This window comes from Microbacterium paludicola (assembly GCF_039529675.1).
GTDB classification, from domain to species: Bacteria; Actinomycetota; Actinomycetes; order Actinomycetales; family Microbacteriaceae; genus Microbacterium; species Microbacterium paludicola.
This window is the reverse complement of record NZ_BAAANG010000035.1, coordinates 55,636-113,306: the sequence shown is the minus strand read 5'-3', so window position 1 is coordinate 113,306 and position 57,671 is coordinate 55,636. Positions and strand designations below refer to the sequence as shown.

The 57,671-nt window shown below is 71.3% G+C and carries 47 protein-coding genes, 1 tRNA gene, 1 other RNA gene and 2 pseudogenes (2 of these 51 only partly in view); 36 read left to right on the top strand and 15 right to left on the bottom strand.

The genetic code is table 11. The features are described 5' to 3' along the window. Together ABD161_RS13900 and ABD161_RS13895 are read left to right on the top strand one after the other, a co-directional pair. Positions 1 to 185 carry the end of an ABC transporter ATP-binding protein gene (locus tag ABD161_RS13900; protein WP_344004166.1) on the top strand. It extends 1,678 nt beyond the left edge of the window, so 185 of the gene's 1,863 nt are visible here — the last part of the coding sequence; the start codon falls outside the window, past its left edge; it ends in the stop codon at positions 183 to 185. Next, the gene (locus ABD161_RS13895; protein WP_344004163.1) at positions 182 to 1,996 is read left to right on the top strand and encodes an ABC transporter ATP-binding protein; all 1,815 of its coding nucleotides are present in this window, start codon (positions 182 to 184) and stop codon (positions 1,994 to 1,996) included. The genes ABD161_RS13900 and ABD161_RS13895 overlap by 4 nt, the downstream gene beginning before the upstream one ends. A 564-nt stretch (positions 1,997 to 2,560) precedes the next feature. On the opposite strand, the gene ABD161_RS13890 is transcribed toward ABD161_RS13895, so the two are convergent. From ABD161_RS13890 to ABD161_RS13880, 3 genes are all read right to left on the bottom strand, one after another. Further along, positions 2,561 to 3,010, bottom strand: a complete 450-nt coding sequence (locus ABD161_RS13890; RefSeq protein ID WP_135115352.1) for a GNAT family N-acetyltransferase — start codon at positions 3,008 to 3,010, stop codon at positions 2,561 to 2,563. A gap of 124 nt (positions 3,011 to 3,134) precedes the next feature. Next, positions 3,135 to 4,664: a L,D-transpeptidase family protein gene (locus tag ABD161_RS13885; RefSeq protein ID WP_344004159.1), complete on the bottom strand. Its 1,530-nt coding sequence runs from the start codon at positions 4,662 to 4,664 to the stop codon at positions 3,135 to 3,137. A gap of 158 nt (positions 4,665 to 4,822) precedes the next feature. Further along, entirely contained in the window at positions 4,823 to 5,467 is a 645-nt protein-coding gene (locus tag ABD161_RS13880; protein ID WP_344004156.1) for a family 20 glycosylhydrolase, read from the bottom strand. A gap of 26 nt (positions 5,468 to 5,493) precedes the next feature. Between ABD161_RS13880 and ABD161_RS16005 the strand changes: the two are divergent. Together ABD161_RS16005 and ABD161_RS13875 are read left to right on the top strand one after the other, a co-directional pair. Further along, positions 5,494 to 5,799 (top strand): annotated as a pseudogene (locus ABD161_RS16005) (ROK family protein); the annotation flags it as partial. Between the two features lie 54 nt (positions 5,800 to 5,853). Then, complete coding sequence (locus ABD161_RS13875) at positions 5,854 to 6,633, top strand: glucosamine-6-phosphate deaminase (RefSeq protein WP_344004153.1); 780 nt, start codon at positions 5,854 to 5,856, stop codon at positions 6,631 to 6,633. 410 nt (positions 6,634 to 7,043) lie between these two features. On the opposite strand, the gene ABD161_RS13870 is transcribed toward ABD161_RS13875, so the two are convergent. The 3 genes from ABD161_RS13870 to ABD161_RS13860 form a co-directional block, all read right to left on the bottom strand. Beyond that, positions 7,044 to 8,402, bottom strand: coding sequence for an FAD-binding oxidoreductase (locus ABD161_RS13870; protein WP_344004150.1), 1,359 nt, complete (start codon positions 8,400 to 8,402; stop codon positions 7,044 to 7,046). A gap of 3 nt (positions 8,403 to 8,405) precedes the next feature. Then, a complete protein-coding gene (locus ABD161_RS13865; protein WP_344004147.1) occupies positions 8,406 to 8,756 on the bottom strand; it encodes a YrdB family protein in 351 nt (116 codons plus the stop codon). Positions 8,757 to 9,457: 701 nt separating this feature from the next. Then, positions 9,458 to 10,588, bottom strand: coding sequence for a hypothetical protein (locus ABD161_RS13860; RefSeq protein ID WP_344004144.1), 1,131 nt, complete (start codon positions 10,586 to 10,588; stop codon positions 9,458 to 9,460). Positions 10,589 to 10,779: 191 nt separating this feature from the next. On the opposite strand from ABD161_RS13860, the gene ABD161_RS13855 reads away from it, so the two are divergent. The 3 genes from ABD161_RS13855 to ABD161_RS13845 all read left to right on the top strand — a co-directional run bounded on the left by ABD161_RS13855 (position 10,780) and on the right by ABD161_RS13845 (position 14,597). Beyond that, positions 10,780 to 11,106, top strand: a complete 327-nt coding sequence (locus tag ABD161_RS13855; protein WP_344004141.1) for a hypothetical protein — start codon at positions 10,780 to 10,782, stop codon at positions 11,104 to 11,106. After that, complete coding sequence (locus ABD161_RS13850) at positions 11,103 to 12,554, top strand: FAD-dependent oxidoreductase (protein ID WP_344004138.1); 1,452 nt, start codon at positions 11,103 to 11,105, stop codon at positions 12,552 to 12,554. Before ABD161_RS13855 ends, ABD161_RS13850 begins: the two co-directional genes overlap by 4 nt. Positions 12,555 to 12,728: 174 nt before the next feature. Continuing rightward, complete coding sequence (locus ABD161_RS13845; RefSeq protein ID WP_344004135.1) at positions 12,729 to 14,597, top strand: adenylyl cyclase; 1,869 nt, start codon at positions 12,729 to 12,731, stop codon at positions 14,595 to 14,597. Between the two features lie 192 nt (positions 14,598 to 14,789). Here the strand turns inward: ABD161_RS13845 and ABD161_RS13840 are convergent, their stop codons facing one another. Further along, the gene (locus ABD161_RS13840) at positions 14,790 to 15,266 is read right to left on the bottom strand and encodes an SRPBCC family protein (RefSeq protein ID WP_344004132.1); all 477 of its coding nucleotides are present in this window, start codon (positions 15,264 to 15,266) and stop codon (positions 14,790 to 14,792) included. A gap of 192 nt (positions 15,267 to 15,458) precedes the next feature. Between ABD161_RS13840 and ABD161_RS13835 the strand changes: the two genes are divergently transcribed. The 13 genes from ABD161_RS13835 to ABD161_RS13775 all read left to right on the top strand — a co-directional run bounded on the left by ABD161_RS13835 (position 15,459) and on the right by ABD161_RS13775 (position 27,277). Beyond that, positions 15,459 to 15,971: an HNH endonuclease gene (locus ABD161_RS13835; protein WP_344004129.1), complete on the top strand. Its 513-nt coding sequence runs from the start codon at positions 15,459 to 15,461 to the stop codon at positions 15,969 to 15,971. Between the two features lie 67 nt (positions 15,972 to 16,038). Next, a complete protein-coding gene (locus ABD161_RS13830) occupies positions 16,039 to 16,365 on the top strand; it encodes a nucleotide pyrophosphohydrolase (RefSeq protein ID WP_344004126.1) in 327 nt (108 codons plus the stop codon). Then, on the top strand, positions 16,346 to 18,058 hold the full coding sequence (locus ABD161_RS13825) for a DNA/RNA helicase domain-containing protein (protein ID WP_344004123.1): 1,713 nt from the start codon (positions 16,346 to 16,348) through the stop codon (positions 18,056 to 18,058). Before ABD161_RS13830 ends, ABD161_RS13825 begins: the two co-directional genes overlap by 20 nt. A gap of 238 nt (positions 18,059 to 18,296) precedes the next feature. Further along, on the top strand, positions 18,297 to 19,367 hold the full coding sequence (locus ABD161_RS13820; RefSeq protein WP_344004120.1) for an extracellular solute-binding protein: 1,071 nt from the start codon (positions 18,297 to 18,299) through the stop codon (positions 19,365 to 19,367). After that, positions 19,364 to 20,407: an ABC transporter ATP-binding protein gene (locus tag ABD161_RS13815; RefSeq protein ID WP_344004117.1), complete on the top strand. Its 1,044-nt coding sequence runs from the start codon at positions 19,364 to 19,366 to the stop codon at positions 20,405 to 20,407. Before ABD161_RS13820 ends, ABD161_RS13815 begins: the two co-directional genes overlap by 4 nt. After that, positions 20,404 to 22,200 (top strand): ABC transporter permease, encoded by a 1,797-nt coding sequence (locus tag ABD161_RS13810; protein ID WP_344004115.1) that lies wholly within the window; start codon positions 20,404 to 20,406, stop codon positions 22,198 to 22,200. Before ABD161_RS13815 ends, ABD161_RS13810 begins: the two co-directional genes overlap by 4 nt. After that, positions 22,197 to 23,069 (top strand): glycerophosphodiester phosphodiesterase family protein, encoded by an 873-nt coding sequence (locus ABD161_RS13805; protein ID WP_344004112.1) that lies wholly within the window; start codon positions 22,197 to 22,199, stop codon positions 23,067 to 23,069. The genes ABD161_RS13810 and ABD161_RS13805 overlap by 4 nt, the downstream gene beginning before the upstream one ends. Beyond that, on the top strand, positions 23,066 to 24,127 hold the full coding sequence (locus ABD161_RS13800; protein WP_344004109.1) for a LacI family DNA-binding transcriptional regulator: 1,062 nt from the start codon (positions 23,066 to 23,068) through the stop codon (positions 24,125 to 24,127). Before ABD161_RS13805 ends, ABD161_RS13800 begins: the two co-directional genes overlap by 4 nt. Next, the gene (locus ABD161_RS13795; RefSeq protein WP_344004106.1) at positions 24,124 to 25,056 is read left to right on the top strand and encodes a phosphodiesterase; all 933 of its coding nucleotides are present in this window, start codon (positions 24,124 to 24,126) and stop codon (positions 25,054 to 25,056) included. The genes ABD161_RS13800 and ABD161_RS13795 overlap by 4 nt, the downstream gene beginning before the upstream one ends. Before the next feature lie 113 nt (positions 25,057 to 25,169). Beyond that, positions 25,170 to 25,343, top strand: coding sequence for a hypothetical protein (locus tag ABD161_RS13790; protein WP_344004101.1), 174 nt, complete (start codon positions 25,170 to 25,172; stop codon positions 25,341 to 25,343). A gap of 79 nt (positions 25,344 to 25,422) precedes the next feature. Then, positions 25,423 to 25,929 carry a hypothetical protein gene (locus tag ABD161_RS13785; protein ID WP_135115453.1) on the top strand — a complete coding sequence of 169 codons (507 nt, stop codon included), beginning with the start codon at positions 25,423 to 25,425 and terminating at the stop codon, positions 25,927 to 25,929. A gap of 203 nt (positions 25,930 to 26,132) precedes the next feature. Beyond that, positions 26,133 to 26,690 (top strand): NADPH-dependent FMN reductase, encoded by a 558-nt coding sequence (locus ABD161_RS13780; RefSeq protein ID WP_344004096.1) that lies wholly within the window; start codon positions 26,133 to 26,135, stop codon positions 26,688 to 26,690. An 89-nt stretch (positions 26,691 to 26,779) separates the two neighbouring features. Beyond that, entirely contained in the window at positions 26,780 to 27,277 is a 498-nt protein-coding gene (locus tag ABD161_RS13775; protein WP_344004093.1) for a hypothetical protein, read from the top strand. Positions 27,278 to 27,343: 66 nt separating this feature from the next. On the opposite strand, the gene ABD161_RS13770 is transcribed toward ABD161_RS13775, so the two are convergent. The 3 genes and pseudogenes from ABD161_RS13770 to ABD161_RS13760 form a co-directional block, all read right to left on the bottom strand. Further along, complete coding sequence (locus ABD161_RS13770; RefSeq protein WP_344004090.1) at positions 27,344 to 28,513, bottom strand: RtcB family protein; 1,170 nt, start codon at positions 28,511 to 28,513, stop codon at positions 27,344 to 27,346. A gap of 506 nt (positions 28,514 to 29,019) precedes the next feature. After that, positions 29,020 to 29,610, bottom strand: a pseudogene (locus ABD161_RS13765) (alpha/beta fold hydrolase); the annotation flags it as partial. A 27-nt stretch (positions 29,611 to 29,637) separates the two neighbouring features. Beyond that, positions 29,638 to 29,829 (bottom strand): alpha/beta fold hydrolase, encoded by a 192-nt coding sequence (locus ABD161_RS13760; protein ID WP_344004087.1) that lies wholly within the window; start codon positions 29,827 to 29,829, stop codon positions 29,638 to 29,640. 169 nt (positions 29,830 to 29,998) lie between these two features. Between ABD161_RS13760 and ABD161_RS13755 the strand changes: the two genes are divergently transcribed. Next, on the top strand, positions 29,999 to 31,375 hold the full coding sequence (locus tag ABD161_RS13755; RefSeq protein WP_344004084.1) for an HNH endonuclease signature motif containing protein: 1,377 nt from the start codon (positions 29,999 to 30,001) through the stop codon (positions 31,373 to 31,375). 501 nt (positions 31,376 to 31,876) lie between these two features. Here ABD161_RS13755 and aceB read toward each other — a convergent pair. Continuing rightward, entirely contained in the window at positions 31,877 to 33,544 is a 1,668-nt protein-coding gene (gene aceB / locus ABD161_RS13750; protein ID WP_344004081.1) for a malate synthase A, read from the bottom strand. A 43-nt stretch (positions 33,545 to 33,587) separates the two neighbouring features. Next, positions 33,588 to 34,892 (bottom strand): isocitrate lyase, encoded by a 1,305-nt coding sequence (aceA, locus tag ABD161_RS13745; RefSeq protein WP_344004078.1) that lies wholly within the window; start codon positions 34,890 to 34,892, stop codon positions 33,588 to 33,590. Between the two features lie 145 nt (positions 34,893 to 35,037). On the opposite strand from aceA, the gene ABD161_RS13740 reads away from it, so the two are divergent. Both ABD161_RS13740 and ABD161_RS13735 read left to right on the top strand, forming a co-directional pair. Next, on the top strand, positions 35,038 to 36,486 hold the full coding sequence (locus tag ABD161_RS13740; protein WP_344004075.1) for a helix-turn-helix domain-containing protein: 1,449 nt from the start codon (positions 35,038 to 35,040) through the stop codon (positions 36,484 to 36,486). A gap of 159 nt (positions 36,487 to 36,645) precedes the next feature. Beyond that, positions 36,646 to 36,734, top strand: a tRNA-Ser gene (locus tag ABD161_RS13735). A gap of 487 nt (positions 36,735 to 37,221) precedes the next feature. Here the strand turns inward: ABD161_RS13735 and ABD161_RS13730 are convergent. The 3 genes from ABD161_RS13730 to ABD161_RS13720 are packed head-to-tail and all read right to left on the bottom strand — an operon-like array spanning position 37,222 to position 41,776. Continuing rightward, entirely contained in the window at positions 37,222 to 39,528 is a 2,307-nt protein-coding gene (locus ABD161_RS13730; protein WP_344004072.1) for a transglutaminase TgpA family protein, read from the bottom strand. A gap of 6 nt (positions 39,529 to 39,534) precedes the next feature. Then, entirely contained in the window at positions 39,535 to 40,791 is a 1,257-nt protein-coding gene (locus tag ABD161_RS13725; protein WP_344004069.1) for a DUF58 domain-containing protein, read from the bottom strand. A 13-nt stretch (positions 40,792 to 40,804) separates the two neighbouring features. Beyond that, on the bottom strand, positions 40,805 to 41,776 hold the full coding sequence (locus ABD161_RS13720) for an AAA family ATPase (protein ID WP_344004066.1): 972 nt from the start codon (positions 41,774 to 41,776) through the stop codon (positions 40,805 to 40,807). A gap of 133 nt (positions 41,777 to 41,909) precedes the next feature. On the opposite strand from ABD161_RS13720, the gene ffs reads away from it, so the two are divergent. The 13 genes from ffs to recR all read left to right on the top strand — a co-directional run. Beyond that, an RNA gene (gene ffs, locus ABD161_RS13715) (signal recognition particle sRNA small type) lies at positions 41,910 to 42,006 on the top strand. Between the two features lie 504 nt (positions 42,007 to 42,510). Then, on the top strand, positions 42,511 to 44,625 hold the full coding sequence (gene pta / locus ABD161_RS13710; protein ID WP_344004063.1) for a phosphate acetyltransferase: 2,115 nt from the start codon (positions 42,511 to 42,513) through the stop codon (positions 44,623 to 44,625). A 157-nt stretch (positions 44,626 to 44,782) separates the two neighbouring features. After that, entirely contained in the window at positions 44,783 to 46,006 is a 1,224-nt protein-coding gene (locus tag ABD161_RS13705) for an acetate/propionate family kinase (RefSeq protein ID WP_344004060.1), read from the top strand. Positions 46,007 to 46,018: 12 nt separating this feature from the next. Beyond that, entirely contained in the window at positions 46,019 to 46,447 is a 429-nt protein-coding gene (locus ABD161_RS13700) for a hypothetical protein (protein ID WP_344004057.1), read from the top strand. A gap of 114 nt (positions 46,448 to 46,561) precedes the next feature. Further along, positions 46,562 to 47,320: an HAD family hydrolase gene (locus ABD161_RS13695; protein ID WP_344004054.1), complete on the top strand. Its 759-nt coding sequence runs from the start codon at positions 46,562 to 46,564 to the stop codon at positions 47,318 to 47,320. 76 nt (positions 47,321 to 47,396) lie between these two features. Then, positions 47,397 to 49,949 (top strand): glycoside hydrolase family 65 protein, encoded by a 2,553-nt coding sequence (locus ABD161_RS13690; RefSeq protein ID WP_344004051.1) that lies wholly within the window; start codon positions 47,397 to 47,399, stop codon positions 49,947 to 49,949. Next, positions 49,942 to 50,769: a sulfurtransferase gene (locus ABD161_RS13685; protein ID WP_344004048.1), complete on the top strand. Its 828-nt coding sequence runs from the start codon at positions 49,942 to 49,944 to the stop codon at positions 50,767 to 50,769. Before ABD161_RS13690 ends, ABD161_RS13685 begins: the two co-directional genes overlap by 8 nt. Positions 50,770 to 50,909: 140 nt before the next feature. Further along, positions 50,910 to 51,830, top strand: a complete 921-nt coding sequence (locus ABD161_RS13680) for an ABC transporter ATP-binding protein (protein ID WP_344004045.1) — start codon at positions 50,910 to 50,912, stop codon at positions 51,828 to 51,830. Continuing rightward, positions 51,827 to 52,660 (top strand): ABC transporter permease subunit, encoded by an 834-nt coding sequence (locus tag ABD161_RS13675; RefSeq protein WP_344004042.1) that lies wholly within the window; start codon positions 51,827 to 51,829, stop codon positions 52,658 to 52,660. The genes ABD161_RS13680 and ABD161_RS13675 overlap by 4 nt, the downstream gene beginning before the upstream one ends. Next, positions 52,603 to 53,955: a sensor histidine kinase gene (locus tag ABD161_RS13670; RefSeq protein ID WP_425560911.1), complete on the top strand. Its 1,353-nt coding sequence runs from the start codon at positions 52,603 to 52,605 to the stop codon at positions 53,953 to 53,955. The genes ABD161_RS13675 and ABD161_RS13670 overlap by 58 nt, the downstream gene beginning before the upstream one ends. Further along, positions 53,952 to 54,620 (top strand): response regulator, encoded by a 669-nt coding sequence (locus ABD161_RS13665; RefSeq protein WP_344004036.1) that lies wholly within the window; start codon positions 53,952 to 53,954, stop codon positions 54,618 to 54,620. Before ABD161_RS13670 ends, ABD161_RS13665 begins: the two co-directional genes overlap by 4 nt. Positions 54,621 to 54,671: 51 nt before the next feature. Beyond that, entirely contained in the window at positions 54,672 to 57,098 is a 2,427-nt protein-coding gene (locus ABD161_RS13660; protein WP_344004033.1) for a DNA polymerase III subunit gamma and tau, read from the top strand. Positions 57,099 to 57,112: 14 nt separating this feature from the next. Next, positions 57,113 to 57,671: the 5' portion of a recombination mediator RecR gene (gene recR, locus ABD161_RS13655; protein WP_135115366.1), read on the top strand. Its footprint extends 35 nt past the window's final position; 559 of the gene's 594 nt are visible here — the first part of the coding sequence; it begins with the start codon at positions 57,113 to 57,115; the stop codon falls past the right edge of the window.

The following is a 57,671-nucleotide window of genomic DNA, read 5'->3' as shown; positions in this document are numbered from 1 at the left end:
TGCTCGAGGGCGGGCGCATCACCGCCATCGGCACGCACGCCGAGCTGATGGCCTCCTCGTCGCACTACCGCTCCGTCATCTCGAGCTTCGAGCGCGAGGAGGCCGAGGAGCGCGCCTGGCGCAACGACCCGAACCCCACGTCCGAACTCGACGTCATCACCGCTCAGGATGGGGAAGCACGATGAGCAGCACAGTGCAGGGAACCGCGGGCGAGGACCGCTCCGACTACACGCGCGAGGAGAGCAAGGCGATCCGCCGGCGCTCGCTGAAGCTCCTCTGGTCGCTGCTGCGGCCGATGCGGGGCCAGGTCATCCTGGTCGGCGTCGTCGTCGTCGCGCAGACCGCGCTGCGCGTGCTCGGCCCGGCGCTGCTCGGCCTCGGGCTCACCGCCGCGCTGCCCGCCGTGCTCGAGCGCTCGGACTGGGGCCCCGCCTGGCTCATCGGCGGTGCCTACCTGGTGACCGCCGTCGGCGGCGCGTCCCTGCTCGCCTGGTACGACATCCTCGCCGCCCGCGTCACGCAGAACGTGCTGCTCGACCTGCGCACACGCGTCTTCCGCCACACGCAGCTGCTGAGCCTCGAGTTCCACGAGAGCTACACGTCGGGCCGGATCATCTCGCGCCAGACGAGCGACCTCGACACCATCCGCGAACTCCTCAACGGCGGCCTGACGCAGCTCGTCAACGGTGTCCTCTACGGCGCGTTCACCTTCATCGCGCTGATGATCATCGACTGGCAGTCGGGTCTCGTGCTCGTCGTCGCCGCCGTGCCGCTGGCGTTCCTGATGCGCTGGTTCTACCTGGCCTCGCAGCGCACATACCGCGACTCCCGCGTGATCAGCGCGAAGGTGATCGTGAAGTTCGTCGAGACCATGACGGGCATCCGCGCGGGCAAGGCGTTCCGCACCGAGCCGCGCAACGAGGACGAGTTCGGCGACCTCGCGATGGACTACCGCGACGTCAACATGCGCTCGATCCGCCTGTTCGGCACCTTCGAGCCCGGCCTGATGGCGATCTCCGCCTTCTCGATCGGCATCGTCGTCCTCTGGGGCGGCGTCCGGCTCACCTGGGGCGAGTTCTCCGTCGGCCTGCTGCTGTCGGCGGTGCTGTACGTGCGCAACTTCTTCACGCCGCTGCAGGAGGTCGCCATGTTCCTGAACTCGTTCCAGGCGGCATCCGCGGCCCTCGAGAAGGTGTCGGGCGTGCTCGAGGAGGAGCCGACCGTGCCGGATCCCACGGCCCCCGTCGCCCTGCCCGACGCGCGTGGCGGCATCCGCTTCGAGGACGTCACCTTCGCCTACGGAACGGGCCGGGTGATCCTGCCCGCCTTCTCGCTCGACATCCCCGCGGGGCAGACGGTCGCACTCGTCGGCACCACGGGCGCCGGCAAGTCGACCCTCGCGAAGCTCGTCTCGCGCTTCTACGACCCGAGCAAGGGGCGGGTCACGCTCGACGGCGTCGACCTGCGCGACCTCCACCCGCGCGACCTGCGCCGCGCCATCGTGATGGTCACCCAGGAGGCCTACCTGTTCAGCGGCACGGTCGCCGACAACATCGCGCTCGGACGCCCCGACGCGACGTTCGAGGAGATCGTCGCCGCCGCCAAGGCCGTGGGCGCCGACGCGTTCATCCAGAGCCTTCCCGACGGCTATCACACCGACGTCAACAAGCGCGGCGGCCGCGTCTCCGCGGGCCAGCGCCAGCTGATCTCGTTCGCACGCGCGTTCCTCGCCGACCCGTCGGTCCTGATCCTGGATGAGGCGACCGCCTCGCTCGACATCCCGTCCGAGCGCGCGATCCAGGATGCGCTGCAGACCCTGCTCGCCGACCGCACCGCGATCATCATCGCCCACCGCCTGTCGACCGTCGCAATCGCCGACCGCGTGCTCGTCATGGAGCACGGGGCGGTCATCGAGGACGACACCCCGGAGGCGCTCATCGCGGGGACGGGCAAGTTCGCGCAGCTTCACGCCGCTTGGCGGGAGTCGCTCGTCTGATCCCGTGGGGTGTTGCGCTTCGGCTGCGGGGCGCGTGCGCTTCGGCTGCGGGGCTCGGGTTCCGTTGGCGCTAGCAGGGGACCCGTCCGGCGTGCTCGCCCGCAGAGCGGACGAGCCGACCAGACACCCTGATGCGCCATCGGAACCCGGCCCCTCCGCCTCGCTCGGGCCGGGGAAGGTGCTCGGCGGGGTTCCGGCTTGTGAGGGTCTGCGGGGCGCGTGCGCTTCGGCTGCGGGATCGGGTCCCTCCGGCGCTAGCAGGGGACCCGTCTGCGACGTTCGCCCGCAGAGCGGACGACCGGCGCAGACACCCTGATGCGCCTTCGGGACCCGACCCCTCCGCCTACGCTGGCCTCGGCTGGGCCCGGCGATCGGGGGATGTGGAAAAGCGAGAGCGGATCCTGCGGATCCGGCTCTCGCTTTTCGGGTGTGAAGAGGATGGCGACGGGGTCTCGATGGGGGAGGGGGATTCGAGACCCCGCCGCCGGCATGAGCTCAGCGTCCGCGACTCGAGGTCGCACCGATGAGACAAGTCGAAGTGAGGATCCCCCGTCGACCGGATCTCTAGACGCGGATCTCAGCGACCACTTCACCGTACTCCGTCTCGCCCACCGGTGTGAAGCCGACACGGTGGAAGAAGGCCTCGGGCCCGCCCTCGCCGGCCTCGTAGATCACGGTGAGGTGATCGAGCCCGCGGCGGCGCACCTCCTCGACGAGAGCCTCGACGGCGAAGCGGCCGATGCCGCGTCCCTGGTCGTCCGCATCTACGTTGATGCGCAGCAGCACGGAGCGGAAGTGCTCGCTCGGCGCCTCCTCGTCGAAGCTCGCGCTGACGAAGCCGACGACGTCATCGCCGTCGAGAACCACCCGCTGCCAGGCCTTTGACGGATTGATGACGGTCGCGGCGATGCCGTACGACACGGGAGCGAGGAACTGCTCCTGACCGGGCTTCAGCGACATGGTGTTCACCGCGACGATCGTCGCGGCGGAGAGCTCGACCAGGTTCAGCGTCATACTGCCAGGCTAACCGCTCCCCGGATGGGGCGCGCAAGCGAGTTTCCCGGCTCCCGTCGGCGGGACGTGCGCGCGATGGAATGGGGGGAGAACTCCCCAGATCCGCAGATCCGGGGAGTCTCACTCAGTCGTGGACCCAGACCTCGGTGCCGACCTGCGCGAAGCGGTACATGTGCTCGGCGGCGGCCTCGGTCATGTTGACGCAGCCGTGGCTGAGGAAGTTGCCCGGACCGAAGTTGCTGTGCCAGTACGTGCCGTGGAAGCCCTGGTCGCCGTTGTAGTACGTGACCCACTTCACGTTTCCCGTGCAGTAGTCGAACTTCGTGCTGGGGTCAGGCACGTAGTTGCCGACCGCGTCGCAGTCGCCCATGTGCTGGGTCGTCAGCTGGCCGTATACCTCGTAGTGGCCGGTCTGGGTGTCGTAGCCGGGCTTGCCGAACGCGACGGGGTACGACGCGGTCAGCTTCTCCTCGCCCGACTTCGGGCCCTCGTACATGTAGGTCATGCCGGCGCTCTTGTCGACCTCGACGCGGCGGAACACCGTCTGGGTCTCGAACTTCACGACGTCGCCCTGCAGCTCGAACTGAAGGTCGCCGCCCTTCAGCGAGTCGGCGATGCTCTCGGCCACGCCCTCGGTCGACTCGATGCCGAAGCCGTTCTGGCCCTCCTGCAGCACGTGCAGGTGGTCGCCGTTCGAGTTGGTGACGACCTTCTCGTTGACGACGTCCTGGTTCACCTTGGCCGGGAGATCCTTGATCGCCTCCTCGATCGCGCCCATATCGGGGGTCACGACGAAGTCGCCCGTCTCGGGGTCGGCCTGGGTGTCCATCCACGACTGGATCTCGTCGAGGGCCACGCCGTGCGCGCGCTCCTCCTGCAGGTAGAAGCCGGCGGCGTCGGCCTGGTCGTTCAGCTTCGCGGCGAAGGCCTGCGCCTCGTCGGTGGTCGCGGCGGCCTCGACCTCGGCCTGCGTGGCGGAGATCTCGATCGGGCCGCCCTCGGTGGGGCCGGCGGCGATGGCCTCGGTGACGCTCGCGGCGAGGGCCTCGACGTCGACGCCCTGACCCGCCTGGGACTCCTCGACGGTGTAGGTCTTCGACTCGCCGTCGAACACGACCTGGGCGTTCACCGAGTCGGAGTACAGGTCAGGCACCGCGGCGCGCAGCGCCTCGGTGGCCTTCTCGGCGTCGATCGTGACGGTGCCGCTGGCCTCGCCCTGACCCCAGGTGCCGAGGTTCCAGGCGGGGTACGACTCGAACGCGTCGCCCGCGACGGCCTGCGCGTCGATCGAGAGCCCGAGCTCCTCGCCCGTGAGGGTCGCGCCGCCGATCGTGAACTCGGTGTCGGCGAGGTGGGTGGCGACGGCCTCGGTGGCCGCGCCCTGCGTCATCAGGCCGACCGGGGCGCCGGCGGCGGTGACGCCGGGCGCGATCAGGACGAGCGAGGCGACAACGGCGCCCGCGGCGAGGAGGCCGGTCGGGATGCCGAAACCGAGCCACGCGCCGAGGTGGCGCTTCTTCGGCGGATCCGCCTGCGCCCACTGGACCTCGGGGGTCGCCTCACCGGGCGCGAGCACGGTGGTCACCGCGGTGGGCGTGTCGCCCGCACCGCTGCCGTCGCTCACGCCCTCGGGCTTGGTCGCCACGTCCGTCACGATTACCCCCTGATGACTTGGATCCGCGCGCCGATCGGTTGCGCAGAGATGCCGTCAACATAGGGTATGGCCGCAAACAGCCGGTCAGACAGTGGTGCGATTACAGAATCACTACGATGCGCTGAGCATCTGGTGGCCGTCGGTTCCGGTCAGCGGGATCAGCGCCAGGGAATGCCGTCAGCGCGGTGGAAGCCGATGCCGGCCTCGGTCCAGGCTTCCTCGAGCCCGGCAATCCGCTCCCGGAACGACTCCCACGTGCGCTCGGCGCTGCCGGCGGGCGGCGACCATCCCGCCTCCGCCGCCGATCCGATCCGGGGGAACATCAGGAGGTCGATGTCGGCGAGCGTGCGCACCGTCTCGGTCCACAGCGGCGCCTCGACGCCGAGGATCGCCGCCTCCGGCAGGTCGGGGATGACGCCCGCCGGGTCCCAGTCGTAGGAGCGGGCGACGCTCGTCGGCCCATCCGCCCACGTCAGGCCGATGGGCGTCTCGGCGTCGTACTTCATGTCGAGGTAGATGGCGTCGGCGGGCGACAGGATGAGCCGGCCGCCCTTGTCGGCGAACGCCCGCGCGCGCTCGGCGTGGTCGCCGGTGCGGAAGCCCCAGTACTGGCCGATCGTGCCGCGCGGCAGATCGGCGACGCTAGCCTCGTGCCAGGTCAGCGGGGTCTTGCCGGTCTCGGCGACGATGCGGGTGGCGAGCTCGATCATCGCGCGGAAGTCGGCGGGGTCGGTGCCGAGCGCCTCGTCGCCGCCGACGTGCACATACGGGCCGGGGGTGACGGCCGCGATCTCGCCCAGCACCTCGCGCAGGAACGGCTCGAGCCCGGGCCGGGGATCCGGAAGCGCTCACGCTGCGCGACGACCTCGCGCGCGGGGTCGCGGCGGCCGTGCACGTGCTCGCCCTCACGGTCGATCCGGCGGTCATCGTGATCGGCGGCGGAGTCGCCCGCCTCGGCGATCGGCTGCGCGCGATTGTTCGTTCGGCGCTCGTTGAGCGCTCTGCGCGGTCGATTTTCCTGACATCCCTCGCTCTGCCTGAGAGGATCGAACTGCTCCCTCCGGACTCATCGGCAGGAGCGCTCGGCGCCGCTCTCGCCGTCCCCGCCACGCACGAACCGGCCCTCGGCCGGTGAACGGCGCGACGCGGACACGAGAGCCCGGGCTCTGAACCGAACGAGAGGCTTCCCATGGCTGAGATCGTCATCGTCCCCGACCGCGCGGCGGCCGGAGCCCTCGTCGCCGACGAGATCGCCGCGCTCATCGCACGCAAGCGCGACGCGGTGCTGGGACTGGCGACCGGATCCACCCCGCTGCCCGTGTACGAGGCGCTGCGCTCGCGCCTCGCCGGCGTGGACGTGTCGCAGGTGCGCGGCTTCGCGCTCGACGAGTACGTGGGTCTCGACCCGGCGCATCACGAGAGCTACCGGTCGGTCATCCACCGCGAGGTCGTCGAGCCGCTCGGGCTCGACCCGGCCCGCATCCGTGTTCCCGACGGGACGCTCGACGGCATCGAGCACCACGGCGAGATCTACGAGGCGGCGATCCTGGAGGCAGGCGGGGTCGACCTTCAGATCCTCGGCATCGGCACCGACGGGCACATCGGCTTCAACGAGCCCGGATCGTCGTTCGGATCCCGCACGCGCGTGAAGACCCTCACGCAGCAGACCCGCGAGGACAACGCGCGCTTCTTCGACTCGATCGACGACGTGCCGATGCACTGCATCACCCAAGGGCTCGGCACGATCCTCGAGGCGCGGCACCTCGTGCTGCTCGCGTTCGGCGAGGGAAAGGCCGAGGCGATCGCCGGCGCGCTCGAGGGGCCGCTGACCGCGTCGCTCCCGGGATCGGCGATCCAGCTCCATCCGCACGTCACGGTGGTGATCGACGAGCAGGCGGCCACGCGTCTCGCGCACGCCGACTACTACCGCTACGCCTACGCGAACAAGCCCGCCTGGCAGGGGCTGTAACAAGGTTTTTCAGGTCCCGCACCCCGGTTATCGAGCGAGCTTGCGAGTCGAGATGACCCGCTCGCACGGATGGGCGGCTTCGGGTCGGTCGCTTCGGCTCGCTGGCGCTCGCTCAGCAACCGGTGGGGGTAAAGGTGCGGCGTGTGCACCTTCACACGCGTTGTTCGGTGCTTTTGCCGCACCTTTGCGTGCACCCACCTCGGTTATCGAGCGAGCTTGCGAGTCGAGATGACGGCTCGCACAGATGCGCGGGCGGCTTAAGGTCGGTCGCTTCGGCTCGCTGGCGCTCGCTCAGCAACCGGCGGGGGCGCAGGCCCTTTGCTCAAACCCGGTTATCGAGCGAGCTTGCGAGTCGAGATGACGGCTCGCACAGATGCGCGGGTGCGCTGCGCTCGCTCGACGAACGCTGATCAGGCGTCGAAGACCTTGCCCGGGTTGAGGATGCCCTGCGGGTCGAAGACCCGGGCGATGTCGCGCTGCAGCTGCCACTGATCCGGGCCGAGCTCGTCCGCGAGCCAGCGGCGCTTCAGCAGGCCGATGCCGTGCTCGCCCGTGAGCGTGCCGCCCAGCCGGATCGCGGAGCGGAAGAGGTCATCCGCCGCATCCCAGATCTGCTGCGGCACCTCGTCGCCCTGGAAGATGAAGTTCGGGTGCAGGTTGCCGTCCCCCGCGTGCGCGACGGTCGGGATCTCCACGCCGTGCGCCCGCTCGACCCGCGCGATCTCGTCGAACATCGCGGTCATCTGGGAGCGGGGCACCGAGACGTCCTCGATCAGCGCCGTGCCGAGCGTCTCCATCGCCGGATGCATCGCGCGGCGGATCGCGAGCAGCCGCTCGCCCTCCTCGCGGTCGTACGTGATGGTGACGGTGCCGCCCATGTGGCGCAGCACCTCGGCGATGGCGTCGGCCTCGGTGCGCGAGGCGGGCCCATCCGTCTGGATCGTGAGCTGCGAGGCCCCGGGCGTCGGCGCGGGAAGGCCGAGCAGTGCGTGGGCGGCGGCGAGGCTCGTCGCATCCATCAGCTCCATGATCGCGGGCTGGATACCGGCGGCCGTGACCGCGGAGGATCCGGATGCCGCATCCCGCACGGTGGGGAACGTCGCCGCGACGGTGCAGACCTCGCCCGGCACCAGGCGCCGCAGCTTCAGGGCGGCGCCGACGATGACGCCGAGCGTCCCCTCCGAGCCGATCATGAGCGAGGTGAGGTCGAGGCCGGTGACCCCCTTGACGCTGCGGTGTCCCATCCGGATCAGGCGTCCGTCGGCGAGCACGACGTCGACGCCGAGCACCGCATCGCGCACGACGCCGTACTTCGCGCACAGCAGGCCGCCGGCGCCCGTGGCGATGTTGCCGCCGACGGTCGAGATCGCGCGGGATGCCGGATCCGGCGCCCACCAGAGACCGTGCGAGGCGAGCTGGGCGTTGAGGTCGGCGTTCAGGATGCCGGGCTCGACGACCGCGAGCAGGTCATCGGGGGAGACCTCGAGGATGCGCGTCATCCGCCGCACGGACAGGGCGATCTCGCCGCCGCCCGCGTTCGCAGCCCCGGCGAGACCGGTGCCGGCGCCGCGCGTGACGACGGGAGTGCCGGTCGCGCTGGCGATCCGCATCGTCGTCTGCACGTCCTCGACCGTCTCGGCGTGCACGACCGCCAGCGGGGGAGCGGATGCCCGGTGCCCCGACTTGTCGGCGCGGGCGAGTTCGAGGGAGGCCGGGCTCGTGTCGACGAGCTCGCCGAGCTCGGCGCGCAGCCGCTCGAGGACCGACATCGGTCAGGCGACGTTGCGCCGTGCCACCGCGACGCCGACCGCGACGCTGACGACGCCGACGGCGAGACCGATCCACGGCTGGCCGAGGGCCCACCACGCGAGCGTCGCGGACAGGAAGATCAGCAGCTCGACCACGATCCGGATGAACGGGTGCACCGCGAACACGGCCTTCGGCGAGACGAACAGCGCCCACAGCAGGATGGCGAGCGCCGGCGCGCCGAGCCCGGCGACGATGTTCCACGGCAGCGACCAGGCGAGGAACCCCCACAGCGCGAGGCTTCCGACGGCGACGAGCTCGGTCAGGAAGCGCAGCACGTCGAGGGCGGAGATCCGGCGCGTAGCGGTGTCGGGCATGGGTTCCAGTCTACGGCGGCCCCTCCCGGTCGTTGAGCGGAGCGCAGCGGAGTCGAACCCATCGGCCGGGCGTGGTGGGCACAGGTCGCTCCGGCTGCGGGCTCGGGTTCCGTCGGCGCTCGCAGGGAACCCGTCTGGCCGTGTCGCCCGCAGAGCGGACGACGCGGCCAGACACCCTGATGCGCCGGCGGAACCCGATCCCTCCGCCTGCGCGGGCCCGCCGCAGCTTGTCGGCCGGGCGGGGGCGGCACAGGTCGGCTTCGACTCAGTCGCTGGCGCTCCTTCGCTCACCCCGTTTCGACTTCGTTCGCAAGCTCACTTCGCTCAACGACCGGAGGTACTCAACGACCGGAGGGGAGTTCGACCCACTGGTCGTTGAGCGGAGCGCAGCGGAGTCGAAACGGGCTGAGCGACACTTCGACTCGCTTCGCTCGCTCAGTGCGGGTCTCCGCGAGTCGAAGCCACCGGCCGGGCGTGGTGGGCACAGGTCGGCTTCGACTCAGTCGCTGGCGCTCCTTCGCTCACCCCGTTTCGACTTCGTTCGCAAGCTCACTTCGCTCAACGACCGGAAGGGGCTCAACGACCGGAGGTGTTCGACGCCCGGAGGGTGTGCGACGCCCGGATGGGTTCATCGGCTGAGCGGGCGACCGCTGGCCCTCGTCCGGCCGGGGACGGGGCTCTCCCAGCCGGACGAGGAGATCTCAGCGGCTCGCGCCGGGTTCGCCCTCGCCGACGTCCGTCGGGGCGCTGCCCGAGACGACCTCGCGGGCGAGCTGCTCGATCTGCTCGACGTCGGCGCTGATGCCAGCATCGGTGAGGCGACGCTCGAGCACATCCTGCACCTCCGCCTCCCCGAGGCGGTCGGTGCCGAGGTCACCCTGCATCTGCACGACGATTCCCTGCACCTGCTGCGCGATGTTCGTGTCGTTCAGGTCCTGGCGCGTGCCGGACTGCTCGCCGGCGCCGCCCGGGCCGACGGCATCCGGGACGCCCGGGAGGTCGCGATCGGCCGAGTCGTGCTGCGTCGGCGCGTCGTTGACCGCCTGCGGGTCGGCTCCGGGCTCGGCGGCCGCGTTGCCGGCGCCGGGCTCGTAGGCCGCCGCGTCGGTCGGCCCGTCGCCCCCGGTGCTGACGTCGCCCGCGTCGAGGCCGGACGCCGGGCCCACCCCGGCGATGTCGTTCTGGCTGGAGCGCTCGACGTCGGGGTCGGACGACCCCTCGACGCCCACGCTGTCGACGGCGCCCGAGTCGGCGCCCTCGCGGCCCGGAGGCACGCTCGCTCCGTCGTCGGCGCTCGTCGCGCCCCCGGCGCTCGTGCCGCCGCGCGCCGCGTCGATCGGCGACATACCCGCCGTGCTCGACGTCGCGTGCACGGGCTCCTGCTGCTCGATGGTGCCGGCGCTGTGCTCGGCGCGCGCGTCGGCTCCCGGTGCGATCGTCTCGATCCCGGACGCCGTGCCGCCCGTGCCCGTCGGCGTCGCGTCCGTGTCGAGTGAGCTCTCCCCGACAGCACCCGGCGAGCCCAGCTCATCCGGATCCACGGCGGGACGGAAGTCGTCCGCGGGGCGAGGCATGGTGTCGACGTTGTCGCCGTCGTAGATGACGTCGCCCGGCCCCGGCGCGAGACCCGCGCTGCGGTCGGATGACGTGGTGCCGACATCCTCGAGGTCGTCGGAGAGCACGTCGTCCTCGAGCCGGACGGATCCGCCCTCGTCGACCGCGCCGTCCTGGGGGAGGTCCTCGGGGGCGAGGTCGCCCTGGCCGTCCTCGCCGAGCTCGGCGCTGACCGGGTCGGTGCCCTGGGTCTCGGGGTCTTCGTAGTAGCCGCTCATGTCCGCCTCCTGGTCGGGGATCGGTGGTCTTCCTCCATCGTGGGCGGCGCGATCCGGCTCCTGAACGGGGTTGACGTGAGCCGGATCCGGCCCTAGCGAGTCGATCGAATACCTGGCGTCTGACGGGGTGTCAACCCTCTTTCGACGGGCCCTGCGGGCACAGAGACTCGGTATGGAGGTGCTCAGACACCATGGACAACTATCACCAGCTCGAGCTCGTGCCCCTTGGAGAGGGGGCCTGGCGGGTCTGCGATCGCAGCGTTGCGTCGTCGGATGCCGCAAGCGTCATCGCCTACGTGGAGCGGATCCCGATGGACGATTTCCACGAGCTCATGTACGAGGTCGTGTGGGTTCACGGAACCCGCGGAACGACCCGGCACACGTCGATCCAGAGTGTGCTGCTGATGGCGGCCGACCTCGTCGCCGCGACCTCGTCGTCGGGTGCGGCAAAGCCCAAGCCGATCGCGCACTTCCCGCCCGGCGGACGTCAGCGCCCGGTCGCCCGCCTCGCCGGATGACTGGCCCCCGCTCCCTCTGGCACGAGACCTCGCCGCTGATCGAGGTCGACACGACGTTGCCCGCGCGCGCGGATGTCGTCGTCGTCGGAGCCGGCATCGCCGGTCTGTCCACGGCCGCGCTCCTCGCCCGTGCGGGGCGCACGGTCGCCGTGCTCGAGGCGCGGGACGTCGGCGCGGTCGCGACCGGCAACACCACCGCGAAGCTGTCGCTGCTGCAGGGGTCGACGTTCTCGGGCATCCGCTCGCACGCCGGCGACGAGGCACTCGAAGCGTACGTCGCGGCCAACCGGGCCGGCCAGGAGTGGGTGCGCGGCGAGCTCGACGGCGAGGGGATCGACCAGCGCGACGCCTTCACCTACGCCACGACCGAGGAGGGCGACCGCGGCATCGAGCAGGAGCTCGAGGCCCTCGCCGCCGTCGGCCTCGACGTCGACCTGCTCGGCGCGGGGCAGGATCACCGACTTCCGTACCCGGTGACGCGGGCGATCCGGATGCGCGGACAGTGGCAGATCCATCCGATGCGTCTGCTCGCGAAGCTCGCCGCATCGGTTCGCGACCACGGCGGATCCGTCGTGACCGGATGCCGCGTGCTCGGGGCCGACGTCACGGACGACGGTGCGCTGGTCACGACGTCGCGCGGGCCGGTGCTCGCCGACCAGGTGGTCGTGACGAGCGGGTTCCCGGTGATCGACAAGGCGGGGTTCTTCGCGCGGTTGAAGCCCTCGCGCTCGCTCGTCGGGGCATACCGGGTGCCGGGCGAAGTGCCCTCGGGCATGTACCTGTCGCTCGACCCGCAGAGCCGATCGCTGCGGACCGCCGAGGGACTGCTGGTCGTCGGCGGGCCCGCGTGGACGACGGGTCGCGAGCGCGAGACCGACAGGATGCTGCGCGAGCTCGACGCGTGGACGACCGCGGCCTTCCCCGGCGCGACGCGCGAGCTCTGGTGGGCCGCTCAGGACTACCAGACCGTCACGCACGTGCCGTTCTACGGAGCGGTGAGCGACCGCATCTATGCCGCCACGGGCTTCAACAAGTGGGGAATGACGAACGGCGCGGCTGCGGCGCTGACGATCGCGGGCGAGATCCTGGGCACCCCGGTGCCGTGGGACCTGTCGCCGCACGTGAAGCTCCGCGACGGGGCGGAGTTCGTCTCGACCCAGGCGGGCGTGGCGGCGTCGGCGGTGACCGGGATCGTGCGGGCTGTGGCCGGCTCCGGAGCGCTCGCGGAAGGGGAGGGTCGCGTCGCGCGCGACGGCCTCCATCCGGTCGCCGAGTCGCAGGTCGACGGCGTCACCTGCCGCGTCTCGGGCGTCTGCACGCACATGGGCGGCATCCTCGAGTGGAACCGCGCGGAGCGGTCGTGGGACTGCCCCCTGCACGCCTCGCGCTTCGCCCCCGACGGCACGGTGCTCGAGGGCCCCGCGACCGAGCCCCTCGAGAAGCGCTGACCCTCGGCGCCGGCGGCGTCGCCCCTCCCCGGTCGTTGAGCGAAGCGGAGTAAGGCTTCCCCCCAAAGCCGCCCAACCCACCCCTTGTCGCCGCCCGCTCCGAATGCTTACATGCTCGTAAGTAAGTGCCGGATCGCGCGCTGCCGCGCGATGCCCTCAATGGAGAGGAACCGCATGTCCATCCCCCACGTCCGAACGCGACGATCCCGTGCGATCCGCGCTGCCGCGATCGCCGGTGCGCTCGTCGTCGGCGGCCTCGTCGCCACGCCCGCCACCGCCGCCACGGGCTCCGCGCCCGACTTCGGCCCGAATGTCACGATCTTCGGTCCCGACACCCCGCTCGACCAGATCCAGTTCGAGCTCGACGCCCTTCACGCCCAGCAGGTCGACGCCGAGATGAGCGGCGAGCGGCGGGCGGTGTACTTCCTTCCCGGCGCGTACGGCTCGGCGGAGGATCCGCTGCAGGTGAGGGTCGGCTACTACACCGAGATCGCCGGCCTCGGCGCGAACCCCGATGACGTCGCTGTGCACGGCGCGGTCGAGGTCTACAACCGCTGCCTGGAGGGCGGCACGGGCAACTGCCTGGCGCTGGTGAACTTCTGGCGCACCCTGTCGAACCTGCGGATCGACATCGACAAGGCGGGACAGGATGGCTGCCGCCAGAGCGCGAACTTCTGGGCCGTGTCGCAGGCGGTGAGCCTGCGGCGCCTGCACGTGCCGAGCGGCACGCTCTCGCTCATGGACTACTGCACCGCCGGTCCGCAGTACGCGAGCGGCGGGTTCATCGCCGACTCGAAGCTTCCCGCGGTGGTGAACGGCTCGCAGCAGCAGTGGCTGATCCGCAACAGCGAGGTCGGCAGCTGGTCGAACGCGGTGTGGAACCAGGTGTTCTCGGGCGTCGTCGGCGCTCCGGATGACGCGACCTTCCCGGATCCGCCGTACACGACCGTCGACCAGACGCCGCTGTCGCGCGAGAAGCCGTACCTCTTCGTCGACGACGAGGGCGACTACAACGTGCGGGTGCCGGATGCGCAGCGCGACTCGAGCGGCGTCAGCTGGGACGACGGCGAGACGCCCGGGCGCACCATCCCGATCGACGACTTCTTCATCGCCAAGCCCGGCGACAGCGAGGCCACGATCAACGCGGCGCTCGCGCGCGGCGAGCACCTCATCCTGACTCCGGGTGTCTACGACATCGACCGCACCATCAAGGTGAAGCGCGCCGGCACGGTGGTGCTCGGCATGGGCCACGCGACGCTCACTGCGAGCGGCGGCGTGGTGCCGATGGAGGTCAAGGACGCCGCGGGAATCGTGATCGCGGGCGTCACGATCGACGCCGGCACCGAGCTGTCTCCCGTCCTGCTGCGCGTCGGCGACGCGAACGTCGGCAAGAAGCTGGATCCGGCGGATCCGATCACGCTCAGCGACGTCTACTTCCGGGTGGGCGGTCCGCACATCGGCAAGACGACGACCGCGCTGGAGATCAACGCGGACCACGTGCTGATCGATCACACCTGGGTGTGGCGCGGCGACCACGGCGTCGAGGGCTTCACGGAGGGCGTGAACGGCGACACGGATCGCTGGCGCACCAACACCGGGCACAACGGCGTGATCGTGAACGGCGACGACGTCACGGCGACGGGCCTGTTCGTGGAGCACTTCCAGCGGTACAACACGCTGTGGAACGGCGAGCGCGGCCGGGTGATCCTGTACCAGAACGAGCTGCCCTACGACCCGCCCACGCAGGCCGACTGGACCCAGCCCGACGGCACGCTCGGCTATCCGGGCTACACGGTGGCGCCGGATGTCACGACGCACCGTCTCGACGGCGCAGGGGTGTACGTGTTCAACCAGAACAACCCGTCGATCGTCACGGAGAACGGCTTCGTGGTGCCCGAGACGCCGGGTGTGCAGCTGCACCACATCATGACGGTCAACCTGTCGGCCGGCACCGTGCAGCACGTGGTCAACGGCGTCGGCGGTCAGGCCGACATGACGAACACGGGCACGCCGCAGTTCGTCGTGGAGTACCCCTCCGAGTGAGCGGGGATGGTGCCCCGTCCCGCTCGCCTGAGCGGGGCGGGGCGCCGTCACGTGCTCTGACCGCCCTTGCTGGTTGAGCACCTTCGCTGGTTGCGCCCGCGACCCACTTGCTGGTTGAGCGACACTTCGACTCGCTTCGCTCGCTCAGTGCGGGTCTCCGCGAGTCGAAACCCCGAAACCCGCCCCGCGCCCTCACTCGACCGCGGCGTCCCCCTCGACGACGCGCTTCAGGGCCTCGAGCCCCTTCTCGAACTCGGGGCCCATGAACTTTTCGATGGGCATCAGCACGCGCGATACGAGTCCCACGAGGCCGGTGTGCTCGCCGTGCATCTCCCACGTCACGGTCGTCGCGGCGCCGCCCGAGGGAGTGACCGCGAACACGTGACGCGTCTTGTTCTTGAACGGGCGGAAGAACTCGGTGTCGACGTGCACCTGGCACGAGGTCACGTCGGTGATGGTCATCATCCCGGCGCCGGCCTTGGCGTTGCCCGACCACTCGTAGATCGCCCCGTCGCCCTCCGGCGCGCCGCGGTACACGCGCTGCAGCTCGGGATCCGACCCCTCGAACGGCGACCACTTCACCCACTCGGGGAAGCGCTCGATGTACGGGAACACCTGCTCGGGCTGCGCGTCGATCACCACGGAGCGGCTGACGGTGTACGAGGCCACGGATCCTCCAGGCTGAGCTTCGGCGGGCGCGGGCCAGGCTAACACCGGCAATGCCAGTCGTGGACAGGGATCGCCGCTAGCGTCGAGCGCGTGCCACGCTCATCTGCTTCGCGGTTCGCGATGCCCAAAGCCGCTCGAATTACCGGACGATCCTCGAGCATCACAAATTCTTTCGTGAACGGGATAATCCCCGTGATCCCGCCCACTCAGGAGCAGATTGACGAAGCGCTCCGCATCCTGGGCATGGACGAGGCTGTCGTCTGTGCGTACTGCGGTGACACCGCCACCGAGTGGGATCATCTTCGTCCGTTGGTGGTGGGTCAGAAGCCCACCGGGTACATCTCCGAGATTCACAACCTCGTGCCTGCGTGCGGCAAGTGCAACCAGAGCAAAGGCAACAAAGACTGGGAGACGTGGATGCGGGGGCCCGCTCGCCTCTCACCGTCTACTCGTGGCATTCCGGACCTCGAGGAGCGAATCGAACGGTTGGCGCGCTTCGAAGCATGGGAGATCCCGACCAAGGTCGACTTCGAGGCCGTCGCCGGGGACGATCTGTGGAAGAAGCACTGGGACAACCATCGCGCCATTCTCGAACTGATGCGTGAGTCGGAGCAGACCGTGGATCTGATCCGGGAGCGCATCGCCGCAAGTCGCAGTTCGATTCAGCCGCCGCCTCTCACCGGTACGCCGACCGAGCCGGTATGAGATCCGGCTCCGAGGTGCTGCCCGAGCATCGCGCGCTGAGGGCCGTGACTGTCGATACGGTGTGACCATGACGGACGACGCGGTACTCGGTGCGCTGCGCGCATTCGTCGCCGAGCGCGATTGGGCGAAGTTCCACACGCCGGAGAATCTCGCCAAGAGCGTCGCGATCGAGGCCGCAGAACTGCTCGAGTGCTTCCAATGGGGCGAGCCCGCCGATGCCGCGGAGGTGCGCGACGAGTTGGCGGACGTCCTCACCTATTGCCTGCTGCTGGCCGACCGCCTCGGTGTGGATGCGGACGAGATCGTGCTCGAGAAGCTCGAGAAGACGCGTGCGAAGTACCCGGCCGACAAGGCGCGGGGATCGGCGGTGAAGTATGACCGGCTTCCGGATTGAGCGACTGCGGTTCAACGACCGCACTCCGGAGGCGATGAAGCTCGATATCGAGCGAAGGCTGCAGAACTGGCCCGTCGTGTACGTGCTCGACGACGGCCGTGAGGTCTATGTCGGCGAGACGCTCAACGCGGCGAAGCGGATGGAGCAGCACCGGGCGCGCAAGCGGCAGATGACGCAATTGAAGGTCGTTCTCGACGACCGCTTCAACAAGTCGGCCTGCCTCGACCTGGAGTCGCACCTCATCCGGTGGTTCAGTGGCGACGAGAAGTTCCGCGTGATCAACGCGAATGCGGGCCTCGTCGACTACGAGTACTTCGATCGCGCCACGTACCGCGAGACCTTCGACGAGATCTTCGAGCAGCTGCGTGCCGATGGGATGTTCACGCGCGACGTACGCGCGATCGAGAACAGCGACCTGTTCAAGCTGTCGCCGTTCAAGGCGCTGAACGACGCGCAGGCCGCCGCCGTGGAGAACATCCTCGATTCCCTGTTCGAGGATCTCGACAGCGGCAGCCGCAGCACGAGTGTGATCGAGGGCGGACCGGGCACGGGCAAGACGATCGTCGCGATCTATCTGCTGAAGCTGCTCGAGGACATCAGGTCGCTCGATCCCGCAGATCTCTATGAAGCGGACGAGCGCTTCTCGGAGTTCTTCGTCGGCGAGAAGCGGGCTCTGCTGGATGGGCGGCGGCTCGGCTTCGTCATCCCGCAGCAGTCGCTGCGGAAGTCGGTTCAACGGGTGTTCCGGCGCATCCCGGGGCTCAAGCGCGTCAAGGTGCTCACCCCGTTCGAGGTGGGTGAGAGCGCGGATCGCTTCGACGTGCTGATCGTCGACGAGGCGCACCGGCTCGCACAGCGGGCGGCCCTGCCTGCCGCGGTGCTGAACATCCGACGCAGGGAGATCACCGAGCGGCTGTTCGGGGCGGATCGGCTCGACATCACGCAGCTGGACTGGATCCGCGCGCAGAGCGACCACCAGATCTTCCTGCTCGACACCGATCAGAGCGTTCGGCCGGCGGATCTCCCGCGAGAGGTCCAGGCGGCACTCGTCGCCGAGGCGAAGGGCGCCGGCCGTCACCACATCCTGTGGTCGCAGATGCGCGTCGCGGGCGGGAATGACTACGTCGCCTGGGTCAAGCGGGTGCTCGCCGGTGAGACCGTCGCACGACCGGACTTCGGCGACTACGAGCTGCGCCTGTACGACGACCTCGGTGAGATGTACGACGACATCCGCGACCGAGAGGCGCAGTTCGGTCTCGCTCGCCTCGTCGCCGGCTACGCCTGGCCGTGGCGCTCGAAGGCGGATCCGACGGCGTTCGACATCGAGCTGGACGGACAGCAGCTGCGCTGGAACGGCACCTCGACCGACTGGATCAACTCGGCGAACTCCTTCGGCGAGGTCGGATCGATCCACACTGTTCAGGGGTATGACCTCAACTACGCGGGCGTGATCATCGGAAACGACCTCCGCTACGACGCGTCGCTGGGACGCACGGTCTTCGATCGCTCGAACTACCACGACGCCGCGGGCAAGCGGAACAATCCCGTTCTCGGCCTCACGTACAGCGACGAGGATCTCCTCGCGTACGTCCGCAACATCTACAGCGTCCTCATGACGCGCGGAATGCGCGGGACGTTCCTCTATGTCTGTGACCCGGCGTTGAGAGAGCGCCTGCGTCCGCACTTCGCCTGAGCCCGCCGAGAGCGACGCTCTGGTCTCCGAAGGCTCGTGCGGTGGGGGAGCGCTCTCCCCACCTCCCCGCTCCGGGTTAACACCTGCCCAACCGCTGTTCACCCACTCGTCGCACGGAATCCAGCCCGGCGTCACCCGCGCTCGTCAAGGTCGAGGGGTGGGGAGAGCGCTCCCCCTCGAGATCGAGGGGACGCTCATCCCGCACCCCACCCCCACCAGAGCGAAGGATCACCGAGCCGTGCACAAGTACGCCCGAACCGCTGTCGCCGTGAGCGCCGCGGCCACCCTGACCCTCCTCGCCGGCTGCTCGGCGGGCGCCCCGACCGAGGCCGCCGCCGAGAGCAGCGAGCCGCTGATCGTCTACACCAACTCCAACGCCGACGGCCGCGCCGAGTGGCTGACCGCGCAGGCCGCCGAGGCGGGCTTCGAGATCCAGATCGTCGGCCAGGGCGGCGGCGACACCACCGAGAAGCTCATCGCCGAGGCAGGCAACCCCGTCGCCGACGTCGTGTTCGGCCTGAACAACATGTACTTCTCGCAGCTGATCGCCGCCGACACGATCGAGCCCTACACCCCGTCGTGGTCGGGCGAGGTCGACGCCGCGCTCGGCGACCCGTCGGGCGAGGGCTACTACTGGCCCCTCGTGCAGCAGGGAATCGTGCTCGCCTACAACACCGCGGCCTACCCGACGCCCGAGGACGCCCCGCAGGACTGGACCGACCTGTGGACCGACCCGGCCTTCCAGGGCCGCTACGAGAGCGTCCCCGACCTCGGCGGTGCCACCTCGCAGCTTGTGTTCGCCGGCATCCTGACCCGCTACCTCGATGAGTCGGGCGACCTCGGCGTCTCCGACGAGGGCTGGGAGCAGGTCGCCGCCTACTTCGAGCACGGCAACCCCGCCGTCCCCGACACCGACCTGTACGCCCGCATGGCCGAGGGCGAGGTCGACATGGGCCAGATGTGGACCTCTGGCCTTCCCTCGCGCGAGGAGGAGTACGGCATCGACAGCGAGGTCGTCCGCCCCGAGGTCGGCGTCCCCTACGCCGTCGAGCAGGTCGCGATCGTCAAGGGCACCGACCAGACCGAGCAGGCGCAGGAGTTCATCGACTGGTTCGGCAGCGCCGAGACCCAGGCCGCGTGGTCGGCCGAGTTCGACTCGATGCCGGTCAACGAGGGCGCGATCGCTGAGGCCGACCCCGAGATCGTCGAGTTCCACGAGAACCTTCCCCGCCAGGAGATCGACTGGGACGTCGTCGCCGAGAACCTGCCCGCCTGGGTCGAGAAGATCGAGCTCGAGTACATCCCGTGATCCGATTCGAGAACGTCGAGGTCACCTACGGCGACTTCACCGCGATCCCGGATCTCGACCTCGAGGTGGCCGAGGGGGAGTTCTTCACCCTCCTCGGCCCCTCGGGGTGCGGCAAGACCACCGCGCTGCGCGCCCTCGCCGGGTTCGTCGAGCCCACGCGGGGCGAGATCTACGTGCAGGATCGCGCCGTCACCCGCCTCCCCAGCGACAAGCGCCAGGTGGGGATGGTGTTCCAGAACTACGCCCTGTTCCCCTCGATGGACGTCGCCGAGAACATCGCCTTCGGCCTGCGCGTGAACCGGGTTCCGCGCCGCCGCCGCGACGAGCTCGTCGCCCAGGTCGCGCGCCGTGTCGAGCTCAGCGACGAGCAGCTCACCCGCACGCTTGATCAGCTCTCCGGCGGACAGCAGCAGCGCGTCGCCATCGCGCGCGCCCTCGTGATGCAGCCGAAGATCCTGCTGCTCGACGAGCCCCTCTCCAACCTCGACGCCAAGCTGCGCCAGCAGCTGCGCGGCGAGCTGAAGGCGCTGCAGGCCGAGTTCGGCATCACCACCCTCTACGTCACGCACGACCAGGACGAGGCGCTGTCGATGTCCGACCGGATCGCCGTCTTCAACGCCGGCAGGATCGAGCAGGTCGGCACCCCGCAGGAGATCTACGAGAACTCGGCCACCGAGTTCGTCTGCACGTTCGTCGGCGCCGCCTCCAAGCTCACGTCCGCGCTCGTCGAGCGGCTCGGCCTGCCCGCCGCCGCGTCGTCGTACCTGCGCGTGGAGCGGCCGCGCATCCTGCGCCCGGGCGCATCCGCCGGGGGAGTGACAGTGTCCGGCGAGGTGGCCGGCACCCGCTACCACGGCACGCACACGAGCTGCACGGTGCTCGCCGACGGCGCCCGCGTGCAGGTGCTCGTGCGGCCCGACGAAGGCCCGGCGCCCGTCGCCGGATCGCGCGTCGACCTCGCGATCGACCCGGCACACGTTCTGCAGTACGACGAGACCGGACGCCGCGTGGCCGCGCGCGTCGCCGAGGCGGTCGCGTGAGCCGCGCCGCCTCCGCGCGGCGGATGCTGCGCTCGCCGTTCACCGTCATCACGCTGCTGGTGTCGGGATGGGCGATCGTCGCGTTCCTCGTGTGGCCCAACGCCAACCTGCTGATCGAGACGTTCTTCCCCGACGGCGCGTTCTCGGGAAGCGCGATCGAGCGGCTGCTGAGCTCGGAGCGCGCCCTGCGCTCGCTCGGCAACAGCGTGCTCCTCGCCTTCGCCCTCGCCATCAGCACCAATGTGGTCGGCGTGTTCATCGTGCTCGTCACGCGGTACTTCCGGATCGCCGGATCGCGGATCCTGTGGCTCGGCTACGCGACAACGCTGATCTACGGCGGCATCGTGCTCGCCGCCGGATACCGCTTCGTCTACGGCGACGACGGCATCATCACCTCGCTGCTCGTCGGCTGGTTCCCCGACATGGACCCGCAGTGGTTCCAGGGCTTCCCCGCCGTGCTCATGGTGATGACCCTCGCCACCACGACCAACCACCTGCTGTTCCTGTCGCCCGCGATCGCGAAGCTCGACTTCCAGATGATCGAGGCGGCGCGCAATCTCGGCGCCGGTGACGGCACCATCCTGTGGCGCATCGTGCTGCCCGCGCTGCGGCCGATGCTGTTCGCCGTCACGATCCTGTCGTTCCTCACGGGCCTCGGCGCCCTGTCGGCGCCGCAGGTCCTCGGCGGGCGCGACTTCCAGACCATCGCCCCGATGATCCTGAGCTTCGCCACCTCGGCCACGTCGCGTGACATCGCGGCGCTGCTGGCGGTGATCCTGGGTCTCGTCACGATCGCGATGCTGGCGATCCTGACCCGCATCGAGCGCGGCGGCACCTACTTCTCGCTGTCGAAGATCTCCACGCCGCTGCAGCGGCAGCGCATCCGAAACCCGATCGTCAACATGCTCGTGCACGCCGTGGCGTACGTGCTGTTCGCCGTGTACCTGCTGCCGGTGCTGCTGATCGTGCTGTACTCGTTCGCCGACTCGGCCGCGATCCAGACCGGCACCCTCGCCCTGGATCGCCTGTCGCTCGACAACTACGTGCGCGTGCTGAGCCAGGGATCAGCGCTCCGACCGTTCCTCGTATCCGTCGTCTACAGCGCGCTCGCCGCGGCCATCGCGGTGCTCGCCATGCTCGTGCTCACCCGCATCATCGTGCGGCACCGCAACGCGATCACCACGGCGCTGGAGTACCTGCTTCACATCCCGTGGATCCTTCCCGCCGCCATGCTCGCGCTGGGCCTGATCATGAGCTACGACCATCCGAACCCGCTCGTCGGCGGCGCGGTGCTTACGGGCACCGCGGTGATCCTGCTGATCGCGTTCGTCATCGCGAAGATCCCGTTCACGCTGCGCCTGATGAAGGCCGCGTATCTGGGCGTCAACACCGCGCTCGAGGAGGCCGCCGCGCTGCTCGGCGCCGGCACGTTCACGATCTACCGGCGCATCATCGTGCCCGTCGTGCTGCCGACCGCCGCGGCCGTGTTCGCGCTGAACTTCAACTCGCTGCTCGACGACTACGACACCGCCGTGTTCCTCGCGCACCCGCTGTACCAGCCGCTCGGTCTCGTGATCCAGGCCGCGGCCGCCGGATCCGTCGACATCGACGCGCGCGCGAACACCTTCGTCTACACCGTGCTGCTCATGATCATCACGGGTGTGACGATGTGGCTCGTCTACGGGCGGGCGACGCGGAAGGATCGGCGGCGGCGGGTCCGCCGGGCGGGCGCCGCATCCGCCGTGGCACCGACGCCGGTCGAGGCGGGCGTGACGTCGGAGGTCGTCCGGTGACGCGGGTGCTGGGCCGCCCCGAGCACGCGCACGTCAACCGGCGGTTCGCCGCGCGGCTCGACGAGGTCGGCGCGCTTATCGTCGTGCACCGCGGCGTCGCCGCCGGATCCGTCGCCGAGAACACGATCGAGGCGGTGCGGGCCGCGCTGCGCTCGGGGGGCGACATCGTCGAGGTCGACGCCGTCGCCTCGAGCGACGGGGTGTTCTTCGCCTTCCACGACGGGATGGAGCCCATCCTGCTCGGCGTGCCCGACAACCTCGCGACCCTGCCGGCCGCGCGGATCCGGGAGCTCCGTCACCTTCGGATCGCCGGATCCGCGCGTGCCGGCCGGGTGCCCGAGCTCGGCGACGTGCTCGCGGCGCTGCCCGACGACGCGCTGATCAACCTCGACCGCTCGTGGCCGCGGTGGCGCACGCTGCTTCCCTGGCTCGACGAGCAGGGCGTGACCGACCGGGTGCTGCTCAAGTGCTGGGCGGCCGACGAGGCGAGCCTTGCCCTGCTGCGCGCGCATCCGGAGCCGTACCCGTTCATGCCGATCTGCCGCACCCTCGCGGAGGCCGAGCGGATCCTCGACGACCAGGCGCTGAACACCATCGGGCTCGAGCTGATCGCGACCGAGCCCGACGGGCCGTTCCTCGACGCCGACGTGATCGCGGGGCTGCGCGACCGCGGCGTGTTCACGATGGTCAACGCCGAGGTGCTGACCTCCGGCCCGCCGCTGTTCGCGGGCCTGGACGACGAGCGCTCGCTGTTCGACGACCCGGATGACGGATGGGGCGCCATCCTTGATCTCGGGATCGACGCGATCCAGACCGACTGGCCGTGGCTGCTTCACGCCTATCGAGCACGAAGGGCGGTGCGGGTGTGAGCGACGAGGCCGGTGCGCGTCCGAACGGGGAGCCCGCCGCGCCCCCGCGCGGACCGACCATGGAGGACGTCGCCGCGGCGGCCGGGGTCTCGCGCTCGTCGGTGTCGCGCGTGTTCCTCGGCCAGGGGAAGGTGTCGGATGCGACCCGCGCCCGCGTCTTCGCGATCGCGGAGCAGCTCGGGTACGTGCCGAACATCATGGCGTCCGAGCTCGCCTCGCGCGGGTCCTCCGTCGTCGGTCTGCTGCTGCGCGACGCCGCCAACCCGGCATACGGCCTGCTGTTCACCAAGCTGCAGGAGGCCGCACACGAGGCCGGCATCACGCTGATCTCGATGACGATCAGCAGCGACCCGCGCGGAAGCCGGCAGATCGACAGCCTGAACCGCCTCATGGGGATGCGGGTCGCGGGCCTGATCGTCGCCACCGGCGGCGTGACGAGCTCGCAGCTCGAGCCGTTCCGCGACCGCATCCCGATCATCCGCGCCGGTCGTCCGGAGGAGAGCGGACGCATCCACGCCGTGTCGTACGACGAGCGGATCTCGGCACGCGCGCTCGCCGCGCACGTCGCCGACCAGGGGCACCGCTCGGTCGCGGTGATCGTGACCCAGGAGCACGCGTCGTACCCCGAGTACATCCGCGCGACGGGAATGGCCGCCGAGCTCGCCGCGCGGGGCGTGAGCATCGTGCCCGTGCCCGCCGTGGAGTTCACCGACGGCGCCGACGAGGCGGTCGACCTCGTGCGTCGCCGCGAGGTCACGGCGGTGATGTGCCCGTCCGATCTGCGCGCGCTTCACCTGCTTCGCCGGCTCGACGCCGCCGGGCTGTCCGCGCCGGGCGACGTCTCGGTCAGCGGATGCGACGGCATCCTGCCCGGCATCGACCTGCTGGGCCTCACGAGCTACCGCATCGGCGTCGAGCGCCTCGCCGAGCGGACCATCGCCAACATCGCCGCGCTCATCGGCGACGAGCCGCCGCAGGGGATCGTCCGGGAGCTCATCCCCGGGCGCCTGCTGTCCGGCGCCACCGTCGCGCCACCTCTTGAACAGGAGCCTCGATGACCCTCCGGATCGCGGAGCATCCGCTGCCCGACCACTTCCTCGTGCACATCTCGGACACTCACTTCGTGATGCCCGGCGAGCGGCTGGGCGGCGTCGCCGACGCGAGCGCCCACCTGAGGGAGCTGCTCGCCACCGTCGCCGACACCGGCATCCGTCCCGAGGCGCTCGTGTTCACCGGCGACCTCGCCGACGCGGGCGAGGCCGAGGCATACGCCGAGCTGCGCTCCGTCGTCGAGGAGGCGGCCGCGCGGATGGGCGCCCGGATCATCTGGGTCATGGGCAACCACGACGACCGCGCCACGATGCGGCGCACGCTGCTCGACGCCGAGCCGACGACCGAGCCCTACGACCGCGTCGAGTGGCTCGGCGGACTGCGGATCGTTGTGCTCGACTCGACCGTGCCCGGTCACGCGCACGGCGAGCTGGAGCCGGCGCAGCTGGAGTGGCTGCGGGGAGTGCTCGCCGAGCCGGCGCCCGAGGGGACGCTGCTGGCGCTCCACCATCCGCCGATCCCGTGCCTGCAGGACCTCGCCGTCACGGTGGAGCTCCACGACCAGCCCGCGCTCGCCCAGGTGCTGCGCGGCAGCGACGTGCGCGCGATCCTGGGCGGCCATTTCCACTACAACACGACCGCGACCTTCGAGGGCATCCCCGTCTCGGTCGCCTCGTCGACCTGCTACACCCAGGACCTGCTGACGCCGGGTCGCGGGACGCGCGGGCGCGACGCGGCGCAGACGGTGAACTTCGTTCACGTGTACGAGCGCACCGTGATGCACTCCGTCGTCCCGGCCGCCGGCGCGGCGACCGTCGGCCGCTTCGTCGACGCCGCCGGGACGGTCGAGCGGCTGCGGCAGGAGGGGATCGTCATCCCCGCGTCGGCCAACGCCGGTGCACCCGAGTGGGCGCGCACGTCGGTGCCGGCGGACTGACGCCGGGGCCGTGGGCTGATGTCGGGGGCGGGCGCAGCGTTCATCCGGTCGTCTCCCGTCGTTCAGCGGCGCGGAGGATCCTGGATCCGTCGGCTCCGGTGAGAGGAACGAGCATGACTGACGTGGCGGAACCTCAGGGCGAAGCCCGGAAGGTCCCGAGCGAGCGCACGCGCCGCACGGATCGCGACAAGATCGCCATCGGTCGGCAGCCGCAGCGCGAGGGCGGCGTCTGCCCCACGTGCTTCAGTGTGCTGTCGCTGACCGGGGTGTGCTCGTACTGCGGCTGAGCGGCAGCTCGCCCGACGCCGGAGGGCGTCGATGGGACAGGGCGGTGTGCGCCCAGGCGGGAGGTGGGAGGATTGGAGAATGACCACTGTGACGCCCGAGCGATCCGTCGACCACGCCAAGGAGGGTCGGGCTGTCACCTTCGCCTCGATCGAGGAGGCGTTCGTCCGCTACGGGACGCCCGTCGGCAACCTCGAGCTGCTGCGGCGCATCGCCGCCGACGCGGGGCCCTCGGCCTTCGTCGGCTTCCGCACGTACTTCAAGATCGAGCGCGTCGCCGGCGGTCCCGCCCTCGAGGTGCACGACGGCTACACCACCGGCTTCCGGTCCGAGGCGGATGCGCAGCGCCTCGCGGGAGACCGTCCGCGCTGGCCCAGCCGCCGGTTCCGCGGCGCGTGGGGAATCACCCACTACGAGACGCGGGAGCGTCCGCTCGCCGACCGCGCCAAGCGTCCCTCGGCGCCGCGCAGCAGTTCGACGCCCCGCGCCACCTCGCACCGCAGCACCGCGAGCGAGCCCCGCGAGGGCAAGGTCTGCATGTCGTGCTTCCAGGTGATGCCGCTGACCGGGGTCTGCCCGAACTGCTGAGTCCGCTGTAGCGGCGCGTGTGCGGGGCGGCTTCGGCTCGCTGGCGCTCGCTCAGCCCGTTTCGACTCCGCTTCGCTCCGCTCAACGACCCGTTGCGGTCGAGGACCGGGGGCGGTCGGCGACCGGTCGCGATCCTGTCAACCCGGGTGTGATCCATCCGGGCTCTTGCGAGGATCGGTGCTCCGACGACTGAAGGAGCAGAGATGACCGACCTCCGCATCGCCGTGATCCTCGGCAGCACTCGCCCCGGCCGCAACGGCAAGGCCGTCGCCGACTGGGTGATGGAGCAGGCCCAGGGCCGCCCCTCCACATACGAGCTGATCGACCTCGCCGACCACCCGCTGCCGCTGCTGGACGAGCCGATCCCGCCGTCCCAGGGGCAGTACAAGAACGAGCACACGAAGAAGTGGGCCGCCACGATCGCGCCGTTCGACGGCTACGTGTTCGTGACCCCCGAGTACAACCACTCGACATCCGGCGCACTGAAGAACGCCATCGACTACGCCTACGCCGAGTGGAACGACAAGGCCGCGGCCTACGTCGGCTACGGATCCCTCGGCGGCGCCCGCGCGGTGGAGCACCTGCGCGCCATCGCGGCCGAGCTGCAGATCGCGGACGTGCGGCAGCAGCTCAACTTCCTGCTCGCGACCGACTTCGTGGACTTCACGGAGTTCACGCCCGGCGACCACCACGCGCCGCTCGCGCAGGACATGTTCGCGCAGCTCGAGCGGTGGGCCGGGGCGCTCAAGACGCTGCGCTGAGTCGTCCCCAGCCCCCTGGATCGCCTGGGTTGTTCCGCGTGAGCGCCGGGGGAGCAGGATGCCGCGCCGCGCGCTCGTAGCGTCGGGACATGACCACAGATGCGAGCTTCGTGACCCTCGGACACTGGGCGGTGCGGACCATCGAACCGGACGCCTCGCTGCGCGAGCGTGAGCTGTTCGTCGGCGGCGCGCCAGACGTCGACCACTGGATCGTGGGTCTCGACGAAGGCGGGCGGCTCGCCCGGCTCGGGTGCTTCATGAACCAGGAGACCGCCGAGCAGGCAGCCGAGCGGATCCGGCTGATCGCGAACGCGGAGGTCCCCGGCCGCGGCACGGGGGAGCGCGCCTTCATCGAGCCGGCCGGGCACACGAGCGTGCTGTGGTGCGTGCTCGACGAGGACGGCGCCCGACCGGGCACGCTGCTGTGCGTCGGACCCTCACCGGACGGCAGCGAGTACGGCATGCTCGGCATCGACCATCCCGAGCAGCAGTTCTTCGGATGGTTCGATTCGCAGGAGTACGCGGAGCAGTTCATCCGGTTCATGGATGATCTGCTCCAGTTCACCGAAGATCGGGTGATCCACTGATGTGTGGCACGCGCACGGCGCCGCGAAGGCCCGCACCCCGGGTGGGATGCGGACCTCCGCCGCCGGTCAGTCGCCCTTCACGTTGACGAGCTGACGCAGCGTGTGCCGGATGGTCACGAGGTCGGCCGCGTCCTCCATGACCCGGTCGATCGGCTTGTAGGCCGCCGGGATCTCATCGAGGAACGCGTCGGTGTCGCGGTGCTCGATCCCCGCCATCGCCTTGCGTAGCTGCTCGTGGGTGAACAGCTTCCGCGCGGCCGATCGCGAGTGCTCGCGGCCGGCGCCGTGCGGCGACGAGTTGAGCGACAGCGGGTTGCAGAGGCCCTCGACCACGTACGACGCGGTGCCCATCGAGCCCGGGATGAGACCCGGCCGGCCGAGGTCGGCCTGGATCGCCCCCTTCCGCGACACCCACACCTCGCGGCCCGCGTGCTTCTCCTTCTCGGTGAAGTTGTGGTGGCAGTTGATCCGCTCGTGCTCGATCACCTGCTCGCCGACGAACTCGCCGAGCTGGCGCGCGACGCGATCCATCATCTCCTCGCGGTTCAGCAGGGCGAAGTGCTGCGCCCACCGCAGCTCCCGGATGTACCGGGTGAACTCGGGCGTGCCCTCGGTGAGGTAAGCGAGGTCGGGGTGCGGCAGGTCGATCCACCACTGCTTCGCCGCCCGCTGCGCGACGCCGATGTGGTGCGTGGCGATCTTGTTGCCGACCCCGCGCGATCCGGAGTGGAGGAACATCCAGATCCGGTCCTCCTCGTCGACGGAGACCTCGATGAAGTGGTTCCCGGATCCGAGCGACCCCAGCTGCAGACGCCAGTGACCCGCGTACTTCGCCGGATCGAACTCGGCGCGCTCGGCGAGCCGCTCGAGCTCGGCGACCCTCGGCTCGGCGGTGGCGACGACCTTGCGGTTGTCGCGTCCGGCCGACAGGGGGATCGCGCGCTCGATCGCCTCGCGCAGCGGCGCGAGGTCGCGTCCGGCGAGGTGCTCGCGGGTGAACTGGGTGCGCACGGCGATCATGCCGCAGCCGATGTCGACCCCGACGGCCGCGGGCATGATCGCGCCGAGCGTCGGGATCACCGACCCGACCGTCGCGCCCTTGCCCAGATGGGCATCGGGCATGAGGGCCAGGTGCGGGTGGATGAACGGCATCTGCGACGAGACGCGCGCCTGCTCGAGCGTGAGCTCGTCCAGAAGCGACGCCCACGACAGCAGGTGCTTCGAGAGCCTCTCCATGATTCCTTTCCTTGTGTGTGGAGGGAGGGCGGCGGGTTCGGTGATCCGGGATGCCCTCCCGCGCGTACGCAGAAAGAAACGCCCCGGACCTTTCGGTGCGGGGCGTGAAGTCAGCTGAGGCTGGCTAGACGACCTGCGCCGGAGGGCACGACTCGTCGCGGTTCTGGGGGTTGTCCAGAACCGGCTTGAGCTGCTGATTCGCGCTCACGAGCGTCCTCTCGGCCTGCCTTTTCGTCCCGTGCCGGTCGGCACGGACTTGCCACCGTATCGGCGACACGCCCGGGATGTCAACGGACGGGTGGGGTCGGCGGGCCGGGCGCTTGGTTGTCGGGGCGTGTGCTCGGTCGTCGGGCCGGGTGCTCGGTTGTCGGATCGGCGGGGCTGGTGATGCGTATGGGACGTGCGTCGCAACATCCGCACCATGGATCCTGCGACTGGGCGGGCGGTCCTGCGACTGGGTGCGCGTCCTGCGCAGCTCCGGTGGCATGGGATGCCGCGGGCGCCCGTCACGCCGGCAGGAGGCCCCAGTCGTCGAGGACCTCGATGAGGACGCGCGACACCGCCTCGGGAGCGTCCCACGTCACCATGTGGCCGGCGTCGGGGATGACGTGCTCGACGACCCCCTCGGCGGCCGCCCACCGCGCCATGGCCGTGGCGATGTTGCCGGTGCGATCCCGGGCGCCGCGGAGGAGCGCGAGCGGCACAGGGGAATGGAAGCCGGGATCGGGCGAGACGAACGTCGTCGTGGCCTTCCAGACGTCGAGGAAGCGGCGCTTGGGCATGCGCGCGAAGACGGCCTCCGTGCGGGCGACCGCATCCGGCGACTCTGCCGAGGCCCGTGCCATCAGGCCGGGGAGGGTGCGCGCCGGGATCAGCGACAGCACGGGCGCGGCCACGCGCACCGCGAGGCGCTCCGGCCCCGAGAGCGCGCCCGCGTTCCAGGCGGAGTCGAGAACGATCACTCCCGCCACGCGCCCTGGGTGCCTGCGCGCGAAGGCCTGCGCGAGATTGCCCCCGAGCGAGTGCCCGACGAGCACTGGCGACTCGACGCCGCAGGTGTGCAGCAGCGCGTCGAGATCGTCCAGGGCGTCGGCGGCGGTGAACCGTGCGCGGTCCGCGAGGGTTTACTGCCCGTGCCCGCGCAGATCCCAGAGGATCACGCGGACCCCGCGCCGCGCGAGCGATGCCGCCTGCGCGTCGAACATCGAATGGTCGACGCCTGCGCCGTGCGTCAGCACGACCACGGGCTCGCCGGCACCGCTGTCGGCGAACGCGATGTCCGCGCTCGGGCGGGTGAGGTGGCGATCGAGGCTCATCAGGCTTCGAAGGTAAAGGAGATGACGGCGCGCCGATGAAGCCGACGCCGCGGCCGGTCTCTCGTCCACAGGTTGCCGTTCACGCGAGTTATCCACCGATTGGGACGTTTTGTGGTGTGACCTGGGGATAGAGGGTCGGAATGTCGGTGGTCGGCGAGATGCTTGGGTCATGAACTTCCTCAGCGAATTCCGGCGATGCGTCGACGCGGTGGCGTCGGCCGCGCCGTCGGACGTCGCCGAGATCCTCGGGCTCTCCGACGACGAGGTCGTCGAGGTGATGCAGGGGGCGGCGGCGCTTTCGCGGGTCGGAGACCGTGTGGGCGCGATGGCGGCCGGCGTCGCCGCCACCCGCTCGCGGCAGGCCGACGGGCACGGGGGCCTCGCGCAGTCGCGCGGGCACCGCAACACCGTCGCCCTCGTGCAGGAGCTGTCCGGCGGGTCCCGGGGAGAGGCAGCGCGGCAGGTGCGCCTGGGGCAGTCGCTGATGGAGGGTGCCGATCCGGTGGATCCCGCCGCCGAGGAGGCCGCGCCCGCCGCCCCGCCCTGGCATGCGCCGCTGGGTGACGCGCTGTCGCGCGGCGGTCTGTCCGCGGCGCAGATGGATGCGATCCTGCGCGGGTTGGGGACACCGCCGGAGAGCGGTGAGGAGGTCTGGCGGATCGCGGCCGAGCAGCTGCTGCTCGAAGCGTCGCACCGCACGGTCGAGGATCTGCGGCTTGCCGCCCAGGGAGTGCGGGACGAGCTCGATCCGGAGGGGGCCGAGCAGCGGTTCCTGGCGCGGTTCGAGCGGCGGATGTTCCGGATGTGGACCGACGAGGACGGTGTCCACCACGCCAAGATGGTGTTCGACGACGAGGGCGGCGCCGCCGTGCGGTCGGTGATCGACGCCGCCATGCGGCCCCGCCGCGGCGGGCCCCGGTTCGTGGATTCCGCGGAGCGGGAGCGGGCAAAGAGGCTGGTCGATGACCCGCGCACCAACGAGCAGCTCGCCTACGACGTGCTCCTCGACGTGCTGCGCGCCGGGGCCGTCGCCGACGCCGAGAAGGTGTTCGGCACCCGGCAGCCAGGGGTGCGGGTGGTGATCGTCAAGGACGCCCCGGTCGGGCACACGGAAGACGGGGGTCACCCGCTGCCGGCGCCCGCGGTCGAGCAGGCGATCTGCACGACCGGCTTCTGCGAGGTCACCGTCGACCCCGCGGGGAACCCGCTGGACGTCGGCCGCGAGCAGCGGCTGTTCACCGCGAAGCAGCGCATCGCCCTCGCCGTCCGTGACGGCGGCTGCGCCTGGCCCGGCTGCTCGATGCCGGCGTCCTATTGCGAGGCGCACCACATCGACGAGTGGAAGGCGCACGGCGGCCGAACCGACATCGGCCGCGGAGTGCTGCTGTGCCGGTTCCACCACATGAACCTTCACCACCGCAGGCACCGGATCACGCGCGAGGGAGCAGGGCCATTCGTGCTGCACCCGCCAGACGGGCCGCCCGTCGAGCTGCGGCCGAAGTCACCGCGCCGGTGGATGTGGAGCCCCCCACCCCGGGCGGCGTGAGGGGCGGCGTCCCGTTCGTCGCTGAGCGGGCGACGCGAGTCGAAACGGAGCAACCCGGTCGTGGGTCGAGGGGCAAAGGCGAGGGGGCGGCCTTTCTCCCTCGGCGGTTGAGCGAGCGAAGGGGGGCGGGCGGCTCTTCTCCCTCGGTCGTTGAGCGAGCGAAGGGGAGTGGGCGGCTCTTCTCCCTCGGTCGTTGAGCGAGCGAAGGGGAGTGGGCGGCTCTTCTCCCTCGGTCGTTGAGCGAGCGAAGGGGAGTGGGCGGCTCTTCTCCCTCGGTCGTTGAGCGAGCGAAGGGGAGGGGCGGCTCTTCTCCCTCGGTCGTTGAGCGAGCGAAGCGAGTCGAAACGGTGCAACGTGCTGGCGGGTCGTGCCAAGGGGAGGTCGAGGCGTTTCGGCTCCTCGCCGGTGCGTCGATCACGCACCTCCGCGATCCGGCCCGCCACGCGAAGGGGCGCCCCACCGATTCAGCGGGGCGCCCCAGGGAACGCGGCAGGCAGCGGGCTACGCCAACTCGACCAGATGGTCGGCGTAGGCGCGGGTGGTCAGGAAGGGTCGGAACCCCTCCGAGAGCGCCACGTCGCGGAACACCTCGGCCGCGTCGTCGAAGCGGTCGCCGTCGTGGCGGTCGACCTCGGCGAGCACCTCATCCACCAGCGACGAGACGTACTCGCGGGTGATCGGCGTCCCCTCCTCGGTCGACTTCTCCTGACGGATCCACTGCCAGATCTGCGAGCGCGAGATCTCGGCCGTCGCGACATCCTCCATCAGGCCGTCGATCGCCACCGCGCCCTGACCCCGCAGCCACGCCTCGATGTAGCGAAGGGCGACCGACACGTTCGCGCGAACACCGGCATCCGTGATCGGCCGGCCGATCCAGAGGTTCAGCAGGTGCCGCTCGTAGACCTGCACATCGTCGCGCTGGCGGTCCACCTGGTTCGGGCGGTCGCCGAGCACGGCGTCGAACTCCGCCCGCGCCACCGGGATCAGATCCGGGTGCGCCACCCACGTGCCGTCGAACCCGTCCCCGGCCTCACGCCGCTTGTCCGCCGCGACCTGCTCGAGGGCGCGGGCGTTGGCCTCCGGGTCCCGCCGGTTCGGGATGAACGCGCTCATCCCGCCGATCGCGTGGGCGCCGCGCTTGTGGCATGTCTTCACGAGCAGCTCGGTGTACGCCCGCATGAAGTCGACGGTCATCGTCACCTGGTTGCGGTCGGGCATCACGAACCGCGACCCGCGCCCCCGGTAGGTCTTGATGATCGAGAAGATGTAGTCCCACCGGCCCGCGTTGAGCCCCGCGCAGTGGTCGCGCAGCTCGTACAGGATCTCCTCCATCTCGAACGCGGCCGGCAGGGTCTCGATCAGCACCGTCGCCCGGATGGTTCCGTGCCGGATCCCGAGGTACTGCTCGGTGAACGTGAAGACCTGATCCCACAGCCGGGCCTCCTCGGACGACTCGATCTTGGGCAGGTAGAAGTACGGCCCACGCCCCTGATCGATCAGCGCCTGAGCGTTGTGGAACGCGTACAGGCCGAAGTCGACGAGCGAACCGGACGCCGCCATCGTCCGCCGGTAGCGGTCGGTGAAGTGGATGTGGTGCTCCTCGAGGTGCCACCCACGCGGCCGCATCACGATGGTGGGCGTCCGCTCGGCCGTCACCTCGTAGCGCTTGCCCTCGGGCGATGTGAACGACAGCTGCCCGCGGATGGCGTCGCGCAGCGACAGCTGGCCGCCGATGACGTTGCGCCAGGTGGGGCTCGTGGCATCCTCCTGGTCGGCGAGCCAGACGTGGGCGCCCGAGTTGAGGGCGTTGATCGTCATCCGCGGGTCCGTCGGCCCCGTGATCTCGACGCGGCGGTCCTCCAGGCCGGGGCCGGGGCCCGCCACCCGCCACGAGGAGTCCTCGCGGATGCGGGCCGTGTCGTCGCGGAACCGCGGGTCGCGGCCGTTGCCGATCTCGTAGCCGTGGCGCATCCGGTCGGCGAGGCGGTCGTACCGCGCGCCGGCGAACAGCTCGTGAAGCGCCGCGACGAACGCGAGCGCCTCGCCCGTGAGGATCTCCTCGTAGCGCTCGTGCAGCGGGCCGACGACGGTGAGCGTCGGGGTGATGCGGTCGGGCTCGGGCTCGGCGCGGAACGCGCGGGGCGGGGGAGCGATGTCGGTGATGGTCATGATGTCCTCCAGAGAGTCTCGAAATGGATGAACCTGGTTCGGCTCAGTGGAACTGGTCGGCCTCGGTGGAGCCGACGAGGGCGAGGGTGGCGCTCGAGGGGTTGAGCGCCGTCGACACGTGGTCGAAGTACCCCGTGCCGACCTCTCGCTGGTGCTTGGTGGCGGTGTAGCCGTCGGCCTCGGCCGCGAACTCGGCGTCCTGCAGCTCGACGTACGCCGTCATTCCCGACTCTGCGTACTTCCGCGACAGCTGGTACATCGAGTGGTTCAGCGCATGGAAGCCGGCCAGGGTGATGAACTGGAACCGGTACCCGAGCTCCGCCAGGTCGTCCTGGAACGAGGCGATCTGCGTATCGGTCAGCGCCCGGTGCCAGTTGAAGCTCGGCGAGCAGTTGTAGGCGAGCATCTTGCCCGGGAACTCGGCGTGCACGGCCGCGGCGAACTCCCGCGCGAGCTCGATGTCGGGCGTGCCCGTCTCGACCCACAGCAGGTCGGCGTACGGGGCGTACGCGAGGCCGCGCGAGATGACCGGCTCGATCCCGTTGCGCACCCGATAGAAGCCCTCGCTCGTGCGCTCGCCCGTGGTGAACGCGCGGTCGCGCTCGTCCACGTCGCTCGTCAGCAGATCCGCCGCGAGCGCATCCGTGCGGGCGATCTGGATGGTCGGGACGCCGGCGACGTCCGCCGCGAGACGGGCCGCGTTGAGCGTGCGGATGTGCTGCTGCGTCGGCACCAGCACCTTGCCGCCCAGGTGGCCGCACTTCTTCTCGCTCGCGAGCTGGTCCTCCCAGTGGATGCCCGCCGCGCCCGCCTGGATCATCGAGTGGGCGAGCTCGTACGCGTTGAGGGGCCCGCCGAACCCTGCCTCCGCGTCGGCGACGATCGGGGCCATCCAGTCGCGCGTGCGCTTGCCCTCGGCCGTCTCGAGCTGATCCTGGCGCAGCAGCGCGTTGTTGATGCGCCGCACGACGGCCGGCACGGAGTTCGCCGGGTACAGCGACTGGTCGGGGTACGTCTGACCCGACAGGTTCGCGTCGGCCGCGACCTGCCAGCCCGACAGGTAGATCGCCTTCAGCCCCGCGCGCACCTGCTGCACGGCCTGGTTGCCGGTGAGGGCGCCGAGGGCTCGGACGTACTCGTCCGAACCGAGCCGCTCCCACAGCAGCTCGGCGCCGCGGCGGGCGAGCGTCGCCTCCTCGCGGACGCTGCCGCGGAGGCGGATGACGTCCTCGGCCGTGTAGTCGCGGCGGACGCCGTTCCACCGCGGGTCGGCGCTCCACTCGAGGCGGAGGTCGTCGGCCGTCTGGACCTGGTCGCCGGGACGGGCCGGCTGCGAAGGGGTGCTCATCATCGTGCTCCTCGTTCTGGGTGGATGCCCGCGGAAGGGGCTGGTGAACCCACGATGCGCGAAGGACGCGGCATCCGAACCAAAGTCGTGCGCAGAAGATCCGTCCTCTTTCTGCAATCCGGATCTCTGTGGCAGAATCTCCGGCATGCAGCTCGATGAAGAACTGGACGAAGCGGACGCGCTCGCGGTCGGACGACGGATCCGCCAGCTCCGCGGAGAGCGCGGGATGACGCTCGAGGCGCTCGCCGCTCAGGTCGGCCGCGCGCCGAGCCAGCTGTCGATGATCGAGAACGGCCGGCGCGAGCCGAAGCTCTCGATGCTCCGGGCGATCGCCAAGGCCCTCGGCACCACGATGGACGCGCTGCTGCAGGCCGAGCCGCTCGACGAGCGCGACGCGCTCGAGATCGGCGTCGAGCGCGCGCTGCGCGGCGCCCGGCTGCAGGCGCTCGGGATCAGCCCCTTCCGCATCCCGAAGTCGACCCCGGATGACGTGCTGCGCACCATCCTGCGCCTGGCGGGGGAGATCGACCGGCTCCACGACGAGCGCTCGGCCACGCCCGAGCAGGCGCGGCGGGCGAACGTCGAGCTGCGCAAGCTCATGCGCCGGCAGGGGAACCACTTCCCCGAGCTCGAGAAGGCCGCGCACGAGCTGCTGCGCGCGGCCGGGCACACGGACGGACCGCTGACCCAGCGCGCGACGAGCGACATCGCCTCACACCTGGGATTCACCATCCACCACGTGCCCGACCTGCCGCAGACGACGCGCAGCGTGCTCGACCTCAAGCACGGCCGGCTCTACCTGTCCGACCGGCACCGCGGCGACCCGCGCACCGCCGTGCTGCAGGCCCTCACCGCCCGCGTGCTCGGGCACGCCGAGCCGACCGACTACGCCGAGTTCCTGCGCCAACGCGTCGAGCAGAACTACCTCGCCGGCGCCCTGCTCATGCCCGAGCAGCACGCGGTCGAGGTGCTGCAGGACGCGAAGAAGCGCAAGGCGATCTCGATCGAGGACCTCCGCGACACCTACTCGGTCTCGTACGAGACCGCCGCGCACCGGTTCACGAACCTCGCGACCCGGCACCTCGGCATCCCGGTGCACTTCCTGAAGGTTCACGAATCGGGGACGATCACGAAGGCGTACGAGAACGACGACGTGAACTTTCCCTCGGATCAGCTCGGCGCGATCGAGGGGCAGATGTGCTGCCGCCGGTGGACGAGCCGGGTTGTGTTCACGATGGACGACCGCTTCAACCCGTACTACCAGTACACCGACACGGGCAACGGCACGTACTGGTGCACCGCGCGCGTGGAGCACTCGGCCCAGGGCGCGCACTCGGTCAGCGTCGGCGTGCGGTTCGAGGACACCAAGTGGTTCGTCGGCCGCGACACCCCCAACCGCGGGCTGTCGCGCCACTCCGTCGAGGTGTGCTGCCGCCGCCCGCCCGCCGATCTCGAGGAGACCTGGCGCGACGGCGCGTGGCCGCACGTCGGCACCCCGCGCACGCTTCTGGCGACCCTGCCGACCGGATCCTTCCCGGGCGTCGACACGACCGAGGTGTACGAGTTCCTCGAGCGCAACGCCCCGGTCGGGTGAGGCTCGCGGGGTGCCGCCGTCAGGGGAGGCGCGACGGAAGTGCGCCTGCCGGCGGCGCGAGGCGACATCCGCACCCCGTCCCCTGAGGTCGGGACGCGCGGTCGGTGCTGGGTGCGAGCCGGATCGGACGCGCAGGGCCGCGTGATAAAGTCGCCCTTTGGAAGCGTGTCCGAGCGGCCGAAGGAGCATGGCTGGAATCCATGTAGGCGGGGTAACTCGTCTCGCAGGTTCAAATCCTGTCGCTTCCGCTCTCAGCAGCCCCGCACCGGCATCCGGTGCGGGGCTTCTCCCGTCTCATCCGAAGCGACCGAGCCGAGGCCGCGTGTCCGTGCGAGCCGTCATCTCGACTCGCTCCGCTCGCTCGATAACCGGGGTGGGGGCAAAGGGCCTGTGCCGCCGACCGGTTGCTGAGCGAGCGCGAGCGAGCCGAAGCGACCACGCGAGGCCGCGGGTCCGTGCGAGCCGTCATCTCGGCTCGCTCCGCTCGCTCGATAACCGGGGTGGGGCAAAGGACCTGTGCCGCCGCACCGGTTGCTGAGCGAGCGCGAGCGAGCCGAAGCGACCGACCCGAGGCCGCGTGTCTGTGCGAGCCGTCATCTCGGCTCGCTCCGCTCGCTCGATAACCGGCAGATGCACACGCCGCACCTTTGCCCCGCCCACCGGTTGCTGAGCGAGCGCCAGCGAGTCGAAGCGACCGGCCCTACGCCGCTCGCTCGATAACCGGGGTGCGGGCGCTCAGCGGCTCGTGACGCGCGGGCGCACCGCCAGCGACCGCGGCAGCAGCGAGGCGCGCAGGCGCTCACGCCCCGCCGGAAGCAGCGCGTGGCGCACCCGCGTGAGCGAGCGGGCAAGATCCGGCCCCGCCGATCCGTCCGGGGGAGCGAAGCTCGCGCGCTCGATCGCCCTCACCAGCGGATCCAGGATGTCCGGGGCGACGCCGTTCTCACGGGTCAGGTGCGCGGCGAACGCGCGCGGCGACTCGCTCTCGTCCACGGAGTAGCCGGCGTCGATCACCAGATCCTGCAGCTCCCGCCAGGCGGCTCCCGCGTCGCCGCGGCGCGCGGCCGCCAGGCGGACGGTCCAGCGGACCGCGCGGACGGCGGCGGGCAGCGCCAGCAGGATGATCGCGCCCACCGCGATCGCGAGCCAGCGCAGCAGGTCGGCGGGGTTGAACGCCGCGCCCGTCGGAGCGCCGCCGGCCGCGTCGCCGCGGTCGACGTCGCGCGACGAGGTCGGTGCGGGCGTCGGCGCCGAGGACGGGGCCGGGGCGTCCGACGGCGTGGTGCCCGGCGCGGTCGCCGAGCGCAGCGACGTGGGAGACCCGAGCCCGACGGTCGGCTCGAACGGCACCCAGCCGATCCCGTCGAGGTACGCCTCCGGCCACGCGTGAAGCTGCGAGCCGAGGACCGCGTACACATCCTGGTCGTCGACCTCCTCGCCCGTCGCGTCGCCCGGGAGGAAGCCCACGACGACCCGCGAGGGGATGCCGAGAGAGCGCGCCATGACCGCGAAGGTCGAGGCGAAGTGCACGCAGTACCCGCTGCGCACGTCGAGGAACCGGTCGATCGCGTCCATCCCGGATCCGTCGAAGCCCTCCTCCACGGGGGCATCGAGCGAGTAGGAGAATCCGCCGTCGAGGCGGAACCACGACTGCATGGCGATGAGGGCGTCGTACGCGGTGGTGGCGTCGCCGATCGCCTCCAGCGCCGCGGCGCGGATGTCCTCGTCGACGCCGCCCTCGGGCAGCACCGTCGAGCCGGGATGGAACTCGGGATCGTCGCCGGGCGGGATCGCGAACATCGCATCGATCGGCCCGTCGCGCCGCGGCATGACCGCGCGGGCCTCCTCGCGGGTGATCTGCGGCTCCTGCGACGTCACGACATACCGCTGCCCGAGCGCGCTCGCCGACGCGCTGCGGACCGTGCGGTTCAGCCCGTCCGCGGTCCACTGACCCTGCACCCCCTCGACCGCCGTGGCCGGATACGGCACCGGCAGGTAGCTGCCGGTCAGGCGCGTGATCTCCACCGAGGTCGTCCGCTCCGTCACCTCACCGCCCCGCGCGAGAGGCGGGAAGGCGAGGTCGCTCAGCGGCGTGCCCTCATCCGGGGCCCATGTGATGCCGTCGAACCGGGTGAGGGTCGCGACGCGCAGGTACGGCGGCGAGGGGGCGTCGGTGCGCAGCCGCAGCACCTCGACGTCGGCGGGGCGGCGCAGGTCGTCGCCGAGGTCCAGCGTCGCCGAGATGGTCGAGGTGCGCCCGACGCCGCCGCCCGTGGGCGCCGCGAGCGGCACCATCGGCGACAGGATGAGCGCCGCCACGACCGACCCCACCCCGAGGATGCCCGCCCACGTCGACGCGACGGGGCCGGCCTCCATCCCGGGCCGGCGAGCGCGGATCTCGGCGCGGACGAGCCAGAGGATCGCCGCGATCAGGAACACGGCGGCGACGAAGTCGGGATCGCCCGGCACCGCGAGCTGCGGGATGGCGAACACCGTGATCAGCACCACGGCGGCAAGCAGCGGCAGGCGGACGTCGCGCACGACGTGCCCGATGCAGAAGGCGAGGAACCCGCCCGCCGCGATCAGCACGAACGCGAACTCGCGGCTGGGATCGATCGGGGCGACGCCCTCGACGACCTCCACCCCGACGAGGTCGAGCACCCGCGGCAGATCCTGGAGCAGGTCGAGGGTGGGAAGGAAGCCAAGCAGCGCGTCGTCGTGCCCGAGGGCCAGGGTCGCGCACACCGCCCACACCAGGAGCTCGCCCACCGCGGCGACGATGCCGGGAAGCCCCATCCGGCGCAGCAGATAGCCCGCGAACAGCACAACCAGGATGGTCGCGACCGCGCCGGGCATCCATCCCGGCTCGACGAGCCGGCCGATCGGCAGCATCGCGGCGATCGTGGCGGCCGCGACGCCGAGCGTCAGCTCGAGGTCGCCCCGCACGCCGCGGGGTGGCGTGCGACGCTCGTCGGGGCGGCCGGCCGGGCACAGTCGCTGCAGCGACTCGCGCGTGGCGGGGGGAGCCTCAGCGACCGGCATGCGCGTTCACCCCTCGAACCGCGTGTCCTCGTCGGGCCGCGTCGCCGTGAGCCACGCCGCCTCGACATCGCCCCCGAGCCGGGCCGCGTGCCATCCGGCGCGGGCCGCGCGGTCGAGGGCGTCGCCGCGCGGATCCCCCGCGAGCAGCACCGCGTGGGACGACTGCGCGGCGACCGGTCCGAGGTCGGCCACGTCCTGGGCGTCGAGGCGACCGGTGACGAGGATGACCGGCGCCCCCGACCAGTTGCCGACCGCGGTCGAGAGACGCGCGAGGGTGTCCTCCCCGCGCGGGGCGATCCCGGCGAAGGCGACGAGCAGATCGGACATCTCCTCGTGCGACTCGACGAGGCCGATCACGGCGCCGTCGCTGTCCATCACGCTCACGGAATATCCGTCGCGCGCCAGGCTCCACGCCGCCGAGACGCACAGCGTGATGGCCGCCTCGAAGCCCTCGTCGGTGCCGTGCGGAGCGGCGGAGCCCCAGCGCTCGGCGCCGCGGCTGAACACGATGATGGCGCGCGGCGTCGTCTCCCGCTCCTCCTCGCGCACCATGAACGAGCCGTGGTGTGCCGACGCCCGCCAGTGGATGCGGCGCATCGAGTCGCCCGGCGCATACGGGCGCGGGATGAGGTTGTCCGCGCCCTGCCCGTGCCGGCCGGTCGTGAGCTGCGAGCTGCCGCTGGCGCCCGGCGACCCCGGCAGGGCCGCGAGCGGGATGACCGCGGGGACGATCGTGACGGGGGTGCGCATCCCGATGGTCGTGCGGCGACGGGTGAGGCCGAACGGGTCGACCGCCGCGGTCTGCAGCGGCCCGATCGTGTGCCGACCGCGACGCATGCCCATCACGGCATAGGACACGTGCAGGATGCCGCGCCCGCCCGGCGGCAGCTCGCCGGTGGCACCGTTCGGCGACGCCTCGGTCGCTATCGCGCGCACCGCGAAGTCGGGCAGGCCGTCGCGCCACGTGCCGCCGGGCACCGGCCGCGCCGACAGCAGCAGCCGCGCCTCGACCGTCGAGATGCCGCCGACGCTCGCCACGTCCGTCGTCAGCGAGCGGTCGACATCCGTCACCCGGCCCGCCAGACGCAGGCTCAGCCATCCGCCGGCCGTCAGCAGCAGCAGCGCGAGGCCGAAGACCGCGAGTTCCACCCGCCCGAGGCTCGACGCGGCGATCAGCAGGGCCACGCCCAGCGCCACCGCTCCCGCCCCGCGCAGGGTCAGCGGCGCGCCGCCGAGAGAGCGGGAGGACGAGGCGGGGGACATGTCCGGATCCGGATCAGCGCACCGCGAGCGGCACCCGGACGGACGCCGCGATCCGCCCGAGGATCTGCGGCACCGGGTCTCCCGCGCGATGGGCGCCCGACGCCGAACGGGAGGCGATGAGCCGGTGCGCGAACACCGGCTCGAGCAGGTCGGTGACGTCGTCGGGGATGACGAACGAGCGTCCGTCGAGCGCCGCCCACACCTTCGCCGCCCGCACCAGCTGCAGCGTCGCGCGCGGGGACGCGCCGAGGCGAAGCTCGGGGTCCGAGCGGGTCGCCTGCGCCAGGGCGACCGCGTACTCCTCGATCGTCGGCGCGACGTGCACCGACCGGGCGAACCGGATCAGCGCCGACACGTCGTCGATCGTCACGGCCGGACGAAGCGCCGCCAGCGGGTTCTGCGTGTCGCGCTGGCGCAGCATCAGCGCCTCGGCCTGCGCGTCGGGGTACCCCATCGAGATGCGCAGCATAAAGCGGTCGCGCTGCGCTTCGGGGAGCGGGTAGGTGCCCTCCATCTCGAGCGGATTCTGCGTCGCGACCACGAGGAACGGATCCGGCAGCACGTGAGACGTGCCGTCGACCGTCACCTGCCGCTCCTCCATCGCCTCGAGCAGCGCCGACTGCGTCTTGGGGGAGGAGCGGTTGATCTCATCCGCGATCACGATGTTCGCGAACACCGCCCCGGGCGTGAAGCTGAACTCGCGCGTGCCCGGGTTGAACACGGACACGCCCGTCACGTCGCTCGGCAGCAGGTCGGGCGTGAACTGCACGCGCCGCACCCTCGCGTGGATCGACGCCGCCATCGCCCGCGCCAGCACCGTCTTCCCGACGCCCGGCACGTCCTCGATCAGCAGGTGCCCCTCGGCAAGCAGCGCGACGAGAGCCGACCGCACTGCCTGCGGCTTCCCATCGATCACGGAGCTGACGGAACGGATGATGCCGTCCGTCGCCTCCTGGAAGCGCTCCGCGGTGATCGGCTCGGTCATCCTGCTCCTCGATCTCGGCGCATCCGCCGGATCGATCCCGTCGTCTCTGCGCGTCTTGGGTACATCTTGCCCCGAGAAGAGCCGGTCCGCGCCTGCCCGATGTGCCGGATCGCCGCGCGTCGTCTAAACTGGACCAAGCTCTCCGCGTGGCGACATCCAGGCCAACTCCCCCAGGACGGAAACGTAGCAAGGGTAACCAGGCTCTGTCGGGTACGCGGAGAGTCTTTTTATTTAGGAGCGGCAGTTCTTTTCAGGAGCGGCTCGCACCGTTTTCTTCAGAAGCGGCTCGCACGCTCGCGCCGACGCTCCGCGCCGGCACTCGCGAGCGAGGCACCGTCGCTGACGCTCCGCTGCGGCAGCGCTTCGCGCTGAGTTGGTCGCTTCGCTCCACGCTCACTTCGTTCGCACGGGGGCACAGGTGCGTTGCCCCAACCCCGGTTATCGAGCGAGCTTGCGAGTCGAGATGACGGCTCGCACGGGTGGGTCGCTTCGGGCCGGTCGCTTCGGCTCGCTGGCGCTCGCTCAGCAACCGGTGGGGTAAACGTGCGGCGTGTGCACCTTTCCGCCCCGCATTCGGTGCGTTTGCCGCACCTCTGCGAGTACCGCACCCCGGTTATCGAGCGAGCTTGCGAGTCGAGATGACCGGCTCGCACGGACGGGCGGCTCCGCGGCGGTCGCTCAGCAACCGGGGGCGCCCCTGTCCCGGCCACCCCGCGCGGACGTAGGCTGGCGGCGTGGCGAGGAGCATCTACATCACCTCCGCGGAGGGGCACTCCGGCAAGTCCACCATCGCGCTCGGGGTGCTCGACGCCCTCAGCCGGGTGACGCCGAAGGTGGGGGTGTTCCGGCCCATCGCGCGATCCACGGTGGAGCGCGACTACGTCCTCGAGCTGCTGCTCGGCCACGACGGCGTCGACCTCGACTACGACGAGTGCGTCGGCGTCACCTACGACGACGTGCGCGCGGATCCCGAGGCGGCACTCGGCACGATCGTCGGCAGGTTCAAGGCCGTCGAGGCGCAGTGCGACGCGGTCGTCGTCGTCGGCACCGACTACACCGACGTCGGCAGCCCGGCCGAGCTCGCCTACAACGCGCGCATCGCCGCGAACCTCGGCACCCCGGTGCTGCTCGTGCTCGGCGGCCGCGCCCAGCAGGGGCAGGCCGAGCAGCTCGGCACCACCACCGCGCGCACGCCCGAGGAGATGGCGCAGCTCGCGCACCTCGCCCTTCCCGAGCTCGAGCGCGGCCGTGCCGAGCTCGCCGCGGTCGTTGTGAACCGCGCCGATCCGGATCAGCTCGCCGACACGACCTCGGCCGTCGCCGCGGCGGTGGGCGACGGCGTCCCCGTGTGGGCGCTTCCCGAGGACCGGATGCTCGTCGCGCCGTCGATGCAGGACATCCTGCGCGCGCTCGGCGGCACGCTGCTCAAGGGCGACGAGCAGCTGCTCACGCGCGAGGCGCTCGGCGTGGTGATCGCGGGCATGTCGATGGTCAACGTGCTGCCGCGGCTGAGCGAGGGGGCGGTGGTCGTGATCCCCGCCGACCGCACCGAGGTGCTCGTCGCGGCGCTGCTCGCGAACCAGTCGGGCACGTTCCCGAAGCTCACCGGCGTCGTCCTGAACGGCCCGTTCCCCGTGCCGGAGGACGTGCTGCGCCTGATCGACGGCCTCGGATCCACCCTCCCCATCGTGACCACGGATCTCGACACCTACGCGACGTCCGTCCGCGTGATGGGCGCGCGCGGGCGCGCATCCGGATCCGGTCGCCGCTTCGACACCGCGCTCGCCCTGTTCGAGCAGCACGTCGACACCGCCGAGCTCACGCGCGTGCTGGGCGTGGCCCAGGCGACCGTCGTGACGCCGCTGATGTTCGAGTACGGGCTGCTCGAGCGCGCCCGCGCCGACCGCCGCCACATCGTGCTGCCCGAGGGCGACGACGACCGCGTGCTGAGGGCCGCCGCCTCGCTGCTGACGCGCGGCGTCGCCGAGCTCACGATCCTCGGGGACCCCGACGCGATCGCCGCCCGGGCGACCGAGCTCGGGATCGACCTCTCCGACGCGCACCTGCTGAGCCCCTTCGACCCGCAGCTCGTCGAGCGCTTCGCGACCGAGTACGCGAAGCTGCGCGCCCACAAGGGCGTCACCTACGAGAAGGCGGCCGACACCATCACCGACGTGTCGTACTTCGGCACGATGATGGTGCACCTGGGGCTCGCCGACGGCATGGTGTCGGGAGCCGCGCACACGACGGCGCACACCATCCGGCCCGCGTTCGAGATCATCAAGACGAAGCCCGGGGTGTCGGTCGTCTCGAGCGTGTTCCTGATGGCCCTCGCCGACCGCGTGCTGGTCTACGGCGACTGCGCGGTGATCCCGGATCCGACGAGCGAGCAGCTCGCGGACATCGCGATCTCGTCGGCGGCGACGGCCGCACAGTTCGGGGTCGAACCGCGCGTGGCGATGCTGTCGTACTCCACCGGGGAGAGCGGATCGGGTGCCGACGTCGACAAGGTGCGCCTCGCGACCCAGCTCGCCCGGGAGCGCGCTCCCGAGCTGCCGATCGAGGGCCCGATCCAGTACGACGCGGCCGCCGACGCCGCGGTGGCGAAGGCGAAGCTTCCTGGATCCGCCGTGGCCGGCCGGGCGACGGTGTTCGTCTTCCCCGACCTCAACACGGGCAACAACACCTACAAGGCGGTGCAGCGCTCGGCCGGCGCGGTCGCCATCGGGCCGGTGCTGCAGGGTCTCAACAAGCCGATCAACGACCTCTCGCGCGGCGCGCTCGTGAGCGACATCGTCAACACGGTCGCGATCACCGCGATCCAGGCCCAGGGGGATGGGCGCGCGTGATCCGGTCGACGGTCGGCCTCGGTGCGAGCGAAGCGAGCGTGCCGCGGATGCGGCCCCGCGAGCGCGGAGCGCGAGCCGGCGATGGAGCGCAGCGACAGCGCCATCGCTCGCGAGGGTGCCGCTTGCGGCCCCGAAGCGTGCGATCGAAAGGAAAAGAATGATCGTCCTCGTCGTCAACAGCGGGTCGTCGTCGTTCAAGTACCAGCTGCTCGACATGGCCCACGAGCGCGTGCTCGCGTCGGGGCTCGTCGAGCGGATCGGCGAGGACACCGGCGTCGCCACGCACACGGTGCGCTTCCACGCCGAGCCGGGGCAGCCGGCCCCGGCGGTGCTCGACTCGACGCATCAGATCGAGCGGCCGATCCCGGATCACACGGCCGGCTTCGCACTCATGCTCGACGCGTTCGCCGAGCACGGGCCCTCGCTCGACGACCACCCGCCCGTGGCGGTCGGGCACCGCGTCGTCCACGGCGGGGCGCGGTTCTTCGAGGCGACGGTCATCACCGACCTCGTCGAGATCAACATCGACGAGCTGTCGGTGCTCGCGCCGCTGCACAACCCCGGCGCCCTGCAGGGGATCCGGGCCGCTCGCCGCGCCTTCGCGGACATCCCGCACGTCGCCGTGTTCGACACGGCGTTCCACCAGACGCTGCCCGCCGCGGCGTACACCTACGCGATCGACCGCGAGCTCGCCGAGCGGCACCGCATCCGGCGCTACGGCTTCCACGGCACGAGCCACTCGTATGTCAGCGCGACGGCGGCCGAGTTCCTCGGCCGCGACCTCGCCGAGCTGAAGCAGATCGTCTTCCACCTCGGCAACGGCGCGTCGGTCACCGCGATCGACGGAGGCCGCTCGGTCGAGACGTCGATGGGGCTGACGCCGCTCGAGGGGCTCGTGATGGGCACGCGCTCGGGCGACCTGGATCCGGCCGTGCTTCTCCACCTCGCCCGGCGCGCATCGATGTCGATCGACGACCTCGACCGGCTGCTCAACAAGAACAGCGGCATCCTGGGCCTCGCGGGAGTGACCGACATGCGCGACCTCGCGGCGCGGCGCGGGGCCGGCGACGAGGGTGCCCAGCTGGCGTTCGACGTGTACATCCATCGCCTCCGCGCCTACGCCGGCGCGTACATCGCGCAGCTCGGTGGCGTGGACGTGATCTCGTTCACCGCGGGCGTCGGCGAGAACGACGCCGCGATCCGCGCGGCCGCCGTCGAGACCCTCGGCTTCGCGGGTGTCGAGCTCAACCCCGAGCGCAACACGGCCCGCGAGCGCGGCGCTCGCCGCATCTCGACCGACGACTCGAGGGTCGCTGTGCTGGTCGTCCCCACGAACGAGGAGCTCGAGATCGCGCGCCAGACCCTGGCGTCCGCGACGTAGGAGGCATCGGTCATGCTGCCCCTGGACCTCGCACGCCGCCTCCGCGACGCCGGCGTGCTCTGGCAGCCCGAGCCCGGCGACCGCTTCACCATCGACCAGGAGTCGGTGGCGGGGGAGGTGTTCTGGATCAGCCATCTCACGATCGACATGCACGTGTTCCAGGGCCAGCCCGTGCTGGGCTTCAACGGCACGACCGAGTGGGCCCTCGACTCGGTCACTCTCGACAGCGCGCTGTGGCTGCCGCGCGAAGACCAGCTGCGCGAGATGCTCGGCGACCGGCTGCTGGCTCTCGAGGCCGAGTCCGCGGCCGAGTCCGGCGCCGAGGCCGAGGCCGGGGCCGGATGGGTCGTGCGCACCCTCGACGGCCGGTTCCGGCACAACGACGCGGAGGCCGCGTACGCGCTCGCGCTGCTCGCGTGGCTCGAGCGGGATGCTCCGTGACGCGGAGCGGGGACCGCTCGCCCGCGGGACCGACGTCGCGCACGCCGCCCCTGATACCTGCGAAACCCGGTGGCCACTACGCTGGGTCGCGTCGCCGAGCGATCTGGAGGACCCGTGTCCGATCTGCCTGATCTCACCCAGTACGACGCCGTGCTCTTCGACCTCGACGGGGTGATCACGCCCACCGCCGAGGTGCACATGCACGCCTGGCGGGCGATGTTCGAGACCCTGTTCTCCGACTGGGACATCCAGCCGCCGTACACCGACGCCGACTACTTCGACCACCTCGACGGCAAGAAGCGGTACGACGGCGTGGCCGCCCTGCTGCGCAGCCGCGACGTCGAGGTGCCCTGGGGCGACCCGTCGGACGCGCCCGAGGCCGACACCGTCTGCGGCATCGGCAACCGCAAGAACATCGTCTTCTCCCGCGTGCTGCGCGAGGAGGGCATCCAGGCGTACCCCGGCACGATGCGGCTGATCGACATCCTCGACGCGGCGGGCGTTCCGTCCGCCGTGGTGTCGAGCTCGAAGAACGCCGAGGACGTGCTCGCCGCCGCGGGCATCCGCGACCGCTTCCCCGTGGTGATGGACGGAATGGTCGCCGAGCGCCAGCACCTTCCCTCCAAGCCCGCGCCCGACGTGTTCCTCGTCGCGGCGCAGATGGCGGGGGTGGATCCGTCCCGGACCGCCGCCGTCGAGGACGCGATCTCCGGCGTCCAGTCGGCCGCCGCCGGGGGGTTCTCGCTCGTCGTGGGCGTCGACCGCGGCGCGGGCGCGCAGGCCCTCCGCGACGCCGGCGCGCACGTCGTCGTCTCGGATCTTGCCGAGTTCGCCGACGCGCACGACAGTCGATCCGGTTCGGGCTCAGCCTGATCCGGCACCATCTCCTCAGCACGTTCTTCCCGCATCCCCGCGCCCGTCCCGCATCCCGTACCCCTGAAGGACCTCGATGATCGATCGCGAACGCTTCCCCGTCGACCCCTGGCGCCTCATCGAGACGCGCTATTCGGGGGAGGACGCGGGCGTGACCGAGACGATCTTCTCGGTCGGCAACGGCTACCTCGGCTTCCGCGGAAACCACCCCGAGGGGCGCCACGCGCACGAGCACGGCACGTTCATCAACGGGTTCCACGAGACGTGGCCGATCCGCCACGCAGAGCAGGCATACGGCTTCGCCGAGATCGGCCAGACGATCATCAACGCGCCCGACTCGAAGGTCATGCGCGTGTACGTCGACGACGAGCCGCTGTCGCTGGACATCGCCGAGATCCGCGAGTACGAGCGCGTGCTCGACATGCGCGAGGGCGTCTACCGGCGCCGGCTGCTGTGGCGCACGCCCGCGGGCAAGGACGTGCTGATCGAGGACGACCGCGTCGTGTCGTTCGAGGAGCGCCACCTCGCCGTGATGCGGATGACCATCACCGTGCTCGACGACGACGCCCCGGTGACGATCAGCTCGCAGCTCGTGAACCGCCAGGACGGCGAGAACGTCTACGGCGGCACCCCGGCCGTGCTCGCCCAGAAGGCCGCGGCGCGCAGCGCGACGTTCGATCCCCGCAAGGCCGAGAAGATCGGCGAGCGGGTGCTGATGCCGCAGGAGTACTGGCAGGACAACCTCCGCTCGGCCCTGTCGTACAAGGTGACCGAGTCGGGGATGACGATCGCGGTCGGAAGCGACCACCGGATCGACACCGACAACGACTACGACATACGGCACCTCGTCGACCCGGACATCGCCAAGCACGTCTTCCGGGTGCAGGCGAAGGCCGGCGTGCCGACCACCATCACCAAGGTCGTCAGCTACCACACGTCGCGCGGCGTCCCCGCGCGTGAGCTCGTCGAGCGCTGCCGGCGCACGCTCGACCGCGTCGCCGTGATCGGGGTGGAGGAGATCCACCGCCGCCAGCGCGAGTGGATGGACGACTTCTGGAGCCGCGCCGACATCCGGATCAGCGGTCAGGACGGGCTGCAGCAGGCGACCCGATGGTGCCTGTTCCAGCTGGCGCAGGCGGCGGCGCGCGCCGACGGCTTCGGGGTGTCCGCGAAGGGAGTGACCGGCTCGGGGTACTCGGGCCACTACTTCTGGGACACCGAGATCTACGTGCTGCCGTTCCTCGCGTACACGAACCCGCTCTGGGCGCGCAACGCCCTGCGGATGCGGACGATGATGCTGCCCGCCGCGCGCCGCCGGGCGGCGCAGCTGAACGAGGCCGGCGCCCTGTTCCCGTGGCGCACGATCAACGGCGAGGAGGCCTCCGCGTATTACGCGGCGGGCACCGCGCAGTACCACATCAACGCCGACGTCTCCTACGCGATCGTGAAGTACGTGCGTGCCACCGGCGACCGCGACTTCCTCGAGCGCGAGGGCGCCGACGTCCTCGTCGAGACCGCGCGCCTGTGGGCGACGCTCGGGTTCTGGCGCTCGTACGACGGCATCGAGTCGTTCCACATCCACGGCGTCACCGGCCCGGACGAGTACACCACCGTGGTCAACGACAACCTCTTCACGAACGTGATGGCGCGCTTCAACCTGCGCGCCGCCGCGCGCGTGGTGCGCGACATGGCCGAGGGGAACCCCGGCGCGTTCCGGCGCCTGTCCGACCGGGTCTCGCTCGACGCCTCCGAGCCCGAGGCTTGGGAGCGCGCCGCCGACGCGATGCGCATCCCGTACAGCGAGAGCTTCGGCATCCACCCGCAGGACTCGCTGTTCCTCGAGCGCGAGGTCTGGGATCTCGAGCACACGCCGGATGACCAGCGCCCCCTGCTGCTTCACTTCCACCCGCTTGTCATCTACCGCTTCCAGGTGCTGAAGCAGGCGGATGTCGTGCTCGCCCTGTTCCTGCAGGGCAACCACTTCACGGCGGAGGAGAAGCGCGCCGACTTCGACTACTACGACCCGCTGACCACGGGCGACTCGACCCTGTCGGCCGTCGTGCAGTCGATCCTGGCGGCCGAGGTCGGGTACCAGGACCTGGCGCACGACTACTTCGAGGAGGCGCTGTTCGTCGACCTCGGCGACCTCCACCACAACGCGGCCGACGGGGTCCACGTGGCCTCGGCCGGCGGTGTGTGGACCGCCCTGGTGTCGGGCTTCGGCGGCATGCGCGACCACCTCGGCGAGCTCACGTTCGATCCGCGCCTGCCCGCGGAGTGGCCCGAGCTCGCGTACACGCTGCAGTGGCAGGGCCGCGCCCTCGACGTGGTGCTGCGTCGCGACGAGATGCGGGTGAGCGTCCGGCCCGGTGAGGCAGGGGACGACGCGGCCGCGCCGGTGCCCTTCGAGGTGCGCGGGAAGGCCTACATCGCGACCGTCGAGCAGCCCGCCGTCGTCCCGCTCGCCGACCAGGGCCCCGTGCTTCCCGGCCGCCCGACGCTCAAGCCCTTCTCGGAGATGCGGCGCGACGACGGCACGATGCTCGAGCCGACCGTGCCCACGACGGCGTCGATCCCGGTGACCACGGCGATCCCTGTCATCCACGACGGACATCCCGCGCATGACTGATCCGCTGATCACGGCCGAGGAGCTCGCCGAGCGGCTGGGCGAGGTCACGCTGCTCGACGTGCGGTGGACCCTGCAGGATCCGGATGCCGGGCGTCCCGACTACCGCGCGGGGCACATCCCGGGCGCCGTGTTCGTGGATCTCCACCACGAGCTGGCGGATCCGTCCCGGCCCGCGACCGAGGGGCGGCATCCGCTGCCGTCCATCGAGGCGCTGCAGCGCTCCGCGCGCGCGTGGGGCGTGACGACCGGGCGCCCGGTCGTCGTCTACGACGCGACGTCGGGGATGGCCGCGGCGCGCGCCTGGTGGCTGCTGCGGCACGCCGGCGTGCACGACGTGCGGGTGCTCGACGGCGGGCTCGCGGCGTGGAGCGGGCCGCTCGAGACGGGCGAGGTGACGGCGGAGCCCGGAGACATCGAGCTGCGATACGGATCGCTGCCGGTGCTGACCGCCGACGACGCCGCGGCGTTCCCGCGCATCGGCACGCTGCTCGATGCCCGCGCGGGGGAGCGCTACCGCGGCGAGGTCGAGCCGATCGACCCGCGCGCCGGGCACATCCCAGGTGCCGTGTCCGCCCCGACCACGGGCAACATCGACCCGCGGGGAGGGTTCCTCGAGCCCGGATCGATCCGCGCGCGGTTCCAGGAGCTCGGCGTCGACCTGAGCGCGCCGGTCGCCGTGTACTGCGGCTCGGGCGTCACCGCCGCGCACACCCTGCTCGCGCTCGCCGCTGCCGGCGTCGACGGGGCGCTGTACCCGGGCTCGTGGAGCCAGTGGTCGAACCTGGAGGACCGCCCGGTCGCCACCGGTCCGCAGCCGTAGGCCCCGAGCGCGCGGGTGGTACCACGGTGCCACCGGATCGGCGCAGGTCGCGACCCGGGGCGGACGCGCCGGATACCGGCCGATTCCTAGCGTGGAGGCACGCCGCCACAAGGCGACGTCCACCTAGGAAGGAGCACCCCGTGATCGAAGCGCAGGGACTCACCAAGCGCTACGGCGCGAAGACGGCGGTCGACGGCATCGGGTTCGTCGTCCAGCCGGGAAAGGTCACCGGATTCCTCGGCCCCAACGGGGCGGGGAAGTCGACGACGATGCGGATGATCGTCGGCCTCGACGCGCCCACCAGCGGCCGCGTGACGGTCGGCGGATCCGACTACCGCGGCAAGCCGGCGCCGCTGCGCGAGGTCGGCGTGCTGCTGGAGGCGAAGGCCGTTCACACCGGCCGCACCGCCCGCAACCACCTGCGCGCGCTCGCCGCGACGCACGGCATCCCCGCCTCCCGCGTCGACGAGGTCATCGGCCTCGCTGGCCTCGAGGCGGTCGCGTCGAAGCGCGTCGGCGGCTTCTCGCTCGGCATGGGTCAGCGCCTCGGGATCGCGGCGGCACTGCTCGGCGACCCGCAGGTCGTGATCCTCGACGAGCCCGTCAACGGACTCGACCCCGAGGGCGTGCGGTGGATGCGGCTGCTGATGCGGCGTCTGGCCGCAGAGGGGCGCACGGTGCTGCTCTCGTCGCACCTGATGAGCGAGATGTCGCAGACGGCCGACCACCTGATCGTGCTCGGGCGCGGCCGTGTGCTCGCCGACGCCCCCGTCGACGAGGTGATCGCCCGCGCGCCCGGCTCGTCCGTGCGCGTGCGCACCCCCGACCTGCCTCGCCTCGCCGCGGTGCTCGGGCGTCTCGACGTGACGCTCACCCCGCTCGAGGACGGCGCCGTGCAGATCTCGGGCACGGTTCGCGAGCGCATCGGCGAGGCGGCCGCGGCCGCGGGCGTTGTGCTGCACGAGCTGACGACCGTCATGGGATCGCTCGAAGACGCCTACCTCGACCTCACCCACGACGAGGTCGAGTACCGTGCCGAGCTGGAGGAGGTCGTCCGATGACCGCGCTCACCGCCCCGCGTCCGGCCCTCGCCGGCGTCCGCATCACGTTCCCCCGGGTTGTGCGATCCGAGTGGATCAAGCTCACGAGCCTGCGCTCGACGGGCTGGTCGCTCGCGCTGATCCTGCTGATCGGCGTCGGCTTCGCCGCGATCCTCGCCGCCACGATCGACATGGTGGACGGCGTTCCCGACGACGGCGCGAGCGCGCAGACGGTGACGCTGTCCGTGATCACGATCGGCTTCACCATGGGCCAGCTCGTCGCGGCCGTGCTGGGTGCGCTCAGCCTCGGCGGGGAGTACGCCACCGGCATGGTGCGATCGACGTTCGCCGCCGTGCCGCGCCGCCTTCCCGTGCTGTGGGCGAAGGCGGTCGTGCTGTTCGCGACGGTGTCCGTCGTGGGCGCGGTGACCGCGTTCGCCAGCTGGGCCGCCACGTACGGAATGCTCGATGCCAAGGGACTCGCCTCGCCGCTGGACGGTGACCTCGCCCTGGCGCTGGTGGGCGGCTCGGTCTACCTCGGCCTCGTCGCCGTCTTCGCGCTGGGCGTCGCGGCGGCCGTGCGCTCGTCCGCCGGATCGATCGCGTTCGCGCTCGGCATCCTGCTCGTGCTTCCCACGCTCGTGATGGTGCTGGGGTCAGCTGTCGAATGGGTCGCCGACGTGCAGCCGTACCTGCTGTCGAACGCCGGCGACGACATGTTCAGCATCGCGCCCGCCGAAGGTGTCGAGGAGGGCAGCCTCGCGCTGCCGGTCGCCGCCCTCGTGGCGACCGCCTGGACGGCCGCGTCGCTCGCCGTCGGCGCCCTGGCGCTGCGCGGGAGGGACGTCTGAGCGCTTCCTCTCCCCGGTCGCCCGGTCCCGCTTCCGCGGGGCCGGGCTCCGGCGCGCTCCCGGGCGACCTTGCGCTGCCGTCGCCGCCGGGGTTCATCCGGCGTTACCTGCAGGCCCACCCGTGGGTGACGGATGGGCTCGTCGCGGGCGTGTACCTGCTCATCACCGCCGCGAGCGTCGCGGCGTATCTCCTGCCAGAGCCGCGTCCGGAGCTGCCGCCCGTCTGGGTGGTCATCGCGCTGGGGATCGCGGGCGGGGTCGTTGTGCTGCTGCGGCGCCGGTTCGTGTGGCCGGCGTTCGTGGGGGCGATGGTCCTGCTGCTCGTGTCGTTCCCCATCGACTCGCCGCTGCAGCCCGCGGCCGTGCTGATCTCGGTGTACGCGCTGGGGGTGTACAGGTCGTCGCGCGCGGCCTGGCTCGGCTTCGGGATCGCCTCCGCCGCCGGCATGCTCGACGCGCTCCTGAAGGCGCTGATCCACGGGCGAGGAGCGGAGGCCGCTGCCGACGGAGGCCCGCTCGTGCTGTGGCTGAACATCGCCGTGCCGTTTGTGGTGATCCTGCTGATCGCGACGCTGCTGGGAACCAACGTCGGCGGGCGCAAGCGCTACGTCGCGGCCATCCTGGATCGCGCGGCGCAGCTCGGGCGCGAGCGCGACCAGCAGGCGGAGATCGCCTCGGCCCGCGAGCGCGAGCGGATCGCGCGCGAGATGCACGACGTGATCGCGCACAGCCTGTCGGTCATGATCGCGCTCGCCGAGGGGGCCGCGGCGACGCCGGATCAGGCCCGCTCGCGCGACGCGATCGGGGCCGTGGCCGAGACCGGCCGCCGCACGCTGGGCGAGGTGCGCAGGCTGCTGGCGATCGTGCGGTCCGACGGCGGGTCCGCCGGACGATCCGACGTGCGCGCGCCGCAGCCCCAGGCCGACGACCTTCCCGCGCTGGTCGCCGAGTTCGCCCGGGCGGGCCTTCCGGTGACGCTGACCGCGTCGGGCGCGCCGCGCGCCGATGCGGCCCTGGGGCTGACCGTGTACCGGATCGTGCAGGAGTCGCTGACGAACGCGCTGCGCCACGCCCGCGGAGTCACCCGCGCCGACGTCCGCGTGGAATGGCGCGAGGACGCCGTCTCGATCCTCGTCGAGGACGACGGGCTCGCGGTCGCTGTGTCGGAGGGCGGGCGCGGGCTGCTCGGGATGCGCGAGCGTGCCGCGCTGTACGGCGGCACGGCCGAGATCGGCCCCCGCGAGCCGCGAGGATGGCGCGTGAGCGTGCTGCTGCGAGAGGGGGAGGCATCGTGACGGATGCGGTGAGGGTGCTGCTGGTGGACGACCAGCACCTGGTGCGGATGGGGTTCCGCATGGTGCTCGAGGCCGAGCCCGGCATCGAGGTCGTCGGCGAGGCCGGCGACGGCGCCCAGGCGCTCGAGCTCGCGACCCGGCTGGTTCCCGACGTCGTGCTGATGGACGTCCGGATGCCCGGGGTGGACGGCATCGAGGCGACCGAGCGGATCACCACGCGCCTTCCCGGAACGCGCGTGCTCGTGCTGACGACCTACGACCTCGACGAGTACGCGTTCGGCGCACTGCGCGCCGGAGCCAGCGGGTTCCTGCTGAAGGACACGCGCCCCGCCGAGCTGCTGAGCGCGATCCGCTCGGTTGTGAACGGCGACGCGGTCGTGGCGCCGCGAATCACTGCGAAGCTCATCGAGTACGCGGCCCCGCACCTCGCCTCCGACCGCAGCGCGGAGGCCGACGAGGCCCTGCAGGCCCTCACGGCGAGGGAGCGCGACGTCTTCCGCCTGATGGCCGAGGGGGCCACCAACTCGGAGGTCGCGGCCGCCCTGTTCCTGAGCGAGTCGACCGTCAAGACGCACGTGGGCCGGATCCTGCTCAAGCTCGGCCTGCGCGACCGCGTGCAGGCGGTGATCCTTGCGTACCGGCTGGGCGTGGTGCGCCCGGAGTGAGCCTGGGGATCCCGCCGCGTCTATGTCGGTGGGCTCCCGTAGGCTGATCGGGTGACCACCGCCCTGTATCGCCGCTACCGGCCCGAGACCTTCGGGGAGATGATCGGGCAGTCTCAGGTCACCGAGCCGCTGATGACCGCGCTGCGGGGTGACCGCATCGGGCACGCCTACCTGTTCTCGGGTCCGCGCGGCTGCGGCAAGACGACCTCGGCCCGCATCCTCGCACGCTGCCTGAACTGCGCCGAGGGGCCCACCGACACCCCGTGCGGGAAGTGCGACAGCTGCGTCGAGCTCTCGCGCGCCGGCGGCGGATCGCTCGACGTGGTCGAGATCGACGCGGCGAGCCACAACGGCGTCGACGACGCGCGCGACCTGCGCGAGCGCGCGGTGTTCGCGCCCGCCCGCGACCGGTTCAAGATCTTCATCCTCGACGAGGCGCACATGGTGACGCCGCAGGGCTTCAACGCGCTGCTGAAGCTCGTCGAGGAGCCTCCCGCGCACGTCAAGTTCATCTTCGCGACGACCGAGCCCGACAAGGTCATCGGCACCATCCGCTCGCGCACGCACCACTACCCGTTCCGCCTCGTGCCGCCCGCCGCGATGCTCGACTACGTCCAGTCGCTGTGCGAGCAGGAGGGAGTGAACGTCGAGACCGGCGTGCTTCCCCTGGTCGTTCGCGCGGGCGGCGGATCGCCCCGTGACACGCTCTCGATCCTGGATCAGCTGATCGCCGGATCCGACGGGGACCACGTCGCCTACGAGCGCGCGGTCGCGCTGCTCGGCTACACGCACGGCGAGCTGCTCGACGGCGTCATCGACGCGTTCGCGTCGGGCGATGCCGCGGCCGCGTTCGGGGCGGTGGACCGCGTTGTGCAGACGGGCCAGGATCCGCGCCGGTTCGTCGACGACCTGCTCGAGCGCCTGCGCGACCTCATCGTGATCGCCGCCACCGGCGCCGGCGCCTCGGCCGTGCTGCGGGGGATCCCGTCCGACGAGCTCGAGCGCATGGCCGGTCAGGCGCAGCGCCTCGGCGCCGAGCGGCTGTCCAAGACCGCCGACATCGTCAGCGCCGCGCTCGACTCGATGTCGGGGGCGACGTCGCCGCGCCTGCAGCTCGAGCTGATGATCGCCCGCGTGCTCGCCGGTGCGCTCGCTCCCGCGGCCGCCGCGACCCCCGGCGCCGCACCGCTGCCGGGCGCCGTGCCCGCCGCGGCTCCGGCCCCGGCGGCCGCGCCCGCGGCTCCCGCTGCTGCACCGGCCGCTGCGCCGGCGCCTGCTTCGGCGGCTCCCGCTGCTGCTCCTGCTCCGGCGGCCCCCGCTCCCGAGCCGGCACGTCCCGCCGCCGCTGCGGCGGAGATCCCGGCTTCGACGGAGCGAAACCCCGCCCCGGCTCCGGCGAACACGACATCTCCGGCGAACACGACATCTCCGGCGAACGGGGACGCCGTTCCCGCCGCCGGATGGGCCACCGTCGCACCCGGCACGGCGCCCGCCGCCACGCCCGAGCCCGCGGCGGAGCCCTCGCCGCCGGTGCCCGCCGGGCCTCTCACGCTCGACGGCATCACTGCAGCATGGGGCTCCGTGCTCGAGCGCCTGCAGGGGATCAGCCGCACAAGCTGGCTCGTCGTCTCCGGCGCCCGCGTCGTCGACGTGAAGCCCGACGACGTGCTCGTGCTCGGCTTCCCGAACGAGGGCGATCTCGGCAAGTTCAAGACGCGCACCCCGCAGGGCGGGATCAGCGAGGACCTGCGCACCGCGATCCTCGCCGTGCTCGGCGTGCGCGTGAAGTACCTGGCGCGCCTCGACACCGCGGGCAGGGAGAGCGGCCCGCGCGAGCAGAGCGGCGGGCGCCCCTCGGCCGAGCCGTCGTCCGACCCCGACCCGGCCCGATCCGCCGCGCCCCCGGCGACCGCACCGCAGGCGCGGCCGTCGTACGACGATCTGCCGCCCGAGCCGGACTACCCCGACGACCCGTACGCGGGCGAGCCGTATCCGGATGAGGACGCGTACGCCCCGCCTCCCCGAGCCTCGGCCCCTGCGGCACCGCGGCGCCCCGAGCCCGCTCGTCCCGCCGTGCGCGACGAGCAGCAGCGCCGCGAGCCGGTCTCCGCCCCGGCGACCTATGCCGCCGCCCCCGTCACCGACTGGGCCGTCGCGCCCATCCCGAACTCCGACGCGTCGCCCGCACTCGCGGTGGACGACGATCCGGAAGAGGCCGCGGTGCCCGTGTCCGCACGCGTCGCGACGCTCGAGCGCGAGGGCGAGGTCATCCCGACCGAGGTTCCCGTCGACGCCGAGGACAAGGAGCCGGAGGCGCCCGTGGTGCCGCCGGTCATCCAGACTCCGACGGTGACCGTGCAGCGCCGCGTCGTGCAGACCGACGGCGTGCAGCGGTACGGCGAGGCGGTCGTGCGGCAGATCCTCGAGGCGCGGTTCCTGCACGAGGAGCCCTACGAGCCGCCCACGCGGTTCCAGTGAAAGTGACCCCCTGAATGTATGACGGCATCGTCCAGGAGCTGATCGACGAGCTCGGTCGCCTGCCTGGCATCGGCCCCAAGTCGGCCCAGCGCATCGCGTTCCACATCCTGCAGACGCCGACGTTCGACGTGTCCCGGCTGTCCGAGCTGCTGCGCGAGGTGCGCGAGCGCGTGAAGTTCTGCGAGATCTGCGGCAACGTCTCCGAGCAGGACACGTGCGCCATCTGCCGCGACCCGCGCCGCAACCCGGCGCTGATCTGCGTCGTGGAGGACGCGAAGGATGTCGCCGCGATCGAGCGCACGCGGGAGTTCCGCGGGCTGTACCACGTGCTCGGCGGAGCGATCAGCCCCATCGCCGGGGTCGGTCCGGATGATCTCCGCATCCAGCAGCTGATGTCGCGTCTCGCGGACGGCACGGTGCAGGAGGTCATCCTTGCCACCAACCCGAACCTCGAGGGCGAGGCGACGGCCACCTACCTGAGCCGCCTTCTCACCTCGCTGCAGATCACGGTGTCGCGTCTCGCCTCGGGCCTGCCCGTCGGCGGCGACCTCGAGTACGCCGACGAGGTCACGC

Excerpts from the sequence above, each read along its gene's own strand:
- ABD161_RS13895 (WP_344004163.1), top strand. The coding sequence starts at position 182 with ATGAGCAGCACAGTGCAGGGAACCGCGGGCGAGGACCGCTCCGACTAC.
- ABD161_RS13890 (WP_135115352.1), bottom strand. The coding sequence starts at position 3,010 with ATGACGCTGAACCTGGTCGAGCTCTCCGCCGCGACGATCGTCGCGGTG.
- ABD161_RS13875 (WP_344004153.1), top strand. The coding sequence starts at position 5,854 with ATGGCTGAGATCGTCATCGTCCCCGACCGCGCGGCGGCCGGAGCCCTC.
- ABD161_RS13870 (WP_344004150.1), bottom strand. The coding sequence starts at position 8,402 with ATGTCGGTCCTCGAGCGGCTGCGCGCCGAGCTCGGCGAGCTCGTCGAC.
- ABD161_RS13865 (WP_344004147.1), bottom strand. The coding sequence starts at position 8,756 with ATGCCCGACACCGCTACGCGCCGGATCTCCGCCCTCGACGTGCTGCGC.
- ABD161_RS13860 (WP_344004144.1), bottom strand. The coding sequence starts at position 10,588 with ATGAGCGGCTACTACGAAGACCCCGAGACCCAGGGCACCGACCCGGTC.
- ABD161_RS13855 (WP_344004141.1), top strand. The coding sequence starts at position 10,780 with ATGGACAACTATCACCAGCTCGAGCTCGTGCCCCTTGGAGAGGGGGCC.
- ABD161_RS13850 (WP_344004138.1), top strand. The coding sequence starts at position 11,103 with ATGACTGGCCCCCGCTCCCTCTGGCACGAGACCTCGCCGCTGATCGAG.
- ABD161_RS13845 (WP_344004135.1), top strand. The coding sequence starts at position 12,729 with ATGTCCATCCCCCACGTCCGAACGCGACGATCCCGTGCGATCCGCGCT.
- ABD161_RS13830 (WP_344004126.1), top strand. The coding sequence starts at position 16,039 with ATGACGGACGACGCGGTACTCGGTGCGCTGCGCGCATTCGTCGCCGAG.
- ABD161_RS13825 (WP_344004123.1), top strand. The coding sequence starts at position 16,346 with ATGACCGGCTTCCGGATTGAGCGACTGCGGTTCAACGACCGCACTCCG.
- ABD161_RS13795 (WP_344004106.1), top strand. The coding sequence starts at position 24,124 with ATGACCCTCCGGATCGCGGAGCATCCGCTGCCCGACCACTTCCTCGTG.
- ABD161_RS13790 (WP_344004101.1), top strand. The coding sequence starts at position 25,170 with ATGACTGACGTGGCGGAACCTCAGGGCGAAGCCCGGAAGGTCCCGAGC.
- ABD161_RS13785 (WP_135115453.1), top strand. The coding sequence starts at position 25,423 with ATGACCACTGTGACGCCCGAGCGATCCGTCGACCACGCCAAGGAGGGT.
- ABD161_RS13780 (WP_344004096.1), top strand. The coding sequence starts at position 26,133 with ATGACCGACCTCCGCATCGCCGTGATCCTCGGCAGCACTCGCCCCGGC.
- ABD161_RS13775 (WP_344004093.1), top strand. The coding sequence starts at position 26,780 with ATGACCACAGATGCGAGCTTCGTGACCCTCGGACACTGGGCGGTGCGG.
- ABD161_RS13770 (WP_344004090.1), bottom strand. The coding sequence starts at position 28,513 with ATGGAGAGGCTCTCGAAGCACCTGCTGTCGTGGGCGTCGCTTCTGGAC.
- ABD161_RS13760 (WP_344004087.1), bottom strand. The coding sequence starts at position 29,829 with ATGAGCCTCGATCGCCACCTCACCCGCCCGAGCGCGGACATCGCGTTC.
- ABD161_RS13755 (WP_344004084.1), top strand. The coding sequence starts at position 29,999 with ATGAACTTCCTCAGCGAATTCCGGCGATGCGTCGACGCGGTGGCGTCG.
- aceB (WP_344004081.1), bottom strand. The coding sequence starts at position 33,544 with ATGACCATCACCGACATCGCTCCCCCGCCCCGCGCGTTCCGCGCCGAG.
- aceA (WP_344004078.1), bottom strand. The coding sequence starts at position 34,892 with ATGAGCACCCCTTCGCAGCCGGCCCGTCCCGGCGACCAGGTCCAGACG.
- ABD161_RS13740 (WP_344004075.1), top strand. The coding sequence starts at position 35,038 with ATGCAGCTCGATGAAGAACTGGACGAAGCGGACGCGCTCGCGGTCGGA.
- ABD161_RS13730 (WP_344004072.1), bottom strand. The coding sequence starts at position 39,528 with ATGCCGGTCGCTGAGGCTCCCCCCGCCACGCGCGAGTCGCTGCAGCGA.
- ABD161_RS13725 (WP_344004069.1), bottom strand. The coding sequence starts at position 40,791 with ATGTCCCCCGCCTCGTCCTCCCGCTCTCTCGGCGGCGCGCCGCTGACC.
- ABD161_RS13720 (WP_344004066.1), bottom strand. The coding sequence starts at position 41,776 with ATGACCGAGCCGATCACCGCGGAGCGCTTCCAGGAGGCGACGGACGGC.
- ABD161_RS13705 (WP_344004060.1), top strand. The coding sequence starts at position 44,783 with ATGATCGTCCTCGTCGTCAACAGCGGGTCGTCGTCGTTCAAGTACCAG.
- ABD161_RS13700 (WP_344004057.1), top strand. The coding sequence starts at position 46,019 with ATGCTGCCCCTGGACCTCGCACGCCGCCTCCGCGACGCCGGCGTGCTC.
- ABD161_RS13690 (WP_344004051.1), top strand. The coding sequence starts at position 47,397 with ATGATCGATCGCGAACGCTTCCCCGTCGACCCCTGGCGCCTCATCGAG.
- ABD161_RS13685 (WP_344004048.1), top strand. The coding sequence starts at position 49,942 with ATGACTGATCCGCTGATCACGGCCGAGGAGCTCGCCGAGCGGCTGGGC.
- ABD161_RS13675 (WP_344004042.1), top strand. The coding sequence starts at position 51,827 with ATGACCGCGCTCACCGCCCCGCGTCCGGCCCTCGCCGGCGTCCGCATC.